The organism is Bradyrhizobium genomosp. III (genome assembly GCF_000261705.1).
In the GTDB taxonomy this organism is placed as follows: domain Bacteria; phylum Pseudomonadota; class Alphaproteobacteria; order Rhizobiales; family Xanthobacteraceae; genus Bradyrhizobium; species Bradyrhizobium ottawaense.
The window spans coordinates 1-44539 of record NZ_AJQF01000151.1 but is presented as its reverse complement, the minus strand read 5'-3'; the positions used below and the strand labels follow the sequence as shown (position 1 = coordinate 44539).

Below are 44539 nucleotides of genomic sequence, written 5' to 3'. Positions count from 1 at the left end.
GGCGGCCACCAGCACGCCGGAGCCGTTGCGTCCGTGGTCACTCAGATTGGCGAGCACGGTGCTGTTGACGCTGGTGTAGCCGATGCCCGCACCGATGCCGACATTCTTGGCAAAGCCGGCGCCGAGCAGATACATCTTGGCCGCGTTGGCGCTGGTGGCGGCGACGTTGACCTGCGTGCCCGTGACGTTGCCGCCCGCGATCTGCGCGACGACGACGTCGTTGCCGCCGCTCAGCACATTGCTGACGTCGTAGGTCGAGCTGACATTGGCACTGTTCGGATTGCCGGCCGTGCCGCTGGCGACGGCGTTGCTCCCGTGGGTGTTGCTGGTGCCACTGTTGACCGACGCGATGGTGCCGCTGCCGCCCTGATTGAGCTGACCGGTCTGCTGGCCCTGGGTGTCGGCATCGGCGGTGTTGGTGCCGATGATGATGACGCCGACGGTCGCGCCGATGCCGACGCTGCCGCCGATGCCGGCGGTGACCGCGTAGGACAGCACCTCCTTGGTGCTGAGCGCATTGACGTTGATCGCGCCTGACGAGTTCAGATTGCTGTTCCAGCTCTCGGCAACGGTCCGGCTCTTGAACACGATGACGTTGGCTGCGGCGCCGACGCCGACGCCTCCCCCGCTGGCGCCGACCGCAAGTGCGCCTGCGATCTCCTTGATCGCCACGTCTTCGTTGGCGTTGATCGTCACCGCGCCGGCCGTACCGCCCGTCACCCCATGCAGCGTGGTGTCGTAGACGCCGGCGATGGTGGTGTTGTTGGCGACCTCAATGTTGGCCATGCCGGCGATAGCCGCCGTCCCGGTCGAGAGCGCGCCGCCGATCGCATAGGCCTCGAAACGGTTCTTGGTCTTGGCCTCGACGTCGAGCGCGCCGCTCAGATTGAGCGCGGTGGTGTGTGCGGCACCATTGCCCTGATAGCGGAACTCGTCACCGACATAGGCCAGCGTCCGGTTCGAGGAGACCTGGACCAGGAACGCCGCGCCAATCGCGGCCTGGCTGCCATAGGCGCCGGAGCCGTTCGCGGAGAAGATACCGGTGTTGTTGTTGGCGTTCACCGTCAGTGACGAAGCCGTCAGCGCGCCGCCGTCAACATAGGCTTCCGTGGTCGCCTGGAAGACGTTGAGCCCGACCGAGCCGGTGTTGAAACCGATCGCGATCGACGACGCATCCTGCTCCGCATTGGCCTTCACAGTGACGGCGCCGACCGTCTCGCTCGACGACTGCACGCCGCCGACTGTGGCATTCGTGATATAGGCCAAGGTCTCGCGCGACATCGTCGTCGAGATGATCGTCGCGCCACCGCCGCCACTGCTGCCGTAAGCGATGCCGGCGCCGAACGCGCCGGAATAGGAGAAGCTCGACGCGGCGACCTCGATCTGCGGCTTGAGCGTCGAGGAGGTCAGGCGCGTGTCGATGGCCGCGCTGTCGATATAGGCTCGCGTCGCCCCGCTCATCACATTGGTGATGGGGTTGATCATGATCGCGATGCTGGAACTCGCGGCAAGCGAGGCGACGTTGGTCACGACGGCCTGGTGCGAGCTCGCGACCACGGCAAGGCCGCGCACGGTGTCCTGGTTCTCGGAGAGGTCGGGCGTGGTGTCGGTCGGCGCATGGGCGGTGCCGAGATCGAACGCGTGGACGAGCGTGCCGTTGTTGACCGACAGCGTATCGGACGAACTGGTTCCGAGCGCATCGACTTTGGTGTTGGCACCACTGATATAGGCTGCGGTGGTTCCGGTGATCTGGTTGGTCACCAGCGAACCCGCGCCGCCGACCGCCCCCTTGCTGATCGACAAGGCACCGGCGAACACCGCCGCCTTGTCGTTGTTGCCGGCGATCACGCCGACATTGTTGGTGGCCGTGACGTCAGCGCCGTTGATGCCGTTGGTGCCGGCCGCGGTGATGCTGGCCGTGACATTGGTCCCCATCAGATTGGTGGCGACCGAACCGGCCAGACCGACCTGCGAGGACATCGCGACACCGACGGCGACCGTCGAGATGCTGGCATTCGAGTTCGCACCGACGGCAACGCTGCCCGAGGCCGTCAGCTTGGAGCCGGTGACGCCGGCGCTGACGTTGTTGGCGATGCTGCTGTAGACCAGCGCCAGACCTGCGGCGCTGCCTTGCGACGCGGCGCTCGCGATCGCGGCGGTTCCGGTGATACTGGAATTGTCGGTCGCACTGACGGAGATGTTGCGGGCCGTGACGGACGATTGCGTCGTGCTGGACAGATTGTTGCCGATGGTCGCCGAGACGGTATTGGCGATCGAGCTGATCGTCGTGCCGCCGACGCCTGCAAACTGTCCGGTCGCCAGACCGAGGCCGATCGTGACCGATTGGATCTTCGAGGAATCGACCGCGCTCACGCTGACATTGCTGCTCGCCGTCATCAGGACGTTGGCGATATAGGCCGAATGCGTGGTTGCGATGGTGTCGTAGATGATCGAGGCGCCGACATTGTTCTTGCCGGCCTGGATGAGGCCCGCAACGGAGATGATGCTGGCGCCCGGACCATTCCCCGTGCCGTCGTTAAGCGCCGCCGCGCCGAAGTCGATGCAGTTCTGCCCGCCCGTGCCGCCGGCGACCGTGCAGGTGTCCGTGGCGAGATGATTGTTGTTCGACTTCTTGACGAGGTTGCCGAGCGCTGTGTCCAGCGCCGACACGGCGCCGCTGTCCGCCAGCACCGTCACGCGCCCGACGTTGATGCTCACCGTCGCGCCGCTGTTGATGTAGGCCGTCGTGGTGGGCGAGATCTCGCTGACGACGATCGCGCCGGCAAGCCCGTTGGACCCCGCCCCGCCCGAGGCCGCGCCGGCCGCGATCACGCTGGCGCTGTCGGCCAGCACCAGCAGGGTGTCGTAGTTCGAGATCGAGGTGCTGCGGATATGCGCATCGGTCGCGTTGCCGCCGGTGGGATCGGCGATCGAAGCATAGGTCAGCCCGATGCCGACGCCGGCCTGGCCACCCGAGATATAGAGCGAGCCGCCACCGATCGCGATGTTCGTGGTCTGGTAGGCGTCGACCTCGAGCGCGCGGTTGACGCCGGAGGATTGGCCCGTGATCGTCGAACTCTCGATGTAGGCGTTGGCGCTGTCAGTGATGATGCCGACCGAGGCCGACAGCGACGCCGCATTGGATTTCGAGCCCGCCACGCCGAGGGCGACGACGGTCTCCGAGCCGCCATTGAGCGCCTGCACCGTCACCGAACTCTGGTTGTTCATGGTGGTGCCGTAGATATAGGCGAGCGTCGCGTTGTTCGACATCGCCGCCGCGATCGCACCGCCGATCGCGGCCCCCGTGGCGGACCCTCCGGCCAGATTGAGCGCCGCAGAGCCGGAACCATTGTTGAGCATGGTGTCGTTGAGCGCCTGAACGATCGTGTTGGTCACCACCGCACCGGTCGTGGTGTACTTGTTGACTGTCGTATTCCTGATGTAGGCGCTGGTAGCCAGCGAGACGTCGCTCACCGACGAGCTGCCGGCAAGATCGAGGCTGAAGCCGCTGGTGCTCGATCCCGAGGTCGAGCCGATCTTGCCCGCCGCCGTCGTCACGCCGGCGGTGCCTCCGGTCGAGGCGGCGCCGGCAGCGCCTGCCTTGTCGGAGAAATTCGACGACGCCGGGTCGGAGACGGCCGCCGCCACGGCGGCCGCGGTGATGCGCCCCGAAGTGGTCGCGCTGAGTGTCAGATTGTCGACATTGACCGCCCCGCTTCCGCCGCTGGTGCCGGCGAACGGATCGTTGGCACTGAACACGCCGGGCCGGATGTCGGAATGGTTGTCGCCGATATAGGCGGAGGTGTCGGTATTTGCGCCGAGATAGGCGACCGACAAGCCGACCGCCGAACCGCCGCTCCCGTTATAGCTCATCGCGCCGGACAGCGTCACGACCGACAGATCCTGCTGCGCCAGGATGCCGACGGTCGGTGCATAGACGGTGGCCTGGCTCGAGATCGACGCATGCGTCGTGTTGTTCAGGAAACCGAGCGAGGTGATGCCATTCAGCGCCAGCGTGCCGGCAGCCTTGCCGGACGACGGTGCGACAGCGACGAACCGGTCTGAAGTGATCGCGTTGACGGCGATGTCGTCCGCCGCACGCAGCGTCGCACGGTCCGAAACGCCGGCGATGGTATTGGTGTTGAACTGGACGAGATTGAGCGCTCCGCCGACCGAGGAGCCGCCCGAGGTGTTGCCGAACAGGAAGCCGAGCGTGCCGACATTGCCGGCGGCGTCGATCGACGCCGTGGTCGTGGTGGCCGCGATCTGGAGGCTGGCGTTGTAGGTATGGACGTCGCCATTGTCCATCCCGACCGACCAGCCGGTGCCACTGCCGCAGGCCGCGGTCGCGCAGGTTGCCGTCAGGCTCGCGCTGCCGGCCACCCACGCCGTGGTGTTGTTGTTCACGACGAAATGGTTCAGCGAGCCGGCGATGCCGATCGTGTCGCCGGCGTCCGCCGTGGCATTGGCGTAGCTGGTCAGGATGTTGCCGCCGACGCCGAGATTGCCGTTGAGGTGGCTCAGCACCGCGCCCAAACCATCCCACTTCAGCCAGGAAATGGTGATCGGCAGTTCGGTGGTGGCATCGACGGCGATGTTCGCCGCGTTGATCAGCGTGCCATTGCCGACATAGGCGTTCGAATTATGCGTGAAATTGCCCCAGGCGACGGCCGCGCTGATCGCGGTGCTCTCGCCGGACACCGGGTCCTTCGTGATCGCGCTGGACGTCGCATTGCTGCGAACGCCGCGATCAATGACATTGCTGGCAACGGCAACGTTGCCGCTGGCATAGATGCTCGGCGCGCCGCCGCTCGGATTCTGCGCGATCGCAGCGGTCGCGCTCTGGGTGCTGTTGGCCAGCGACAGCGCGCCTGCGACCTTGAAATCGAAGCTCAACGGCACCAGCGATCCCATGTGGTCCCTGATGATCGACGTCGGCGAGGTGACGGCGCGCAGTCCTCGTTCGATCGCCGCGATCAGTGCCGGCAGGCCGGCGATGGACGAAGCCATCGTGGAATTGAGCGTGGTGTCGGACGTCGCTTCGACCAGGACGGAGCCGTTCATCCGGTTGGCGGTATCGGTTCCGAGCGATGCGCCGAGCGTCGCGGTCGCGGACGTCGTGATGTCGCTGATGGCGAACGCGCCGCCGACAGCACCGCTCGCCCCCGTTCCGGGCGCCGCAACCGACGTTGCGCTGGTCGAGAACGAGTTGTTGTTGATCGCGCGCACCTTCAGGGTGCTGCCGCTCGTGTTCACCGTGCCGGCAGCAATATGTGCGCCGGTCTCGACGTTGGCGGTCGTCGTCACCGAGCCCTTGGAATAGGCCACCGTCGGGACGATCTGCGCGCTCGTCGATGCCGCGAGGGCAGAGACGGCGATGGTCGCATCGTTGAGTGCCTTGATCTCGAGGTTGCCGCCGGCGTTGATCGTCGCGCCCGAGGCGATGTTGGTGGTCACGTTGCCATCGATCTTACCGACGACCACACCGGCCGCGACCGGCGTGAGACTGCCGAGCAAGGTGGATGCGACCGCCGGATCCGACGCGGTCTCGGTGGCATGTGCGGAAATGGTGACGTCGCCGCGGCCGTTGATGTCGGCATGGCTGTTGATGTTGATCGTCGCGGTCGCGCTGGCCGCGACATAGCCGCCATTGAGCCCGAGCAGCGAGGCGGCGAGCGTCGAGCCGACGAGCGCGAGATCACCGACCGCAGAACCGTTCAGGAAGCTCGACACGGCCGTCGAGGTCGCGGTGATCGAGACGGTACCACCGGTAATCTTGCCGTCGACCGTGATCGCCGTCGTGGCTGTGGCCTGACCGGACAGCTTGATGTCGCTCGCCGTTGCCGTCAGCGTGACGTTGCCGTCGGCGTAGCTGGTCCCACCGAAATTGACCGACTGCGCCAGGATCTGCGCACCATTCTTGATATCGATGTTCGGCGCGTCGATGATGACGTTGTTGGCGTTGCCGGTCGAATGGCCGGAGCCGTCGAGGCGGCGGGCATCGATCACCGCATGTGCGGCGAGCGTAATGGAATGATCGGCCTGAATGAGGTAATTGGCACCGGCGCTGAGCCCGGCGAGCGCAGCCGCGACGGAGCTGTTCGAAAGCGTCACGCCGGTGTCGCCCTGGGAGGCATCGCCGACGACCAGGTCGGTCGGATCGATCAGCAGCGTGCCGGCCTTGCCGTTGGCCGCGCTGAGATTGACCTCGATGCCCCGGCCGATGTCGATGACGCCGTTCGCGCTGAAATCGACCAGACCTGCATTGCCGGTCTTCGCGCTGGCGTTGAACCTGGCCCCGCCCGTCACGGTCAGATTCTGCGCTGCCTTCAGACGGATCTCGCCGGCATCGCCGGTCTTGCTGGCGATATTCAGCCTGGCGTTCTTGCCGATATCGATGTTGTTGCCGGCCTGCACCGTGATGTTGCTCGGCGTCGAGGTCTTGCTGTGCGCGGTCAGGCGGCCGTTGACGCGAGCGTTGTTGACGGCGCCGATATGGATCGAACCGTTGCTGACGGTGATCGAGCTGGCGCTGCGCAGGCCCTTGGAATTGACGGATGCCGCGAACTTGGCGGCGTGGTCGAGATTGGCGATGTCGCGCTGGGTCGCGCCGCCGACGAAGACGTTCTGCCCGGTCAGACGCACGCCGTCCTGGGCATTGACCCGGCCGTAGATGCGGATGTTGCCGTCCGGCGAGACCGGGAACGAGCCCGCCATGAGATTGCCGACGGCCGTGCCGTTGATCGCGCCGCCGGGACCGATCAGGCTGTCGGTGAACTCCCGTGTCGGAGTCGAGACATTGAGGCTGCCGACATTGACCACGCCGCTGCGGCCGACCACGAACCCCTTGGGGTCGGCGAAATAGACGTTACCGCCGATTGAGCCGTTCATGTAGGAGTTCAGCGTGCCGTTGACGTAGACCGGCGCGTCGCGAACGATGTTGACGAGATTTCGCGTCCCCGTCGGCAGTTGCAGGTTGACCGTATTGCCCTGCCCGACGCTGAACTGCGAGAAGGAGTTAAAGGCGTTGTTGCCCGAGAACGTCGACGTCGTGACGTTGGTGACGCTGCCGGAGGTCTGAAGGCTGGTCCCGGTGCGGCCGTCGGGAACGATGACGTTCGCCGTCTGCGCCTGAAGGCGGACGCTGAACACCGGCAGGAAGACCATCTGCATCGCGCAGAGCAGCGACATCGAACGGAACCGCGCCAGCCGGCGCAGCGTCGTCCGCCCGTCATCGTTTCGCGCCGCAGATGGTCCGCGCATGTCAGATCCTCGTCATCGGCATTGGCGCCGATCCACAACCGGGTGGGAGAATGTCGTGCGATCCCGACATCAGAACTGGCCGGGCGGCAGCTTGAAGATGTCGGGGCTCTTGGCGTCGGCCACGTAGAACAGCAGCAGGCTGGTCGGGGTCAGCACACGCTGGTTGTTCTCCTTGTTCTCGAACGTGCCCTGGAGGAGCAGGATCACCGAGCGATCCCTGGCGTCGCTGCCGCGGAACATCACGATGCCGCCGGCGACGGGCATGTTGACCGCGATGGAGTCGGGCTTGAAGCCTTCACCCATGAAATGGGCGCGCAGGATGTTGGCGTTGGAGAACAGCTTCTCCGGCGTGATCGCTGCGTCAGTCGCCTTCGACCAGACCGCGCCGACCTGAATCAGCGACTTCGACTTGTAGCCGAACACGTAGGAGAGCTCGGCGGTGCCGCCGTTCGGCAGCAACTCCGGAACGGACAGCAGAATGCTGTGCGTCAGCTCGGACGCGTTGTCCTGTGACTTGATGGCGTCGGGCTTGGCGTTGAAATCCTTCGTCATCGCCGCGCGCACATCGGCCTCGTTCATGCCGAACTTGGCGGAGCGGAAACCGTCAATCGCCTTGATCTTGTCGTCCGCGGCCGGTGTCTCGGCCGAATTCGCCCCGGCGGCGACGGGCGTGCCGGCTGCAGCGGGGGCGCCGGCCGCAGCCGCTCTGGGTGCCGGCGCAGCCTTCTGCTTCGGTACGGCGCCCTGGGCCGCGAGCGGTCCGGCAGCAATGACGGTGAGCAGGCCGACGACGGCCGGAATGAGATAGATTTTGCGCATCGAGAACCTTCGAAACAACTTGAAACAACGCTTCAAAAATCGGCAGCTGCGAAATCGCCTTCCGCGAACCGTCGTCGCAACCGAGACGGAAAATGTTGCAACGCGAAGGCGTTACAAGGCGTCACGAAGGAGACAACGCTCGAAGCAGCGACTCTTTGGCAGCGTAGGAATACGGTATCGGGCTGCCAAACGCTGCGAATGCGCATTCATAAGCGCATTTTTTCATCAATTGTGGATGCCGGCCGTTCGCGCTAAGCATCCGCTCCGGGGCAAGCCATCATGCGAAGAGTTTCATGACCGAACGGCCTTCCGCTCTCGCGGTCGATCGCCGCGGCTTCATTCGACTTGCGGGCGCAGCCGCCGCAGGATGGGTCGCGCTCGGCGCAACGTCGGATCGCATGCGGATCGTCGGATCGCTGACCGCATTGCCGCTCGACGACGAGCTGACCCGGCGGAGCCTGATCGACAGCGCAACCTCCCGCCTCGGTGGCCTCGTCGCCGGCTTGAGGCAGCGCGGCTGGGTCGAAGGCGTCAACTTCCGCCTCGAGCTCCGTTCGACCTTCGGCGCACCGGACCGGCTGAAGGCCGCGATTCAGGAATTGCTGGAGCTGAAGCCGGACGTGATCCTGACGGGGTCGACGGTCGAAACCGTGGCGGTCCTTGCCGCCACCAGGACCATCCCGATCGTCTTCGCGACCGCCAACGATCCCGTCGGCAATGGCTTCGTCGAAAGCCTTGCGCATCCCGGCGGCAACGTCACCGGCTTCACCAACAGCACCGCCGAGATGGGCGGCAAATGGCTGCAGCTGATCCGCGAGGCCGTGCCCGATCTTGCGCGCGTCGGTATCCTGTTCAACCCTTCGACCACCCCTCGCGGCGGGCGCTTCTTCCTCGACTCGATCGAGCAAGAGGCCGCCGAGTCCGGAGTGTCCGCAATCCCCGCCCCCGTCGACGCGCCGGCGGACATCGACGAAGCCGTCAGGCGCTTCTCCGAGCCGCCGAAGGCGGCGATGATTGCGCTGGTCGACAGCTTCCTGGTCGTCAACCGGAAGGCGGTCGTGGCGGCGGCCGCCAAGTATCGCGTGCCCACGATCTATCCGTTTCATTACTTCATGGACGCCGGCGGGTTGATGAGCTACGGGCCGACGCTGGAGGTGCGCTCGGCCGACTATGTCGATCTCATCCTGCGCGGCACCAAGGCCGGCGACCTGCCGGTGCAATCGCCGCGCAAATACGAGCTGCTGATCAACCGCACGGTCGCCCGCACGCTGGGATTGACCATACCATTCACGCTGCTCGCGCGCGCCGACGAGATCCGCGAGTGAACGAAACGGTCGACCAGGGACATTTGCGAACGCCTCCCGGCCGGCTGTTCCGCAAATATCTCTACTCGATCGTCGCCCTCGCCTTTGCCGCGCTCGCCATCAACACGGGCTTCGACGTCTGGTTCTCCTATCGCGAGCAGAAGCAGCTTCTGGCGGCGACCCAGCGCGAGCAGGCGGCGTCCGCTGCGATTCAGATCGGCCAATTCATCGGCCAGATCGAAAACCAGATCAGATGGCTCTCGCGCCTGCCGCCGGAGCTGTCGACCAACGAAGACGAACGCCTGAACGCCATCCGTCTCCTGCGCCTCTCCCCGGCGATCGCGGAAATCGCCGAGCTCGACTCGCACGGGCTTGAACAGATGCGTGTGTCCCGCCGTGTGGCAGACCGAATCGGCAGTAAAGCCGACCTCTCCGCCTCGCCCGCCTTTCGCGGAGCCAATGAAAGCCGGGCCTATTACGGGCCGGTCTACTTCTTCGGCGATACCGAACCCTTCATGACGCTCGCCACGCGGGGGATTGGCCGCAATCCCAATGTGATCGTCGCCGAGGTCAATTTGCGTTTCATTTGGGACCTCGTCGCCGGGATCAGGGTCGGCAACACCGGCAAGGCCTACGTGGTGGACCGCACGGGTATCTTGATCGCGCATCCCGATTTGTGGCGAGCCCTGCAACGCAGCGATCTCTCCGGCCATGCCGACGTCCGCGCCGCGCTCGACGGCGTGGGGCCGCCCTCCGGCGGCCTGATCAAGGAGGATCTGTCCGGCCAGCGCGTGCTGTCGACCTATGCGACGGTCCCCTCGCTCGGCTTGCTGGTGTTCGTCGAGCTGCCGCTCAGCGAGGCCTATGCGCCGATCTATGCGTCGATTGGCCGTTCGACCTTTCTCCTCGTCGTCCTGCTGGCCGGTGCGGTGCTGGTCTCTCTCTTTCTCAGCCGGCGCATGACGGGGCCGATCCAGCTGCTGACGCAGGGCGCACGGCGGATCGGGAGCGGCGATCTCGGCCTGCGGCTCGCGATCAAGACCGGCGACGAGCTGGAAGCGCTCGGCGACCAGTTCAACCGGATGGCCGCGCAACTGCGCTATTCCTACGCGACGCTGGAGCGCAAGGTGATCGAGCGCACCTCGGAGCTGGAGAAAGCGCGCGATCAGGCCCTTGCCGAGCACGATGCCGCCGAGCGCGCGCGCAGCGCGGCGGTGGCGGCCAATGAGACCAAATCGCGCTTCCTTGCCGTCGTCAGCCACGAGCTGCGCACGCCGCTGAACGGCGTCATGGGCGTGCTGCAGCTGCTCGACGACGGCAAACTCGGCGAGGCGCAGCGGCGCCACCTCACGACCGCGGCGGCATCGGGGGAGACGCTGATCGCGCTGGTCGATGCCATCCTGGAATATGCGCGCCTGGAGGCCAGCGCCGAAGCCCTGGAGCCGCGTAATTTCCACCTCGACCAGCTGATCGAAACGGCCGCCGACCTGATGCGGCCCCAGGCCTTCGGCAAGGGAGTGACCTTCGACCTTGCCTGCGATGCCTCGGTCAGGACCTCGGTGCACGGCGATCCTGTCAGGCTCAATCGAATCCTGCTCAATTTAATCGGCAACGCCATCAAGTTCACGCCATCAGGCGCGATCGCCGTCAACGCAGCCGCCGAGCGCCATGATGGTCATGTCCTGCTGCGCGTGACCGTTCGCGACACCGGCATCGGCATCGCCCCCGACATGCATGAGCGGATTTTTGAGGATTTCGTGCAGGCGGACGACAGCATCGCGCGGCGGTTCGGCGGCACCGGCCTCGGACTCGCGATCGCGCGGCGTCTCAGCCGTTTGATGCGCGGCGAGCTGACGGTGGAGAGCACGCCGGGCGCGGGTAGCACGTTCACACTCGAAGTGCCGCTCGATCCGGCCGTCAGCGGCATTGCCCAAGGTGCACTTCCGCCACCGTCGCGGCGCCTCCGCGTGCTGCTGGTCGACGACGACCCCATCAATTGCGAGGTCGGCGAAGCAATGCTGAATCGGCTCGGCCATCATGCCACGATCGCCAGAAACGGCGCCTCGGCCGTCGCACTCGCCCGCGATCACGCGTTCGACGTCATCCTGATGGACCTGCACATGCCCGACATGGACGGCGTCGAGGCGGCGTCGCGGATCGGCAAGCTCGGTCTGCCGAAAATGCCGCGCATCATCGCCGTCACCGCGGACGTGTCCTCCAGCGCACGCGAGCGGCTCGCCGACGCAGGCATTGTCCAGATCGTCAGCAAGCCGATCCTGATCAACGCGTTGCGCGAGGCGATCGAGGACGATCCGGAGGTCGCGCCGGCAGCCGTGCAACTCGCCGCGGGCGCCTTGATCGACCGGCACTATCTCGACGACCAGAAGGAGCTGCTCGGCGCCGCGCAAATCACAAAGCTCCACCACTTGCTGGAGGAGACCAGCGAAAAGCTGATCGACGACATCACCAAGGCTGCCGCGACCGGCGACCATAAACAGCTCGCCCGACACGCACATCAACTCGGCAGCGCCGCCGGCGCGCTCGGCCTCGTCCGCCTGTTCGAGCGCTGCCGCGAGATCGAGCTGGCGTCGCCTGCGATGTCGGCGCCTGAGTGCCAGAGTGCCGCGCGTGAGCTCGCTGCGCTGCGAGCAGCCTCGATGAGCGCGCTCGACGATCTGCTCCGGCCCGCCGAGCAGCGGTCGGTCAGCTAGATTTGCTCAGATCGAGCTCTTAGCGTTTTGCCCCCGAGCAGTCCAAGGCGGCTGAAATCGCACATTGACGTCTGAGAGTCCCCGGCGTTGAATGGAGTTTTCGACGTGGCGGAGGAGCTGCGGCGTCCCGTCGCCCGACAAGCGGTCGGTTAGCCGCTCCTGATCTTCGCCTTCGGGAAGTACAGTTTGGCTTCACCGACGCGCTGGGAGGTCGAGAGCCATGAGATTTCCAACTGCTCTATGCGTGGTCTCGTTGGCATTGCTCTCCGCGGCCGGGGCGCGAGCGCAAATCCAGGAGGGCCCGCCATCATGGGCCTACCCGGTCAACCCGCCCAATTTTCAACGCACGCCAGACGATGGCACGATCAGGCACGTTCCTGACAGCGCCGCCGGTTTTACGCTCACGCAAGTGCGCGATCTGTTCGCCGCGCCCGATTGGCATCCGGACGATCATCCACCAATGCCAGACATCGTGGCGAGGGGGAGAAAGCCGGAGGTGTTCGCGTGCGGCGTCTGCCACCGGGCAGACGGACCGGGCGGTCCTGAGAATGCCAGCCTATTTGGCCTCTCCGCGGAATACATCATTCAGCAAACGGCGGAGTTCAAGACGGGCCTGCGCACGAACTCGGTGCCTCGCGTCGCCACCGACCTGATGATCAAGTTGTCCAAAGCGGTGACCGATCAGGAACTCGCAGAGGCCGCAGCCTACTTCGCCTCCATCAAGCCCAGATCGAATATTGTCGTCGTAGAGGCCGAGGCGGTGCCAAAAACACAGGTGAGAGACCTGTTCCTGGCTCCGCTGGACGGCGCCGAGAAAGAGCCCATCGGCCAGCGCATCATCGAGATCCCGGAAAACGTTGAACACTTTGTCAGCCGGGACTCGCGCGCTCGTTTCATCGCCTACGTCCCGGTGGGCAGCGTCCAGAAAGGACGGACGCTGGCAACGAACAGCGATCCGCGCGTCCAGTGCGGGACCTGTCACGGTGCTGACCTCAGCGGGACTGCCATCGCGCCGGGGCTTGCGTCCCGTTCGCCCACCTACATGTTCCGGCAGCTCTATGACTTCAAATCGGGTGCGCGGAAGGGGGCCAATAGCGAACTCATGAAACCGGTTGTCGAGAATCTCGGCGTCGACGACGTGATCGCGCTGGTCGCCTTTTCAGCGTCGCTCAAGCAATAACATTCTTCGGGGCTGTGCAGAGTGGGCCAGCCGGCGCGCTTCCTGCGCTCATGAGGGTCCGATTCTGGCCCAAAGCCACCCTAAGCGTTCGCTCCATGTCTGCGCGCGGACTTATTCCGGTTAACCGGCCAAGAAGGAGGTCAATCTCAACGACTCCGGTCGGTTCTTCAGCAGGTCGCCCGGCCGGCAATGTGCCGCCGGCCGAGCCAACACGCCACCCAAGGGATCAACTTCCTTCGTGTGGGACCTGTGACCATTGCGCTGTCACGAACCGGACGTTTTAACGACGAGCTTTATGTTCAGCAGGTTGACGCCCTTGAATGGGTTCGGCGCGCTTTCGATTGTTCCCGTACCCGTGGCGTTCGCATAGGCACCTGTGCCCGACAGGATGGTGTATTCGCCCGTCGATTTGCCGTCTTTGGCCGAACCGGTGTAGCGCGCGGTAATCGAGCCTTCCTCGAATGTGTACGTGCTGTAGCCGAAGAAGGGGCCCGACCCTTTGAGCAGGTCCGAAGTATTGACGAACTCTTTCACTCCGATACGGCCATCGTTGAAGACGGCGACCCCAAAGAATTTGCCAGACACAACCGTCTGTCCCTCGACGTTTGCGGCCTCTATGACCTTGAGGTCGATCGGCTTCGTAACCAGCTTGAACTCAAGCACCCGCTCACCGGCTACGGCTGTTGACGCCGCGACGGCCAATGCCACGCCAGAAAGGAAAAGGGTGAGAGACTTCCGCATAGCTTCCTCCTGCGCTTGTTGAAATCAAGTCGAGAAGTGTGAGCTACTCATCGTGCCCGGCTCTTCGCGGTGGCACGGAAGAGAGCCCTCGGAACGCCCCGACAGCGGTTGAACTCTTTCTGTCCTGAGGCGCGAAGTCGGGACGCTAATATGAGTCCCAAGGCACGGGAAGAAAGTTCAACTTTCCGGTGCGGTATAATCGTATCCAGCCACTGCGCGGACTCTCAGCAAAGGCACAATCATCATGGCCTTTGCTGGCAGCCGGACTTCATCCAGTCGTTCGCGGGGAGAGCAATTCCGAGGAATCACTGTCAGCAACGTTGACAATAGAAGAACCCTTGCCGCTCACCCTTTCAAAGGAAATCCCCCGACTGTCCGCCGTGTAGCTCGCCTTCTTGACTCATCGCGAGAGATCGCTGCGAGCCGTTGCCCGGGCAGAGTCATGGCTTCCCGACCCAGCCTCAGCCCCCTGCGCGCCGACTTCTTCATCGCGGCCAAACCGCTCAACGAGAAAGTCGATGAAGAGCCTGACCTTCACCGACAGGTGCCGCGTCGGCGGATAGACCGCATAGAGCGCGAGCGGCGGCGCAAAATAGTCTTCCAGGACGGCGCGCAGCTTGCCTGTCCGCAACGCGTCGGCAGCGATGAACTCCGGCAGCAGCGCGAGCCCCCTGCCCTTGATCGCGACGTCGCGCAGCACCTCGGCATTGTTCACGCACAGCGACCAGGCCGGCTGGATCCAGTGATCGCCGTCGGCGCCTGTAAGCTTCCACTGATTACCGGTGAGCAGGTAGCCGTAGGTCAGCGAGGCGTGCTCGCGCAGATCCTGCGGGTGCTTTGGCGTGCCGTGACGTGCGAGATAGTCCGGCGAAGCACAGATCATGCGCGCCACCGGCATGATTTTTCGCGCGATCAAGCTCGACGATTCCAGTTCCGCGATCCGCAAGGTCACGTCAAAACCGTCCTGGACGGGATCGAGCAGGTCGTCACTGAGCACGATCTGGAGCTGGAGCTCGCCATAGCGCGCCATGAAATCGGCGAGCACGGGCCCGAGCCGCATCGTGCCGAACGACATCGGCGCGTTGACGCGCAACAATCCGCGCGGCGCCGACTGCGCCTGCGTCACCGCCTGGTCGGCCGCCTCGACCTCCGAGAGGATGACGAGCGCGCGTTCGAAATAGCGCTGGCCGTTCTCGGTCGGGCTGGCATGCCGTGTGGTCCGGTTCAACAGCTGGACGCCGAGGCTCTCCTCGAGGTCGGCGATGTACTTGCTGATCGCCGAGCGCGACAGCCGCAGCTGCCGGCCAGCTTCCGCAAAGCTGCCGCTTTCCACCACCTTCACGAAGGCCCGGAGACTGCCGAGCTTATCCAAGGGCTGCTTCCGCCGATTGTTTCCAAATCATAGACATGGCCGTCATATTTGCATGGATTGTCTCCAATCCAAAGCGGAACGATATTTCCGGCCAGAGCAAGACGCTCCCCGAACTCTGGAGGACGACAATGTCTGGACTGCACCATGTCACCGCGATTGCCGGCGACCCCATCAGGAATTTCGGCTTCTACACCCGGGATCTCGGCCTGCGCTTCGTCAAGAAGACGGTCAATTTCGATGATCCCGGCACCTATCACTTCTATTATGGCGACGAGACCGGCCGCCCCGGCACCATCCTGACCTTCTTTCCGTGGGCGGGCGTTCCGGCCGGGCGCCGCGGCGTCGGCGAAACTCATCAGACCGCCTTCCGCGTGCCGCAGCGCTCGCTCGGCTACTGGACCCAGCGTTTCACCGAGAAGGGCATTGCCTACGAGGCGCTGGAGAAGCGCTTCGGCGAATCCGTGCTGCCGTTCACCGATCCCGATGGCATGGCGCTGGCGCTGGTCGGCATTCCCGGCGCCGAGAGCGAGCCCGGCTGGAGCAACGGCGACGTGCCGGCCGAGCACGCGATCCGCGGTTTCCATGGCGTGACCTTGCTGCTCGACAGCGCGGCGAAGACGGCCGCTGTCCTCACCGACGTGTTCGGCTTCAAGGAGACCGGCCGTGAAGGCTCGGTGATCCGCTTCAAGGCGCCCGGCGATGTCGAGGGCAGCGTTGTCGACATCTACGAGGCCAAGGGCTTTTTGCGCGGCCATCAGGGCGGCGGCTCGGTGCATCACATCGCGTTCCGCGCGGCTGACGATGCCGAGCAGGGCAAGATGGCGCAAAAGCTCGTGAGCAATCACGGCCTGCATCCGACCGAGCAGAGGGACCGCAACTACTTCCGCTCGATCTACTTCCGCGAGCCCGGCGGCGTGCTGTTCGAGATCGCGACCGACATCCCCGGCTTCGCCGTCGACGAACCCGTCGCGACGCTGGGACGTGACCTCAAGCTGCCTGTTTTCCTCGAAGCGCAGCGCAAGCAGATCGAGGGTGTTCTGCCGAATCTGGAAGAGACCGTGTCATGACCGAGACTGAATTCATCCATCGTTTCGAGCCCGCGGCCAGCGCGGGCTCCCCTCCGCTCCTCCTGTTGCACGGCACCGGCGGCGACGAGAACGACCTGCTCGGGCTCGGCAAGATGATCTCGCCGGGGTCCGCCCTGCTCTCGCCGCGCGGCCGCGTGCTCGAGCACGGCATGCCGCGCTTCTTCCGCCGTCTCGCCGAAGGTGTGTTCGACGAGGACGACGTCCGCCGCCGCGCGAACGAGCTCGGCGAGTTCGTCAACGCGGCGCGGCAGCGCTACGGCATCGCCGCGCCGGTCGCCGTCGGCTTCTCCAATGGCGCCAACATCGCAGCCGCGCTGTTGCTGCTGAAGCCGGAGGTTCTGGCCGGCGCGATCCTGCTGCGCGCCATGGTGCCGCTGTCGGATCCGCCCAGAGCCGATCTTGCAGGCCAGCCAGTCCTGCTGCTGTCCGGGCAGGCTGATCCGATCGTGCCGGCCAGCAATTCGGCCAAGCTTGCGGCTCTGCTCTCGCAAGCAGGCGCGAGCGTGACCCACAGGGTCCTGCCGGCGGGCCATCAATTGTCGCAAGCCGATTTGACGCTCGCCCGCGACTGGATCGGCAGCGTCGACGCCAAGGCAGCATGACCGAGCCAGGGGCGCATCGTTTCCAAACGGTGCGCCGCCGCCTTCACTCGAACGGCCCGTCGTAGGTCGCACCCATACGGCCTTGATCGCGCCGAAGGGATGCTCGACTGTCTCGCGTCGCGTCCGCATGGAGTCTGGAGTGGAATCGAGCCGCCTCTGAACTCTCAACAAGTGAGCATTTCGCTACTGGCAAACGCATTGCCTACGCGGTGGGCGTCGCGCCATGCGCTGAGTGCGATGGTACACCCCTTACGAAGTCTATGAATGCGCGCAACGGCGCCGGCACGAGACGTCGACCAGGATAGTAGAGAAAGGGCCCCGAAAAGCTCTGCCACCAGGGTTCGAGGACCGGCTCGAGCTGACCACTGGCGAGATGGGGACGAAGCCAGTCCTCGAAGAGGGTGACAATGCCGGTACCGGCGATGGCGGCGGCAACGGCGAGATCTGTCGCCGCCCCGACGCTGACCAGCAGCGGTCCTTTGGGTTCGACGCGAACGATTTCGCCCTCCCGTTCAAACTCCCACGGAGCCACCATCGCGCCGGACGAAAGACGACTGCCAAGGCAAGCGTGGTCGACAAGCTCGCGAGGATGATTGGGCCGGCCGTAGCGATCCAGGTAATTTGGAGAGGCAGCGGTTGCAAAGCGCTGAACGCGAGGACCGATTGGAATCGCCATCATGTCCTGCTCCAGACGCTCGTCGTATCGGATGCCAGCATCACAACCAGCGGCCAGAACGTCGATAAAGTTATTCTCCGCAATCACTTCCAGCCGGATGTCAGGATAAGCGGCGAGAAAGGGCGGCGCGATGGTGGGCAGCACGAGGCGTGCCGCACTGACCGGTACGTTCAGACGCAGGGTACCTGCTGGCCTGTTGCGGGAGCTGTTGACGACGTCGACGGCAGCTTCCACCTCGGCGAATGCTGGCCCGAGCCGCTCGAGGAGACGTTGACCTGCCTCAGTGGGCGCCACGGTTCGCGTCGTCCGGTTCAACAATCTGACGCCGAGTTGCGCTTCCAGCCTGGTTACCGCTTCGCTGAGTCCTGACGCACTCGCCCCGCTCGACCGAGCTCCGTCCCGAAAGCCTCCGGCCCGCGCGACGGTCACAAAAGCGTTCAGTTCACCCAGATCGACTTTCACTGTTCGCTTCTCCGAACAACCCGTTCGGATTGTACCCGGTTATCGAGCGCGCGGGCAACGTCTACCTACCGGCCATTGGTTCTTATGGAGATGACCTATGCCCAACACCGACCTAACTGCCAGCTTTGACCTCGGAGACCGCCGCGTGAAGCGGCTTGGCTACGGTGCCATGCAGCTTGCAGGCCCGCACGTGTTCGGTCCGCCCAGGGATCGCGCCGCCGCGTTGGCTGTGCTGCGAGCGGCCATCGCGTCCGGCGTGAACCATATCGACACAGCCGACTTCTACGGCCCGCATGTCACAAACCAGTTGATCCGTGAGGCGCTGCACCCCTACCCCAAGGATCTCGTCATCGACACCAAAATCGGGGCTCTGCGTGGCGCGGACGCCTCATGGAATCCGGCCTTCTCGCGCGAAGAGCTCACCCAGGCAGTCCACGACAATCTGAAAAATCTCGGGGTCGACGCACTCGATGTCGTCAACTTTCGCGTCATGATCGACCGGCATGGCCCGGCCGAGGGCTCGATCGAAGCGCCACTGAATGTCTTGGCCGATCTCCAACGTCAGGGCCTGATAAGGCATATTGGGCTGAGCAACGTGACCGCGACGCAGGTCGCGGAAGGACGCAAGATTTGCAAGATCGTCTGCGTGCAAAATCAATACAATCTGGCCCACAGGTCTGACGACGCCTTGATCGACGACCTTGCCCGGGACGGCACTGCCTATGTGCCGTTCTTTCCGCTCGGCGGGTTCACCCCCCTGCAATCGTCCACTCTAACCGATGTCGCTGCTCGCCTCGGTGCAACGCCCATGCAGGTCGCGCTTGCTTGGCTCCTTCGTCGCTCACCTAACATCCTCCTTATCCCCGGCACTTCGTCGGTCGCGCATCTGCGCGAGAATCTCGCCGCGGCCGAACTCGATTTGCCGGATGATGCGATCGATGAGCTGAATGGCCTTGCCAGGAGCCCCGGTTGAGACGGTCTGCGGGCGCAGCATGGGACAGTGCTGCCTCATGCCAAATGGGGGCCGACCGTATGAAACGCAAGCGGGAAGTGGTCCTGCTGCTGGGCGGAACGGTGCCACCCGCGTCTCGCCCCGCTGTGGGCGGGGCGAGGTCGTTGCTCCCAGCGCAGCTCGCTCAGATGAGAAAGTCGGTCTGGTGCAGGCTCGCCGCCTGCACGCCGTCGAGCGTGATGGTATCGCTCGCCGACAGATGAATCACGGCGTCGCCGGCGGCATTGTCGCTGATCAGGCTCGACAGCGCCGCCCAATCCGCGAACCCGTAATCGTGCACATTGATCAAATCATGTTCGGTCACGGTGCTGCCGACCGCCTTGTTGCCCTGGTCGAAATCAGTGATCAGGTCATTGCCGGAGCCGGCGTTGAAGACGAAGGTGTCGCTGTTTCCTCCGCCCGAAAGCTGGTCATCGCCGGTGCCGCCGTTGAGGATATCCCTGCCGCCGGTGATCGAGCCCGGCGTCGCGGGGGCATAGTTCGCGGCATCACCATAGAGGTGATCGTTGGTTGCTCCGCCGGTGAGAATATCGTTACCGCCATGGGCATTGCCGGACATGGTCCGCGCATCGCCGAAGAGCTCCGGGTTCGTATAATGGAGGCTGTCGATGCCATCGAACTCGACTGTGAGAATATCATCTCCCCCCTGGGCATTGTCGGTCAGCGAGGTCGCCGAATCTCCGTAGCCGAATCCGGCGGTCCAGACGACGTCGGTGCCGAAGGTGAAGGTGAGGTTGTCGTTGCCACCATGCGCATCGCCGCCGATGGAGCCGATGGAATCGCCGCTCGCTGTCGCAAAGCCCTGCATGGTGTTCACAGTGATGTCGAGCGTGTCATTGCCGCCCTGCGCCGTGCCGCTCATGGAACCGCCGGCATCGCCGGCGTATCCATGGTCGTAGCTTCGCCAGCCCACCGCGCCCGTGATGGTGTCACTGCCGCCATGCGAATTGCCCGACATGTCGCCGGCGACGTCGCCGAAAGCATGCACGTTGGTGTACATCGAGTCGGCCAGGACATTGATGGTGTCGTTGCCGCCGCGGGCGTCGTCAGTCATCGCCCGGGCATCGCCGGCCACGAGGGCTTCGTTCCAGCCGTAGTTGAAGTTGACCGTGAGCGAGTCGTTGCCGCCGTGGGACTGGCCATGCAGCGTCGTGCTGTCGTCGCCAAAGATCGTGACGTCTGCTTCGGGCTGGCTGATGGTCGCCGTCACGGTGTCGTTGCCGCCCCAGGCGTCCGCGGTGGTCGGGAAGTTCGGATCGCCGTAGATGGTTTCGATTTGACCAAACTGGTCCAGCAGGACGTCGATGGTGTCGTTCGGCAGATGCTGCATGGCGTAACTCCCATTTCATTGTCGGAAACGGGCCTGACGCCTGCAGAGCTGCTTTTTGCAAGACGCGTTGTTGACCACGCTTCACCGGGAGCGAATCTACCTTTGGTAGATGGCAGAGATTTGCAGGAATTCGGGAGAGAGTTTGATTGGGCGCATGGAACCGCGCTGACACCGCGAGGAACCTCGCCGCAGGTTGCGCATCCGTGAAACTCTGATGACCTGCAAAAGCGCGCTGGCGCACGCGAGCATGTCCGCCTGCTACGGCACCAGGCGGAACTTGCCTCCGTCCACCGTGATCAGGAAGGCGGAGCGCTCGTCGTACCCGTTGTGGTCGGTCGGGCTCGTCGTCGACAGGGCGTTGTCGAGATCGTGGTTTGCCCGACGGGTCAATGTCCAGCGCATTGCGCCAACCAACGAAGTTCGCAACGCGCAAGCTATTGAAATCCCCGGCTGCTGTGCATGGGGTTGTTTCTCGGGCTCTTGTTTTGGACGTACCAAACGATTGGCCTCTCCCAATGGGGAGAGGCCAGATTGAAACGAGAGGCTCGACTCGATCGAGCGCTCCTACTCCCAAGACCACGTCGAGAAATCGTTCTCGTATTGCGGGACGTCCTTCCAGACGCCCTTCAACTTCTTGTTGGTGATGGTGATGAGCTGCGGCTGGTACAGGTAGGCGGAGACGGCGTCGGTCGCGAGCATACGCTGGGCGTCGCCGAGCAGTTTTGCGCGGGCGGCCTCGTCCGGCGTCGATACGATCTGTTTGTAAAGTGCGTTGAACGCCTCGTTGTTGTAGCCGAGATAGTAGTCCGCCTCGGTGATCTTGACGAGATCGAACGGCTCGACATGGCTGATGATGGTGAGATCGAAATTGTGCGGACCGTTGCCGGCGAACACCTGCGACAGCCATTGCGCCCATTCGACGTTCTCGATCTTGGCGACGATGCCGACCTTGGCGAGCTGGGCCGCGGCGATCTCGCCGCCCTGCCGTGCATAGGACGGCGGCGGCAGCTTGAGCGACAATTCGAGCGGCGTGGTAACGCCGGCTTCAGTGAGCAGCTTCTTGGCCTTCTCGGGGTCGTAGGGATTGATGCCGGTGGTGTCGACATAGCCGAGCGCCCCCGGCACATAGAAGCTGCCTATCGGCGTGCCGAAACCGTCGACGGCGCCGTCGATCATGGCCTTGCGGTCGATCGCGGCGAGGATGGCGCGGCGGACGCGGACGTCGTCCAGCGGCTTCTTGCGGTGGTTGATCGCGACGATGGTCTTGGCCCTGGAGCCGCCGACCAATACCGTGAAGCGCGGATCGGCCTTGAACTGGGCAATGGTGCGCTGGGCCGAGACGCGCGGGAACGCATCGACGTCGCCCGAAAGCAGCGCCGCGGTCTGCGCGGCCGGATCGGAGACGAAGCGGATCGTCACCTTGGAGAGCTTGACCGCGGCGGCGTTGCGGTAGTCTGCCCATTTGGTCAAGGTGATTGAGGAGCCCTTGGCCCAGGCACCGAGCTGATAGGGCCCGGTGCCGACCGGCTGCGTGACGTTGGTGGCAGCGCTCTTCGGCTCGACAATCGAGCCGCCCGACTGACCCAGCAGGAACGGCAGGTTCGGCTCGCCGTATTTCAAGGTGATCACGACCGTGTCGGCATCGGGCGCCTCGACCTTCTCGAAGGCCTGGTAGAGGCTCTTGTCCTTGTTGGTGCTGTTCGGCGCGGCGTTGCGCTCGAACGAGAACTTCACCGCGGCGGAATCGAACGCCTCGCCGTTGTGGAATTTGACGCCCTTGCGCAGCTTGAACGTATAGGTCTTCAGATCAGGCGAAGCGGTCCAGCTCTCCGCCAGCAAGGGCGAAACGGAGCCGTCCTCGTTGATCTTGGTCAGGGTCTCGTAGATGTTGTAGAGCGTGACCTCTGCGATCGCGGCAGCGGCCGCATTGGTCGGATCGAGCCCCGGCGGCTCCAGCGCCATCGCCATGACGACGCTGTCCTTCTTGCTCTGCGCAAGCACCGGCAAAGGCGTTGCGACCAACGCGGCGGCAAATGCAACGATCGACAATTTCCTGAACATGCGTAACTCCCCGGCCAGTTCTGTTCTAAGCCTACGCCAATCCTGCTCCGGACACTAACCTTCCATGGCCGCCTGCGGCAACGCCATCACAGCCTCGGCCTTGTGGCAGGCGGCAAGGTGCCCCTCGCCCACCTTGCGTAACTCAGGCATGGCCTCGCGGCAATGCTGGTCGGCGAGCGGACAGCGCGCGACATAGGGGCATCCGGTCGCGGCCGCCGATTGCGAGGCGATCGCCTGGCCACCGCGCCGCCGCCGGCCGCCGCCGGCGCGCGCCCGCGGCACCGCCTCCAGCAGCGCCCGCGTATAGGGATGGGCGCAATGCTCGAACAGGTCTTCGGGCCGGCCCTGCTCGACGATGCGGCCGAGATACATCACCGCGACCTCGTCGCAAAGATAGTCGACGACGGCGAGGTCATGGCTGATCAGGATGTAGCTCAGGCCAAACTGCTCCTGCAGATCCTGCATCAGGTTCAGCACCTGCGCCTGCACGGAGACGTCGAGCGCGGAGACCGGCTCGTCGGCGACGATGAGCTTCGGCTGGGTGATCAGCGCACGTGCAATGGCGATGCGCTGCCGCTGGCCGCCGGAGAACTCGTGCGGATATTTCTCCATGTCGGCATCGCGCAAGCCGACCTGGCGCAGCACTGCGGCGACGCGCGCGCGAAAGGTGGTGCGGTCGGCGTCTTCCAGCACGGTGAGCGGCTCGGCGACGATGCGGGCGACGGTCTGGCGCGGATCGAGCGATCCATAGGGGTCCTGGAACACCATCTGGAAATCGCGCCGGGCGCGACGCAGTTCGTCGGCCGAGATGCGATTGAGATCACGGCCGAGCAGCGCGACCTGGCCCGACGTCGGCCGCTCCAGCGCCATCACCAGCCGCGCGAAGGTCGACTTGCCCGAGCCCGACTCGCCGACGACGCCGATGCTCTTGCCGGCGGCGACCTGCACGCTCACGCCATTGAGCGCGCGCACCTGCCCCGGCGGACGGAACAGGCTTTCCCGCGGCAGGGCGTAGCGCTGTTCGAGATCCTTCACGTCGAGAAGAGGCGCAGCGGTCATGCGGTCACCGCTCCAACGTTCTCAGCCATTGAGACATCCGTCCTGATGCAACGCACGAAGTGCCCGGGTCCGACGTCGACCATCCGCGGAAGCGCGGCGCGGCATTGATCGATCACGAACGGACATCGGTCGGAGAACGTGCACCCCGCCGCCAGATCTGCGAGCTCCGGCACGGTGCCCGATATCGTCTTCAGCCGCGTCCCCTTGCGCGCGCCGAGCTTCGGCCGGGCGCGAAACAGGCCCTGCGTATAGGGATGCCCCATCCGGCGAAACACCTCGTCGGTCGGCCCGCTCTCGACGACGGTGCCGCCATACATCACCATCATGCGCTGCACGTTCTCGGCGATGACGCCGAGATCGTGCGAGATCAGGATCATCGACATGCCGCGCTCCTCGACGAGATCGGCGATGAGGTCGAGGATCTGGCCCTGGATGGTGACGTCGAGCGCAGTGGTCGGCTCGTCCGCGATCAACAGATCCGGCTCGCAGGCGAGCGCCATGGCGATGGTGATGCGTTGGCGCTGGCCGCCAGAAAACTGATGCGGATAGGCATCGACGCGCCGCGCGGGATCGGGCAGCCCGACGCGGTCGAGCAAGGCGATCGCCTCCTTGCGCGCCTGCGCCGCCGAGTGCTTCTTGTGACGTCGCAGCGGCTCGGCGACCTGATGCCCGATCGTGTGCATCGGATTGAGCGCAGTCATCGGCTCCTGGAAGATCATACTGATGCGGTTGCCGCGCAGACGGCAATAATCCGCATCCGGCAATCGCGCGAGCTCGTTGCCGTCGAGCTTGATGCTGCCCGAGACCACGGCGCTATCGGGCAGCAGCCCCATCAGGGACATCGCCGTGACCGATTTGCCGCAGCCGGACTCGCCGACCAGCCCCAGTGTCTCGCCGCGCTTCAGGGCAAAGCTGACGCCGCGCACGGCCTGCGCCGGCCCGCGGCTGGTATTGAGGCGGACGCCAAGATTTTCAACCTCGATCAGCGGCATGACGCGTTGCTCGCCCATCGTCATCGCTCCCGTGCCAGTCTGGGATCGAGCAGGTCGCGCAATCCGTCACCGAGAAGATTGAGGCCGAGCACCGCGATCGCGATCGCAGCGCCCGGATAGACCGCGAGCATCGGCGACTGGAACAGCAGCGTCTGCGCATCGTTCAGCATCCGTCCCCAGGACGGCTGCGGCGGCTGCGTGCCGAGGCCGAGATAGGACAAAGCGGCTTCGGCGAGGATCGCGAGCGCGAACTGGATGGTGACCTGCACGATCAGGATCGACAGAATATTCGGCAGCACGTGCTCGATGGTGATACGGAAGGCGCCCTTGCCTGCCGCGCGCGCGGCCAGCACAAATTCGCGCGCCCAGATCGCGTTGGCGGAGCCGCGCGTCAGCCGGGTCAGCGTCGGGATCTGGAAAATGCCGATCGCGACGATCGAGGTGACCATCCCCGGCCCCACCACCGCGGCGAGCATGATCGCGGAGAGCACGGCCGGAAAGGCGAAGGTGAAGTCGGAGAAGCGCATGATGATCTCTTCGGTCCAGCCGCGCCGGGCCGAGGCGATCAGGCCCAGCGTGACGCCGAAACTGAGACCGATGCTGACGGCGATGACGCCGACCATGATGGTGGAGCGGGCGCCGGCGAGCAGCAGCGAGACGATGTCGCGGCCGAAGGAATCGGTGCCGAGCCAGTGCGCCGCCGAGGGCGGCCGCAGCTTCGAGGCGATGTCGATCTCGTAGGGCGACCACGGCGTCCACACCAGCGAGAGCAGCGCCGAGGCAAGCACCAGCAGGCTCAGCGAACTACCGAGCACGAAACTGCGATGGCGCAGCGCGCGGCCCCAGAAGGTCCTGGCCGGCAGGCGGCGTGTTGCGACCGGCGCGTCAATCGGAGTGGTCAGGGGGGTGCTCACAGGTCGTGGACCTTGATGCGGGGATCGATGAAGGCATAGAGCACGTCGACCACGAAATTGACGATGACGACCATGGTCGCCAGCAGCATCACGCAATTGCGCACCACGATCAGGTCGCGGTTGGCGATCGACTGGAAGATCAGCCGGCCGAGGCCCGGCAGATAGAACACGTTCTCGATCACGATAGTGCCGGCGAGCAGATTGGCGAATTGCAACCCCATGACCGTCATGACGGGGATCATCGCATTGCGCAGCACGTGGCTCCAAAGCACCTCGCGCTTGCCGAGCCCCTTCGCGCGGGCGGTGCGGACGAAGTCCTCGCGCAGCACTTCGAGGACGGCCGAGCGCGTGACACGCGCGAGGATCGCGGCCTGCACCACCGCGAGCGAGATCGCCGGCAGCAGCAGCGACTTGACGCCGAGCCAGATGCCTTCCTCCCAGCCGGAGAATCCCCCCGCCGAGAGCCATTGCAGCCGTACCGAGAACAGGAGAACCAGCAGGATCGCGAACCAGAAATTCGGCAACGCGATGCCGACCTGCGTCAGCGACATCACGCCGACGTCGCCAAGCTTGTTGTGGTTGGCGGCAGTGTAGATGCCGGCCGAGAGCGCCAGCGTCACCGTGATCGTCATCGCCATGATCGCGAGCGGAACGGTCAGCACCAGCCGCTCCGCGATCAGGCTGGCGACCGACGTGCCGTAGACATAGGAGTTGCCGAGATCGCCGACGAGGAGGCCCTTGATCCACTGCAGATAGCGAACCGCCAGCGGCTGGTCGAGCCCGAGCTTGACGGTGAGCGCACGCACTGCGTCTGGCGAGGCATCGGCGCCCATCAGCATCTGCGCGGCATTGCCGGGGAGCGCATCGAGCACCAGGAAAATGATCAGGGATGCGCCGACCAGCGTCGCCAGCAAGGTCAACAGACGTCGGAGGACAAATACGCTCATGCGCGCTCGGCTTCAGGGCTCAGCTGCGGCACGATCAACATGTCCGGGCGGCTGAGGCAAGCCTTTTGCACACAAGTCCTTTGCACCCGAGCCCTTTGCTGCATGCCCCTCTCCTCAAGCCGGCCAGCGGGACAGGAGGTCGTGCGAGGCTTCGAACAGTGCGCTGACACGCAGCAATTCCGCATCGGCACGGAAGCGGCCGACGAGCTGAAGCCCGATCGGCAGGCCGTCGCGGCCGAAGCCAGAGGGCAGGCTGACGGCGGGATGGCCGGTCATGTTGAACGGCATGGTCCAGGGGAACCAATGCGGCCGGACGCTGTCGAAATGCGCTCCGTCGATTTCGATGGTGCCGAACAGATCCTGCTTGATCGGCAGCGCGGTGCGCGTGAGCGTCGGCATCGCCAGGAAGTGTCCGCGCGCAAGCAGCGATTGCACGCGCCGAAACAGCGCGGTGCGCGCGAACATCGCCTCCTGATAGTCGACGCCGCTGACTTCGGTCGCAAGCGCGAGCTGCTTGAGGAAGGCCTCGCTCAGCTCGTCCTTGTGCTCGGCTGCGAGTTTTGCAAAGCGCGTGCGCCAGACCGTGTGGTTGATGGCGCGCCAGATCGGCTCGATGTCGAAACCGTCGCCGGAAAATTCCTCGAGCTCGGCGCCCCCCCCCCCCAGCCGGTCGAGGCTCGCCTTGAAGCTGGCTGCGACCTCGGCGGACACCGGACGGCCCGGCGGCGTCAGGCAGTACAGGATCCGCTGCCCGCGCAAATCGCCGCGCGGGGCGGCCGTGCCGATGAAATCGGGCACGGGAACGCCGATCGACCAGGGGTCGCAGGCATCGTCGCCTGCCATCGCCTGCATCATCAACGCGGTGTCGGCGACGGTCCGCGTGGTCGGCGTGACATAGGTCTGGTTGCCGAACACATCCAGCGCCTGGCTGTGCGGGATCACACCGTTGCTCTGCTTCAAGCCGACCACGCCATTGCAGGCGGCGGGAATTCGCGTCGAGCCGCCGCCGTCGGTCGCGATCGCGAGCGGCGCGATGCCGCTGGCCACCGCCACCGCCGCGCCGCCGCTGGAGCCGCCGGAGGAACGGCACGCGTCCCAGGCATTGTGGGTGCGACCGAACAAAGGCGAATCCGTCAGGCACTTGCTGCCGAATTCCGGCGTCGTGGTCTTGCCGATCAGAATCGCGCCTTCGCTGCGCAGCCGCGCCACCGCGACGGCATCCTCGGTCGGCACATTGTCCTTGTAGGGAACGGCGCCAAAGGTGGTCTTGACGCCCTTGGTGTTGACGATGTCCTTGACGGTGACGGGGATGCCGTGGAGCAGTCCGAGCGGCTCGCCGGCCATTATTTTGCGCTCGGCGACGCGTGCCTGCGCCATCGCCTCGTCGCTACACAGCGTGATGAAACAGTTCAGCTCGGGCTGGAGCGCCTCGGCGCGCGCGAGCACGGCACTGACGATCTCGACGGGGGAAATCCGCTTTTCGGCGATGAGGCCGCGCAGTTCGGTTGCGGACAGCAGACAGGGATCGCCGTTCATCGTCACATCACGCTCCGAGGCGGGCCGTCGTTGGCCCAAAGCATTGACAGCGAGAATGACAGTTTTGTTAACTCGCCGTCCAATACGATTTTGGTCGCCAACCCATACGTTTTCGGTATGCCAATGGATCTTCGCCGCCTCCGCTATTTCGTCGCCGTCGCCGAGACACGCAGCGTCGGCAAGGCCGCCGAGCGGCTACGGATGGCTCAGCCTCCGCTGTCCGTCCAGATCCGCAAGCTCGAGGCCGAGATCGGCGCGCCGCTGTTCCGCCGCGGCACCCGCGGCATGGACCTGACCGAGGCCGGCCAGGCGCTGCTGGCGCGTGCGAGCGAAGCTCTGGCGCTGGCCGTCGACGGCGCCGAAGCCGCGCGCGCGGTCGCCGCCGGCAAGCGCGGGCGGCTCTCGGTCGGCTACATGTTCGTCCTGGCGAATGCGATGCTGCCGCGGCTCATCCCTGAGCTGCGCCGCTCGGTTCCGGGCGTCGATCTCGACTTTGCCGAGCTCAGTGCATCGACGCGCGAGGCCAGACTGCTCGACCGCAGCGTCACGGTTGCGCTGTGCATGCCGGCCATCAACCATCCTGAGATCCAGGTGGCTCGGATCGGTGCGCAGCCATTTATGCTGGCAGTGCCGATCCGCTCGCCGCTCGCACGTCTCGGCGCCGTGCCGATGGCGCGGTTGCAGGGCCGTCCGCTGATCGCGTTGCCGCCTCCGGAGCAAGATCCCGCCTCCTCCGCGGTCGCAGCCCTGCTACGACGACATCAGATCGTGATGCCGATCGCGAGCCGGGTGGAGACCGTGCATTCGGCGATGAGCCTGGTGCTCGCCGGCGAAGGTCTTGCGATCGTGCCGGCCTGCGCCCAGCTCGGCGCGCCACGCGGCATCGTGTTCAGGCCGCTGCGCGATGCGGCCGATTCCATCGACATCGCGGTGTGCTGGCGGAGGGATTCCCAGAGCCCGCTGATCTCCAGGTTCATAAAATGCGCCGAGAAGGCCGTTGCGCGGATGTGAGGCGGCGCTACCAGCTCCAGTTGATCTCACGGCTCCAGGGCGGATCGGCGCCCGGGCGGGTGCAGGTCAGGCCGGCGCAATTGGCGGCAAAGGACAGCGCCCGGCGGAGCTCGTCGACATTGATGTCCTTCAGTGCTTTCCGGGCAATGCGCTTCTGCTTGTGCAGGGCAAAGAGCAGCGCCGCCTGAAAACTGTCGCCCGCGCCGATCGTGTCGGCGACCTCGACCTTGGGCGCGGCGACCTCGATCTGCCCTGCCCCCGCGTGCCACGCGATCGCGCCGTTGTTGCCGCGGGTGATGACGACGAGGCTCGTGCCCTGCCCGAGCAGCGCATTCGCCCGCTGCTCGTAAGGCTCGTCGCCGAAGAGATAGGCGAAGTCGACGTCGGACATCTTGATGAGATCGGCGTGGCCAGCGAACTCGGCCATGCGCGCCATGTAAGCCGGCTTGTCCTTGACCAGATTGGGCCGGCAATTCGGATCGAAGGAGACCGTCGATGACGCCCGCGCGTCCGCGATCAGGGCTGTCGTCTCCGCCGCGCCCTGGTCGTTGACGAGCGTGGTCGAGCCGACATGAACGGCTTCCACATTCGCGAACGGAATCGTCCCGCGCTGGTAGGTCCAGTTCCGCGTCGCGGTTCCCGCGTCGTAAAAGGCGTAGTGCGTCTCGCCCGCGACGATGCGGACGAAAGCCAGCGTGGTCTGGTGATCACTGCGGGTGGCGAGATTGAGGTCGACGTTGGAGGCCGCCGCATGATCTGCGATCATCCGCCCGAACATATCGGTCGAGATGCCGCCGACGAATCCGGTGGGTGCGCCCAGCCGGGCCATGCCGATGGCAACGTTGAGACAGGAGCCGCCGACGGCCGGCATCACTGCCTCGCGTCCTTGCGCATTTCGCGTCGGCACGAAATCGATCAGCGCGTCACCGCAGGCAATCAGCATGTTCGTCAACCTCTCGCGATGTCGGCCATCGCCGCGCGGCTGCCGCGATCGACGTCGCGCAGGAGCTTATAGACCTCCCGTTTGCGGGTGTGAAACGCGGCCATGTCGGGCGCGGTCGGCTCGCTCTTCCGTCCCAGCGCCGACATCTTTGCCATGGTCTCGCCGATCGAGGCATAGGCGCCGCCGGCCACCGCCCCCAGCATCGCAGCCCCCAGCAGCACCGGCTCCCTGGTCTGAGGCAGCGCGACGGTGAGGCCTGTCGTATCCGCCATGATCTGCCGCACCAGCGGGCTGCGGCTCGCACCGCCCCCCATGATCATGATGCTGGAGCGAACGCCATGCGCGGCAAAAGCCTCGATCACCTCGGCGAGCCCATAAGCAAGCCCGCACAGGCCGGCGACGAACAGCCGCTCCATCGCGGCGATGTCGGTGTCGAGATCGAGGCCCGCGATCACCGCGCGCGTATCAGGGTCGGCATAGGGCGAGCGGTTGCCGATGAATTCGGGGAGAACATGGATGTCGCGGGCGAGCAGCGCGGCACGGCTGGCGCTGCCTGCGCGCGCGATGATGCGGCGCTCGAGGAAGTCGATGAGGTCGAGGCCCTCGCTGCGCGCCGCCGCGCTCGCCTCGGTGTGGCCCGGATGCGACTTGAGCAGATGGTCGATCGCCGCCCCCGCGGCCGACTGGCCGCCCTCGTTGAGCCAGAAATCAGGAACCATGCCGGAATAATAAGGCCCCCACACGCCGGGAACGAAGCACGGCTCCGTCGTCGTCGCCATGATGCAGGCCGACGTTCCCATGATGTAGGCAAGCCGGTCACTGACATCGCTCGCCCCGCCCGATCCGTCGCGGCCGCCGATCGCGCCAATGCCGCCGGCATGGGCATCGATCAGCGAAGCGCCGACCGGTATGCCCGGCGACAGGCCGAGCTCGGCAGCAGCTATACGGGTGAGCCCCGCACCGAGCCGCGTGCCGGGGGCGACGATCTCGGTGCCGATGCGGGCGTATTTCTCGTTGACGAAATCAGACAGGCCGATGCGCTTGAAGAATTGCGCGCTCCTGCCGCCGCGATCATGGGCGAGATAGTTCCATTTGCAGGTGACGGTGCAGGTCGAGCGCTGGAGCGAGCCGGTCGCGCGCCAGGTCAGATAATCCGCGAGATCGAAGAAGTGGCCCGCGGCGTCGAAGCTCGCGCGCAGATGCCGCTTCAGCCATAGCAGCTTCGGCATCTCCATCTCTGGCGAGATCGAGCCACCGACATAGCGCAGCACGGCGTCCTCGGTCTCGTTGATCAGCCGCGCCTCGGCGATGGCGCGATGATCCATCCAGACGATGACATTGCGTTGCTTGTCGCCGGATGCGCTGACCGTGAGCGGCTCGCCCTGCCTGTCGAGGACAACCAGCGAACAGGTCGCGTCAAAGCCGATGCCGCCGACGCTGTCGGGCGCGATGGCGGCTTCCGCCATCGCGGCCCGCACCGATGTCGCGCAGGCGTCCCAGATGTCCTGGGACGATTGCTCGACGATATCGCCGGCCTCGTGCCAGATCCGGATCGGATGCCGGGCGGTGGCCAAAAGCGTGCCGGCCTCGTCAAACACTCCGGCACGCGTGCTCGTGGTCCCCACGTCGACGCCGATATACGCTCGCGGCATTGTCGCTCCCGGTCGCTTTCCGTCAGCTTTGACGGTGAGCCTACCAGCAAGTATAGCCGCCATCCACCAGCACGATGCTGCCGGTCATCAGGCTCGCGGCCTCCGACGAGAGGAACAGCACGACCGAGGCGATCTCCTCGACCTGCCCCATCCGCGCCATCGGGGTTCCGCCGATCCAGGCGTCGTACATTTTGGCGTTACTCTTCACGAAAGCGTTGAGCGGCGTCTCGATATAGGTCGGCGCCACCGCATTGACGCGGATGCCGCGCGCGCCCCATTCGGCGGCCAGCGATTTGGTCAAATGATGCACCCCCGCCTTGGAGGCATTGTAGAAGCACTGCTCCTGCGGCTTGTTGACGATGAAGCCGGACATCGAGCCGACATTGACGATGGCGCCGCTTTTCGCCTTCAGCATGTGCTTGCCGAACTCGCGGCAGCACCAGAAGGTGCCGTTGAGATTGACGTCGATGACGTTGAGCCAGTGCTCGTCGGTCACGGTCTCCGCCGGGGTTTCGCTGCGGGCGATGCCGGCATTGTTGACGAGGATGTCGACCTTGCCATGGCGGGCGAAGAGGTCGTTCGCGACCTCCGCCACGCGCTTGGTGTCGGTCACGTCCATGATCGCGGTCTCCACGTCAAAGCCCTTCGCCTTCAGGGTGGCCTTGGCGCTGTCGGCGACCTTGCTGTCGCGGTCGCCGATGATGACCCTGGCGCCGGCTTCGGCCAGCGCTTCCGCGCAACCAAGGCCGATGCCCTGCCCGCCGCCGGTGATGAACGCGGTCTTGCCGTTCAGCTTGAATTTTTCCAGGTACATGGTGATCTTTCCGTTTCTTGCCGTTTTCTTGTCAGTTCCGAAGCGCGTTGCCGCTCGAGTCGAAGCGATGAATGCGCGCGGGGTCCGGCACCAGCGACACATGGTCGCCGGCATGCAGGCTCAATTCACCGATATAGCGTGCGGTCAGCATCCCGAGCGGGCCGGCATCGACATAGAGGAAAGTGTCGCTGCCAAGATGTTCGGCCACCGCGATGGTCCCCTGCCAGCCTCCGGTGCCATCGCGGTCGATCTTGAGATGCTCCGGCCGGACGCCGATGGTGGCAGCACCACGTTGCAACGCGAGCTCGCCCGTGACGAAATTCATCTTGGGCGAACCTATGAAGCCGGCGACGAAGAGATTGGCCGGCCGCTCGTAGAGCTCCAGGGGCGAGCCATATTGCTCGATCTTGCCGCCGTTGAGCACGACGATCTTGTCGGCCATCGTCATGGCCTCGACCTGGTCGTGGGTGACGTAGATCGCGGTGGTGCCGAGCTGCTTCTGCAGCCGCGTCACCTCGATTCGCATCTGCACGCGCAGCGCCGCATCGAGGTTGGACAGGGGCTCGTCGAACAGGAACGCCTTGGGCTCGCGCACGATGGCGCGGCCAATCGCGACGCGCTGGCGCTGGCCGCCGGAGAGCTCGCGCGGCTTGCGATCGAGATAGGGCGTGAGGTTAAGCGTTGCGGCGGCGGCCTCGACCTTGCGGTTGATCTCGTCCTTGGCGAGGCCCGCCATCTTCAGGCCGAAACCGATATTGCCGCGCACGCTCATATGCGGATACAGCGCGTAGGACTGGAACACCATCGACAGCCCGCGCTTGGCGGGCGGCGTATCGACGACGTTCTTGCCGTCGATCAGGATCTTGCCGCCAGAGACGTCTTCGAGTCCGGCGATCAGCCGCAAGAGCGTGGTCTTGCCGCAGCCGGACGGACCGACAAACACCACGAAGGAGCCATCGGCAATCTCGAGATCGGCGCCCTTGATGATGTGCACGGGGCCGAAGGATTTCTGCACGTCCTGAAGTGTGATCTGACCCATGATCCGGCAGCCCCTCTACTTCACCGCGCCGAAGGTGAGCCCGCGCACGAGCTGCTTCTGGCTGAACCAACCGAGGACGAGAATGGGCGCGATCGCCAGCGTCGAGGCCGCCGACAGCTTTGCCCAGAACAGCCCTTCCGGGCTCGAATAGGAGGCGATGAACGTGGTGAGGGGCGCCGCGTTCGAGGTGGACAGGTTGAGCGTCCAGAACGCCTCGTTCCAGGCGAGGATCAGATTGAGCAGCATGGTGGAAGCCAGCCCCGGGATCGCCATCGGCGTCAGCACGTAGACGAGCTCGCGGCCGATGGTGGCGCCGTCCATGCGCGCGGCTTCAAGGATGTCGCGCGGGATCTCCTTGAAATAGGTGAACAGCATCCAGATCACGATCGGCAAGTTTCCGAGACACAGGATGAAGACGAGGCCGATGCGGGAATCGAGCAGGCCGAAGGTCTTGTAGATCAGGTAGATCGGCACCAGCACGCCGACCGGCGGCATCATCTTGGTCGAGAGCATCCAGAGCAGGATGTCCTTGGTGCGCTTGGTCGGCGAGAACGCCATCGACCAGGCCGCCGGGATCGCGATCAGAAGCGCAATCAGCGTCGAGCCGCCTGCGATGATGACCGAGTTCATGGCGTGGTGGAAATAGTCGCTGCGCTCCTGCACGGTCGCATAGTTTTCGGTAGTCCAGTGGAAGAACAGAAAGGATGGCGGGATGGCGAAGGCCTCCAGCTCGGTCTTGAAGCTCGCCAGCACCATCCAGAGAATCGGGAAGAAGATCAGGAAGCCGAACAGCCAGGCTACCGCCGTCGAGACCACCACCCGCCGCGTCGTCGCCATCCGTGCCATGCTTCAAGCCTCCAGATTGCGGCCGACGATGCGGACGAGGAAGAAGGCGACGACATTGGCGATCACCACCGCGACGAGGCCGCCCGCGGAGGCGCTGCCGACGTCGAACTGGATCAGCGCCTGCGAATAGATCAGGAAAGCGATGTTGGTGGTTGACAGTCCCGGGCCACCGCCCGTGGTGACATAAATTTCCGCAAAGACCGTGAGCAGGAAGATCGTCTCGATCAGGATCACCACGGTGATGGGCCGCGCCAAGTGCGGCAGCGTGATGTAGATGAAGGTCGAGACGGCGCTGGCGCCGTCCATCTCGGCGGCCTCCTTCTGCTCCTCGTCGAGCGACTGCAGCGCGGTGAGCAGGATCAGCGTCGCGAAGGGCAGCCACTGCCACGTCACGATCAGGATGACGGCAAACAGCGGCAAATCGTTGAACCAGTCGATCGGCGTCAGATGGAACAGCGAGGCGAGCCAGGCGAACAGGCCGGACACCGGGTGCATCAACAAATTCTTCCAGACCAGCGCGCTCACCGTCGGCATCACGAAGAACGGCGCGATCACCATCAGCCGCACGAAATTGCGGCCGATGACCGGTTGGTCCATCAAAAGCGCCAGGGGAATGCCGAGCAGGATCGTCAGCGCGAGCACGGAGCCGACCAGCACCAGCGTGTTCTGGAGCGAGGCCAGGAAGGCGGGATCGGTGAGGAAGTAGCGGAAGTTCTCCAGCCCGACGAATGATTCCGAGCCGGGATCGAGCAGGCTGTAATGCAGCGTCGAGAAATAGATCGTCAGCGCCAGCGGGACGATCATCCAGATGAACAGCAGCCCGACGGCCGGCGTCAGGAGCGAGCGCGCAAGAGTCTGCGTCTGCCGGGTTGCCATCAACGCTTCTCCACTGGCGGGAAGAAGGCGGCCATCCATGACGCTGGATGGCCGCAAGTCTGAGCTCAGGAGGAAGAGCTCGGGTTCACTTGATGTAGCCGGCGCGCTTCATCTCGCGCTCGGTCGCGGACTGCGCGGCGGTCAGCGCGGCATCGACCGTCATCGAGCCCGCAAGCGCGGCGGAGAATTGCTGGCCGACCTGGGTGCCGATGCCCTGGAATTCGGGGATCGCAGCGTATTGCACGCCGACATAAGGCACCGGCTTCACCGTCGGCTTGTTCGGATCGGCCGCGTCGATCGAGGCCAGCGTCAGCTTGGCGAACGGGGCGACCTTCAGATATTCATCGTTCTTGTAAAGCGAGGTCCGCGTGCCCGGCGGCACGTTGGCCCAGCCCTCCTTCGATGCCACGAGCTTGGTGTCGTCCTTGCTCGTCGCCCAGGCGATGAACTTCTCGGCGGCTTCCATCTTCTTGGATCCGGCGGGGATCGCGAGATTCCAGGCCCACAGCCAGTTGGCGTTCTTGCCGAGCCCGGTGTTGGGCGCGAGCGCAAAGCCGACCTTGTCGGCGACCTTGGAATCCTTCGGATTGGTGACGAAGGACGCCGCCACCGTGGCGTCGATCCACATCGCGCATTTGCCGGCGTTGAACAGCGCCAGATTCTCGTTGAAGCCGTTGGAGCTTGCGCCGGGAGGGCCGGCTTCCTTCATCAGATTGACGTAGGTCGTGAGCGTCGTCTTCCATTCCGGCGTGTTGAACTGCGGCTCCCATTTCTCATCGAACCAGCGCGCACCGTAGGAATTGGCCATCGCGGAGAGGAACGCCATGTTCTCGCCCCAGCCGGCCTTGCCGCGCAGGCAAATGCCATAGGTGCCGGCGCTCTTGTCGGTGAGCTTCTTGGCGGCATCGACTACGAAATCCCAGGTCGGCTTCTCCGGCATCTTCAGGCCGGCCTTGTCGAACAGATCGGTGCGATACATCACCATCGAGCTCTCGCCGTAGAACGGCGCTGCATAGAGCTTGCCGTCGGCGGTGACCGCGTCCTTGATCCTGGGCAAGAGGTCGGCGACGTCGTAGTCGGCGCCGAGATTGGCGAGCGGCACCAGCCAGCCCTTCTTGGCCCAGATCGGCACCTCATAGGTGCCGATGGTGAGCACGTCGAACTGACCGCCCTTGGTGGCGATGTCCGTGGTGACGCGCTGACGCAGCACGTTCTCCTCCAACGTCACCCACTTCACGGCGATATCCGGGTACTTCTTGGTGAACTCGGCCGTCAGCCCCTGCATGCGGATCATGTCGCCATTGTTGACGGTGGCGATCGTCAGGGTCGTTTCGGCCATCGCGGGGACGGCCAACAACAGAACAGACGCGCCGCAGACGGCGCCCAAGACATGTTTCACGGTGACCTCCTCAAACTCGCGTTTTGAGCATATGCCCACGCGTTGAGCGTATGTTCAACGCAAGGGAGGAGGATTGTCAAGCAGGCGCGAAGCCGTTTGCGCAACTTATGAGTGCTGCGGTGCGGGAGGGGTGGGAGGTCGTGCGGTGCAGAAGCGACGGTAGTTGTTCGGATCGAGCGCCGCGGCTTGCTTCACCTCTCCCGTTTGCGAGAGCGGGAGCCGTGTCCCTTTGCCGTGCGAAGCCCGCCTACCGCTCCAAAATCGCCCTTGCCGTCGTCTCGTCGGTAATCAGCCCGTTGATCAGCCCGCCGTTCAGCGCCGCCGCGATCGCCGGCACCTTGGCAGCACCGACCGCGGCGGCGATGGTCGTGGTCTTCGCCGGCACTTCCGGCGGGATGCTGGTGAGGCGCTTGTTGGTGCCGGCCTTGAGCAGGCGGCCCTTGGAATCATAGGCCCAGCCGGTGATCTCGCCGATGGCACCCAGCCGCATCATCTCGAACAATTCGTCGCGAGTGACGAAACCGTCGACATGCACCTGCGCCTTCTGGTCCATCTGGCCGATGCCGACGAGGCGCAAGTCCGCCTTGGCCGCGACCGCCTTCACCTTGGCGATCGGCTCGATGCGGACCATCTTGTTGCGCTCGTCCTCGGACGACATCAGGAACGGCAGCGGCATTGGATAGTGCCGTGCGCCCGTGCGGTCGGCGAGTCGGCCGACGGTGTCGTAAAAGCTCGCCGAACCGTCCGCGGAGATGGTGCCGACCAGCGAGACGATCTGATGATTGGGCCGGTCGATCGGGGTGACGCGCTCGACCGCAGCGCGCACCGCCCGGCCGGTGCCGAGCGCGACGATCACCGGCGTCTCCGAACGCAGCGTCGCATCGAGCAGATTGGCGCAGCGTTCGGCGATGCCTGCGGTGGCCTGCGGCGCCGCGGGATCAGCGGGCACCACCTCGCAATGAGCAAGGTCGAAACGCTCCTTCAGGCGCGCCGCAAGCTCCATGCAGGCGGCGATGGGGTGTTCGAGCCGGAAGGTGATGAGACGCTCGGCAAGGCACAACGAGACCAGCCGCTGCGCCGAGGCGCGCGAGACCTGGAGCATCTTTGCGATCTCGTCCTGGGTGTGACCGGCGATGAAATACAGCCAGCCGGCGCGCGCGGCATCGTCGAGTCGCGACTTGTCGTTCTCGGCGGCCATGCGGGCCTCACGCCTCCCAGAAATCGCTCATGCGCGCGAAGACCCGATCGGCCCCCGCCTCGGACAATATAGCCCGCCCGTCGCGTCCGCGGTAATGGCTGCCGCCGACAAATCCCCAGACGGTCATGCCGGCCGCCTTGCCGGCCTTGACGCCGCTGAGGCTGTCCTCGATCACCAGCGTGCGCGCAGGTTGCACTCTCATCTTTTCTGCCGCGAGGAGAAAGAGGTCGGGCGCCGGCTTGCCATGCCGGACCATCTGCGCGGTGTAGAGCCGCTCGCCGAAATGCGCCCGCAGGCCTGTGACGTCGAGGGAGAGCGCGACACGGTCGAGGTCGCTGGACGAGGCCACGCAAAACGGCACGGACAGGTCGGACGTCACGCCGGCAATGCCGGGAATCGGCTCAAGCGAAGCTGCGAACGTCGACAGCACTTGCGACTTCAGGCGCGGCAGAAAGCCGTCGGGCACGATCTGCCCGAGATCGCGATAATGCTGCTCGATCGCCTTGGTGCTGCGCCCGAGAAAGAGCTCGAGCGCCTGCTCCTGGCTGAGCGCGATGCCGAACTCGGCCAGCACCTCGGACAGGCATCGGCAGCTCAACAGCTCGCTGTCGACGAGCACGCCGTCGCAATCGAAGATGATCAGATCGGGTCTTGGCTGGCCGCGGTCCATCCGGCCATACGATCATATACTCACGCTATGAGCAATAGTTCACCGAGGGACCGGGCGCCGCGGGGGCGCGCCGGATGAGTGCGCGACCGGATTAGTGCGCGACCTGCCGGTAGATTGCCGGCAGCGCCGCGGGCAGCCGCTTGATGTTCCCGACGATGGCATAGCCGCCACGGCCGAACAGGGTCGGGAAATAGGATTGCGCGGTTGCGTCCACCGTGACGCCGAAGGCGGCGATGCCGAGCCGGCGCGCCTCCTGCACCGACTTGCGGGTGTCTTCGAGCGCGAAGCGGCCCTCGTAATGGTCGACATCGTTCGGCTTGCCATCGGTGAGGACGAGCAGCAGCTTCTTGCGCTGCGGCTGGCGGGCGAGCTCGGCCGCGGCGTGGCGCACCGCCGCGCCGATCCGCGTGTAATAGCCGGGCTTCAGCGCGCCGATGCGGCGCTCGACCGTCCCGCTCATCGGCTCGCCGAAGGCCTTGACCGTCTCGAGCCGCACCCAGGACCGCCGGCGCGAGGTGAAGGTGAGGATGCTGTGGTGATCGCCGCAGGCCGAAATCCCGTGGGCGAGCGCCAGCAGCGCCTCCTTCTCGACGTCGAGCACGCGATAGCCGTCGACCCAGGCATCCGTGGACAGCGAGACGTCGACGAGCAGCGTGACCGCGAGATCGTGCCCTTGCGGGCGCATCGCGACGTGGATGCGATCAAGACCGCTGCCGCCGCTGCCGGCGCGGAGGTCGCACCGCGCACGTACCAGCGCGTCGAGATCGAGGTCGTGTCCGTCGGCCTGAGCGCGCATCAATTCATGGCGCGGCCGCAACACCTCGAAGCGGCGGCGCACCTGGCGGATGTGCCGGCGCATGGCGTCGTCAGGCGTCCAGCTCTCACCGTGCTCGGAGGCCGCACCGGCCAGCACGCGGCAATGATCGGGCAGATAGGAGCCGCTGCGGTAATCCCATTCGGGATAGGTGAGGCCCGCGTTCAGCCGCGATGCATCGAGGGCTTCCGGCGGCAGGTCGAGGTCGAACTTGAACCGGCTCGCCGGCTTGCCGGTGCGGCGGCTGAGCGTGATCTCCTCGAGATCGTCGGCCGCCTTCTGCGCATCCTCGTCCTCACTGTCGTCGGCCGGACGGTCGACATTGACCATCTCGGCCATCGCGAGGATCTTCTCGAAGCGGTTGAGCACGAAAGGATCGCGGCGGTTGGCATTATCCTCACGCTCGCGGACGGCAAAGCGCTTGCGATTGTCCTGGGCCTCGGGCTCGGCGCCCGGCGCACATTCGTCCTCGCCCGCATGCGCGGGCGAGAGCTCGCGCGTCCAGCAATCCCCCCAGAGCGGGCACGGCAGGATCGAATGATAGCCCGGCGGCGCCTTGTCCGGCAGCGGGCCCGTCCCCATCATCGCCGGCCACAGTCTGCCCGCAGGGGCCTTTCCGGCGCCGAGCAAGGCCAAGACGATCTGCTCGACCTCCTGCTCGATGCGTGGCAAGGGGCGACGAGGCCTGGCCTCGGCGGTTGCCGCGGCGAGCTGGGCGTAATCGGCGACAAGCCCGGGGAATTGCGTGAGCACCCAGACCGCCGTCTCACTTGCCCGGCGCAACACCAGAAGATCCCGCCGCAACGGATCTGCTTCCGTGATCGTCTCGATCGGTGCGGCTGCGAACCATGCCGCAAGCCAGCGATAGAGCGCCGCGTTCAACGCGCGGTCGGGAAAGATCGAGATTCGATCGGGCAGGAAGATGGTCGCGGCATCGCGACCCGGCTGCTCAAGGCGCTCGTCACCGAGGCCGATGCGCTGTCGCCAGCCGAGACGGTGCCCCGATTTTCGCGCGCCCGCGCTTGCGATCTGAACCCCGGTCTCGCCGCCGAGCGCGCGGAACATCACCGCGAGCCGGCCTCTCACCTCGGTCAGTGCAACGACGTGATCATCGTGAACCGGATAGCTCGCGGTGCCGCCGACCATCCTGTGCCAGGCGCGGCCGACCGTCTCCTCCAGTTCGAGGAAGTCGAGCATGGGCGCGGCCTCACCCGATGACGGCGCGTGCGACGTCCAGCAGCGCAGCCTTCACGTCGGAATCGTCGGTCAGCGGTTCGATCATGCCGGCCTGCACGGCATCGGCAATCGGCGTGCCCGCGGCAATCAGGGTCGCGCAATAGACCACGAGCCGGGTCGAGACGCCCTCTTCCAGATCGTGGCCCTTGAGCGCGCGCAACCGGCCAGCCAGCCCCACCAGCGGCCGCACGCGCTCCGGCGACAGTCCGCTTTCGGCGGACACGACGGCGATCTCCTGCTCGGGCGGCAGGAAGCCGAATTCGATGGCGATGAAGCGCTGCCGCGTCGATGGCTTCAGCGCCTTCAGCAGCGTCTGGTAGCCGGGGTTGTAAGAGACCACGAGCATGAAGCTGTTCGGCGCCACCAGCTCCTCGCCGGTCCGCTCCAGCGGCAGGATGCGGCGGTCGTCGGTCAGGGGATGCAGCACGACTGTGACGTCCTTGCGGGCTTCCACGACCTCGTCGAGATAGCAGATGCCGCCCTCGCGCACGGCGCGCGTCAGCGGACCATCGGTCCACACGGTGTCCCCGCCCCTGAGCAAATAGCGGCCGGTGAGATCGGCGGCGGTGAGATCGTCGTGACAGGCAACCGTGTGAAGCGGCAGGCCCAGCCGCGCCGCCATATGCGCGACGAAGCGGGTCTTGCCGCAGCCGGTCGGCCCCTTGAGCAGAACCGGCAGACGACGCCGCCAGGCATGCTCGAAAAGCTCGCATTCGTTTCCGGATGGAACATAGGCCGGCAGCTCGGGTGCCGAGGTTACCGTGTGAAGGGCAGCTTTCATGATGTCTCTCCGGATTTTTCAGGAAGCAGGCGGCCGCGGCGAACCACGGCCGCCCTTTCTCGTTTACTCGGCCGGCTGCAGCACGGCGGGAATGATCGCCTGCTTCTCGCGGCCCGGCACCAGCACGGCCCACACGAACATCAGCGCGGAGATCGCGACGAACACGCCGGAGCCGAGCCGGACCCAGTAGAACATCGCGAGCTGGTCCTGCACGTCCATGTAGCCCTGGCCGAGCACGCGCTGGAGATGGACCTGGACCACGCCGGCGAAGGTCAGCGCGAAGGTCATGGTCATCATGGCCGTGCACATGATCCAGAAGCTCGTCATGGAGAGCCATTGGTTATAGGGCGCGCGTCCCTTGATCTGCGGGATCGCATAGGCCATCACCGACAGGTTCAGCATCACATAGGCGCCGAAGAAGGCGAGATGGCCGTGCGCGGCGGTGACCTGGGTGCCGTGGGTGTAGTAGTTCACCGAGGACAGCGTGTGCAGGAAGCCCCAGACGCCGGCCCCTAGGAACGCCATCACCGAGCAACCGACCGACCACAACAGCGCAGCACGGTTCGGATGCTTGCGGCCGGCCTTCCAGGTCATCTGCACGGTGAAGATCACCATGGTGAAGAACGGCGCGACTTCGAGCGTGGAGAACAGCGAGCCGATCCACTGCCAGTAACCGGGCGCGCCGATCCAGTAGAAGTGATGGCCGGTGCCGAGAATGCCGGAGAACAGGGCAAGGCCGATGATGATGTAGAGCCACTTCTCGACGACCTCACGATCGATGCCGTTAAGCTTGATCATGAGATAGGCGAGCACGGAGGCCATGATCAGCTCCCAGACGCCCTCGACCCAGAGATGGACGACGTACCACCAGTACATCTTGTCGACGGCAAGGTTCGCCGGGTTGTAGAAGGCGAACAGGAAGAAGATCGCAACGCCCCACAAGCCGAACAACAGGATGTTGGTGACCGTGGTCTTGCGGCCCTTCAGCGCCGTCATCGTGACGTTGAACAGGAACATCAGGCAGACGACGACGATGCCGACCTTGATGATGAAGGGCTGTTCGAGGAACTCACGGCCCTCGTGGTAGTGGAAGAGATAGCCGACCACGGCGACGCCGGCTGCGCCGAAGAACATCCAGAACTGGATCTTTGCCAGCAGCGGGCTATAGAGCTCATTCTCGGTCTCTTCCGGGAGCAGATAGTAGGTCGCGCCCATGAAGCCGATCAGCGACCACACGATCAGCGCGTTGGTGTGGATCATCCTGACGATGTTGAACGGCAGCAGCGTCGACAGCGTATTGGGTAGGACGTAGATGGTCCCGGCGAGCAGGCCGAACACGACCTGGGCCAGGAAGAGGGTCAGCGCGCCGTAGAAATACAGCATCGCGACTTTCTGGGTTTGGTACTTCATTTCGGGTTCTCTCTATCTTGAAAGAGGAAAGCTGTGCTCAGCCCGCCTTGTTCGGCGGCCAGCTCTGACGCTTGATCGTGCTGGTCCATTGCAGGAAGTCAGCGAGATCGTTGAGTTCCTGGTCGGTCAGGTTGAACTGCGGCATCTGCCGCCGGCCCTCCGCGCCCGAGGGCTGCGATTGCATCCAGGCCTTCAGCGTCTCGCGCGCGGCGGCCGGATCCTCGTTGCCGCCCCAGCGATCCCAGACGTTGCCGACCTCTGGGGCGAAATAGGCGCCCTCGCCCAGCAGCGTGTGGCAGTTGATGCAGGAGTTCTTCTCCCACACATGCTTGCCGCGGGCGACCGACGACGTCAGCGTCTTCGCGTCGGTCGAGGTCGTGGCCATGTAGTAATGGCTGTGCGCCGTCAGCCCTATGAAAATGGCGAAGAAGAAGGCCGAACCGCCGTAGAAGACATTTCGAGCGGCCGACTTGGTCAGGCGTTCAGCCATTGCCAATCCTTTCCGTTTGATTCCTGAGAAAGATGCGATCCTGCGATTTATTGCCGATTGCCAGGGGGCACTCTTTGACGAAGCGCAAGCAGCGCGACGATGCGCAAGCGCCAGTCAGATCAAGGCAACGACGGCCGATGCGAGCCAGGCAAACAGCACCACGATGAAGACCCAGGCGCTGACGATGCCGCGCCAAAGCGCCGGCGCTGAGCGAAGATCGAGGAAATCGAGCACGATACGGCGGCCCTTGAGGGCGGCGAACGTCAGCAGCAGGGCATTGGCGAACAAGGGGCGCGACACCAGCGGCGGGATCAGAATGGTCGCGAGCGCAAGGCCGATCAACACGATCCAGGTGACGTCGAGACGATCCGGAATCACGGGTGCACCAGATAGATGATGGGAAACATGACGATCCAGAGCAGGTCGACCATGTGCCAGAAAGCCGTTCCGGTCTCGACGCCCGCCGCTCGGGCACCCCGGGACACTACGGCCAGAATCACGATGCCGAGGCCGACATGCAGGAGATGGAAGCCGGTGAGGAGGAAGTACAGCGTGAAGAACGGGCTGGTCTCCAAGCCGTTTCCTAACGCGATCTCGCCGGCATATTCGAACAGCTTGACCGCGATGAAGACGACGCCAAGCGCCATGGCGCCGAACAGCCAGCCGCGCGCACGCCGGCTTTCGCCCGCCCGTGCAGCAGCCGCCCCGCGCGCGGCAGCCCAGCCGCTGGTCACGAGCACGATGGTGTTGATTCCGGCCAGCTGCGCATCGAGACTGGCCTGACCGGCCGCGAAGACCGCCGGGTGAAGCGCGCGCGCGATGACGAAAGCGCCAAGGAACAGGCCGAAGGCGGCGAGCTCGCTGAAGATCAGCACCCAGATCATGGGATCACCGGGAAGATCTTCCAGGATTCCCCAGCCGGTTCCTTGTTGTTCGCAATCCGTTGCCGACATCTGACTTCCGCATCAAGACGCCGAACAGATATCCCACCGGCGCGATTCCAACTTTGTCGCCGGACAAATAGTGCAACTGGCCAGAGGCGGGTTTGCGCTATCGCAACGTCCCGCCCGCCTCACCGTCATAGGGTGGATGCATCCGGCGGTTCCGCAAAATGGCGAGCGATGCAATGAGCGATGCAATGAGCGATGCACAAATCGGGCTGATAACCGCGACCCCCATCATCATCGTGTTCGCCATCGCGCTGCGGCGAATGGGGGTGCTGTCGACCGTGGCGACCGTATCGGCGGTGACCCTTTCCGTCGCGATCGCGACGGTGTTGTTCACGACGCAA

Annotated in this window: 35 protein-coding genes; 7 read left to right on the top strand and 28 right to left on the bottom strand. The window is 64.9% G+C overall.

Annotation, left to right across the window (positions count from 1 at the left end):
• Both IC66_RS0112970 and IC66_RS0112965 read right to left on the bottom strand, forming a co-directional pair.
• On the bottom strand, positions 1 to 7263 hold a 7263-nt coding region (locus tag IC66_RS0112970), incomplete at its 3' end, for a leukotoxin LktA family filamentous adhesin (protein ID WP_038947906.1).
• Between the two features lie 69 nt (positions 7264 to 7332).
• Positions 7333 to 8082, bottom strand: coding sequence for a hypothetical protein (locus IC66_RS0112965; protein WP_028142430.1), 750 nt, complete (start codon positions 8080 to 8082; stop codon positions 7333 to 7335).
• 293 nt (positions 8083 to 8375) lie between these two features.
• Between IC66_RS0112965 and IC66_RS0112960 the strand changes: the two genes are divergently transcribed.
• The 3 genes from IC66_RS0112960 (at position 8376) to IC66_RS0112945 (ending at position 13277) form a co-directional block, all read left to right on the top strand.
• Positions 8376 to 9407, top strand: a complete 1032-nt coding sequence (locus IC66_RS0112960; protein ID WP_038947905.1) for an ABC transporter substrate-binding protein — start codon at positions 8376 to 8378, stop codon at positions 9405 to 9407.
• Positions 9404 to 12097 (top strand): hybrid sensor histidine kinase/response regulator, encoded by a 2694-nt coding sequence (locus IC66_RS0112955; protein WP_038947904.1) that lies wholly within the window; start codon positions 9404 to 9406, stop codon positions 12095 to 12097. Before IC66_RS0112960 ends, IC66_RS0112955 begins: the two co-directional genes overlap by 4 nt.
• 253 nt (positions 12098 to 12350) lie before the next feature.
• A complete protein-coding gene (locus tag IC66_RS0112945; protein WP_244429105.1) occupies positions 12351 to 13277 on the top strand; it encodes a c-type cytochrome in 927 nt (308 codons plus the stop codon).
• A 264-nt stretch (positions 13278 to 13541) separates the two neighbouring features.
• Here the strand turns inward: IC66_RS0112945 and IC66_RS0112940 are convergent, their stop codons facing one another.
• Positions 13542 to 14018 (bottom strand): hypothetical protein, encoded by a 477-nt coding sequence (locus IC66_RS0112940; protein WP_028142426.1) that lies wholly within the window; start codon positions 14016 to 14018, stop codon positions 13542 to 13544.
• Between the two features lie 400 nt (positions 14019 to 14418).
• The gene (locus IC66_RS0112935; protein WP_049801707.1) at positions 14419 to 15390 is read right to left on the bottom strand and encodes a LysR family transcriptional regulator; all 972 of its coding nucleotides are present in this window, start codon (positions 15388 to 15390) and stop codon (positions 14419 to 14421) included.
• A gap of 128 nt (positions 15391 to 15518) precedes the next feature.
• On the opposite strand from IC66_RS0112935, the gene IC66_RS0112930 reads away from it, so the two are divergent.
• Together IC66_RS0112930 and IC66_RS0112925 are read left to right on the top strand one after the other, a co-directional pair.
• Positions 15519 to 16457: a ring-cleaving dioxygenase gene (locus IC66_RS0112930; RefSeq protein WP_028142425.1), complete on the top strand. Its 939-nt coding sequence runs from the start codon at positions 15519 to 15521 to the stop codon at positions 16455 to 16457.
• The gene (locus IC66_RS0112925; protein WP_038947901.1) at positions 16454 to 17080 is read left to right on the top strand and encodes an alpha/beta hydrolase; all 627 of its coding nucleotides are present in this window, start codon (positions 16454 to 16456) and stop codon (positions 17078 to 17080) included. Before IC66_RS0112930 ends, IC66_RS0112925 begins: the two co-directional genes overlap by 4 nt.
• 202 nt (positions 17081 to 17282) lie before the next feature.
• On the opposite strand, the gene IC66_RS43365 is transcribed toward IC66_RS0112925, so the two are convergent.
• Entirely contained in the window at positions 17283 to 18218 is a 936-nt protein-coding gene (locus IC66_RS43365) for a LysR family transcriptional regulator (RefSeq protein WP_083859290.1), read from the bottom strand.
• Between the two features lie 97 nt (positions 18219 to 18315).
• On the opposite strand from IC66_RS43365, the gene IC66_RS0112915 reads away from it, so the two are divergent.
• Complete coding sequence (locus IC66_RS0112915; protein WP_038947899.1) at positions 18316 to 19191, top strand: aldo/keto reductase family oxidoreductase; 876 nt, start codon at positions 18316 to 18318, stop codon at positions 19189 to 19191.
• Positions 19192 to 19354: 163 nt separating this feature from the next.
• Here IC66_RS0112915 and IC66_RS0112910 read toward each other — a convergent pair whose 3' ends face one another.
• From IC66_RS0112910 to IC66_RS0112875, 8 genes are all read right to left on the bottom strand, one after another.
• A complete protein-coding gene (locus IC66_RS0112910) occupies positions 19355 to 20560 on the bottom strand; it encodes a calcium-binding protein (RefSeq protein WP_038947898.1) in 1206 nt (401 codons plus the stop codon).
• 258 nt (positions 20561 to 20818) lie between these two features.
• Positions 20819 to 20950: a hypothetical protein gene (locus tag IC66_RS48970; protein WP_271595243.1), complete on the bottom strand. Its 132-nt coding sequence runs from the start codon at positions 20948 to 20950 to the stop codon at positions 20819 to 20821.
• 174 nt (positions 20951 to 21124) lie between these two features.
• Entirely contained in the window at positions 21125 to 22621 is a 1497-nt protein-coding gene (locus IC66_RS0112900) for an ABC transporter substrate-binding protein (RefSeq protein WP_038947897.1), read from the bottom strand.
• 54 nt (positions 22622 to 22675) lie between these two features.
• Positions 22676 to 23680: an ABC transporter ATP-binding protein gene (locus IC66_RS0112895; RefSeq protein ID WP_038947896.1), complete on the bottom strand. Its 1005-nt coding sequence runs from the start codon at positions 23678 to 23680 to the stop codon at positions 22676 to 22678.
• A complete protein-coding gene (locus IC66_RS0112890) occupies positions 23677 to 24690 on the bottom strand; it encodes an ABC transporter ATP-binding protein (protein WP_028142419.1) in 1014 nt (337 codons plus the stop codon). The genes IC66_RS0112895 and IC66_RS0112890 overlap by 4 nt, the downstream gene beginning before the upstream one ends.
• Positions 24691 to 24692: 2 nt before the next feature.
• Positions 24693 to 25586, bottom strand: a complete 894-nt coding sequence (locus tag IC66_RS0112885) for an ABC transporter permease (protein ID WP_038947895.1) — start codon at positions 25584 to 25586, stop codon at positions 24693 to 24695.
• Entirely contained in the window at positions 25583 to 26533 is a 951-nt protein-coding gene (locus IC66_RS0112880) for an ABC transporter permease (RefSeq protein WP_028142417.1), read from the bottom strand. The genes IC66_RS0112885 and IC66_RS0112880 overlap by 4 nt, the downstream gene beginning before the upstream one ends.
• A gap of 114 nt (positions 26534 to 26647) precedes the next feature.
• Positions 26648 to 28069, bottom strand: a complete 1422-nt coding sequence (locus IC66_RS0112875) for an amidase (RefSeq protein WP_038947894.1) — start codon at positions 28067 to 28069, stop codon at positions 26648 to 26650.
• Positions 28070 to 28192: 123 nt separating this feature from the next.
• Here IC66_RS0112875 and IC66_RS0112870 point away from each other — a divergent pair, with 123 nt between their 5' ends.
• Positions 28193 to 29080, top strand: coding sequence for a LysR family transcriptional regulator (locus IC66_RS0112870; RefSeq protein WP_028142415.1), 888 nt, complete (start codon positions 28193 to 28195; stop codon positions 29078 to 29080).
• A 7-nt stretch (positions 29081 to 29087) separates the two neighbouring features.
• On the opposite strand, the gene IC66_RS0112865 is transcribed toward IC66_RS0112870, so the two are convergent.
• The 15 genes from IC66_RS0112865 to IC66_RS0112795 all read right to left on the bottom strand — a co-directional run bounded on the left by IC66_RS0112865 (position 29088) and on the right by IC66_RS0112795 (position 44201).
• Positions 29088 to 30023 (bottom strand): carbohydrate kinase family protein, encoded by a 936-nt coding sequence (locus tag IC66_RS0112865; RefSeq protein WP_038947893.1) that lies wholly within the window; start codon positions 30021 to 30023, stop codon positions 29088 to 29090.
• Positions 30024 to 30028: 5 nt separating this feature from the next.
• Positions 30029 to 31675 carry an FGGY-family carbohydrate kinase gene (locus tag IC66_RS0112860; protein ID WP_038947892.1) on the bottom strand — a complete coding sequence of 549 codons (1647 nt, stop codon included), beginning with the start codon at positions 31673 to 31675 and terminating at the stop codon, positions 30029 to 30031.
• A gap of 40 nt (positions 31676 to 31715) precedes the next feature.
• Positions 31716 to 32489 carry an SDR family NAD(P)-dependent oxidoreductase gene (locus IC66_RS0112855; protein ID WP_028142412.1) on the bottom strand — a complete coding sequence of 258 codons (774 nt, stop codon included), beginning with the start codon at positions 32487 to 32489 and terminating at the stop codon, positions 31716 to 31718.
• Between the two features lie 31 nt (positions 32490 to 32520).
• Positions 32521 to 33528: an ABC transporter ATP-binding protein gene (locus tag IC66_RS0112850; RefSeq protein ID WP_038947891.1), complete on the bottom strand. Its 1008-nt coding sequence runs from the start codon at positions 33526 to 33528 to the stop codon at positions 32521 to 32523.
• 15 nt (positions 33529 to 33543) lie between these two features.
• Positions 33544 to 34374, bottom strand: a complete 831-nt coding sequence (locus tag IC66_RS0112845) for a carbohydrate ABC transporter permease (RefSeq protein WP_028142410.1) — start codon at positions 34372 to 34374, stop codon at positions 33544 to 33546.
• 3 nt (positions 34375 to 34377) lie between these two features.
• On the bottom strand, positions 34378 to 35250 hold the full coding sequence (locus IC66_RS0112840) for a carbohydrate ABC transporter permease (RefSeq protein ID WP_038947890.1): 873 nt from the start codon (positions 35248 to 35250) through the stop codon (positions 34378 to 34380).
• Positions 35251 to 35335: 85 nt separating this feature from the next.
• Entirely contained in the window at positions 35336 to 36649 is a 1314-nt protein-coding gene (locus IC66_RS0112835; RefSeq protein ID WP_038947889.1) for an ABC transporter substrate-binding protein, read from the bottom strand.
• Between the two features lie 247 nt (positions 36650 to 36896).
• Positions 36897 to 37847: a sugar-binding transcriptional regulator gene (locus tag IC66_RS0112830; protein WP_028142407.1), complete on the bottom strand. Its 951-nt coding sequence runs from the start codon at positions 37845 to 37847 to the stop codon at positions 36897 to 36899.
• A gap of 7 nt (positions 37848 to 37854) precedes the next feature.
• Positions 37855 to 38517 carry an HAD family hydrolase gene (locus IC66_RS0112825; protein ID WP_038947887.1) on the bottom strand — a complete coding sequence of 221 codons (663 nt, stop codon included), beginning with the start codon at positions 38515 to 38517 and terminating at the stop codon, positions 37855 to 37857.
• A 91-nt stretch (positions 38518 to 38608) separates the two neighbouring features.
• Positions 38609 to 40528, bottom strand: coding sequence for a nitric oxide reductase activation protein NorD (locus IC66_RS0112820; RefSeq protein ID WP_028142405.1), 1920 nt, complete (start codon positions 40526 to 40528; stop codon positions 38609 to 38611).
• A 10-nt stretch (positions 40529 to 40538) separates the two neighbouring features.
• Positions 40539 to 41348, bottom strand: a complete 810-nt coding sequence (locus IC66_RS0112815) for a CbbQ/NirQ/NorQ/GpvN family protein (RefSeq protein WP_028142404.1) — start codon at positions 41346 to 41348, stop codon at positions 40539 to 40541.
• A gap of 63 nt (positions 41349 to 41411) precedes the next feature.
• The gene (locus tag IC66_RS0112810; protein ID WP_038947886.1) at positions 41412 to 42758 is read right to left on the bottom strand and encodes a cbb3-type cytochrome c oxidase subunit I; all 1347 of its coding nucleotides are present in this window, start codon (positions 42756 to 42758) and stop codon (positions 41412 to 41414) included.
• Between the two features lie 37 nt (positions 42759 to 42795).
• A complete protein-coding gene (locus IC66_RS0112805) occupies positions 42796 to 43248 on the bottom strand; it encodes a c-type cytochrome (protein ID WP_018315916.1) in 453 nt (150 codons plus the stop codon).
• Between the two features lie 114 nt (positions 43249 to 43362).
• Complete coding sequence (locus IC66_RS0112800) at positions 43363 to 43623, bottom strand: cytochrome C oxidase subunit IV family protein (RefSeq protein ID WP_038947885.1); 261 nt, start codon at positions 43621 to 43623, stop codon at positions 43363 to 43365.
• Complete coding sequence (locus IC66_RS0112795) at positions 43623 to 44201, bottom strand: cytochrome c oxidase subunit 3 family protein (protein ID WP_028142401.1); 579 nt, start codon at positions 44199 to 44201, stop codon at positions 43623 to 43625. The genes IC66_RS0112800 and IC66_RS0112795 overlap by 1 nt, the downstream gene beginning before the upstream one ends.
• Between the last annotated feature and the right edge of the window lie 338 nt (positions 44202 to 44539).

What these genes read in the sequence shown, in the direction of transcription:
- IC66_RS0112900 (WP_038947897.1), bottom strand. Translation starts at nt 22,621, where the DNA reads ATGTTCAGGAAATTGTCGATCGTTGCATTTGCCGCCGCGTTGGTCGCA.
- IC66_RS0112865 (WP_038947893.1), bottom strand. Translation starts at nt 30,023, where the DNA reads ATGCTGATTGCCTGCGGTGACGCGCTGATCGATTTCGTGCCGACGCGA.
- IC66_RS0112870 (WP_028142415.1), top strand. Translation starts at nt 28,193, where the DNA reads ATGGATCTTCGCCGCCTCCGCTATTTCGTCGCCGTCGCCGAGACACGC.
- IC66_RS0112850 (WP_038947891.1), bottom strand. Translation starts at nt 33,528, where the DNA reads ATGGGTCAGATCACACTTCAGGACGTGCAGAAATCCTTCGGCCCCGTG.
- IC66_RS0112820 (WP_028142405.1), bottom strand. Translation starts at nt 40,528, where the DNA reads ATGCTCGACTTCCTCGAACTGGAGGAGACGGTCGGCCGCGCCTGGCAC.
- IC66_RS0112890 (WP_028142419.1), bottom strand. Translation starts at nt 24,690, where the DNA reads ATGGGCGAGCAACGCGTCATGCCGCTGATCGAGGTTGAAAATCTTGGC.
- IC66_RS0112910 (WP_038947898.1), bottom strand. Translation starts at nt 20,560, where the DNA reads ATGCAGCATCTGCCGAACGACACCATCGACGTCCTGCTGGACCAGTTT.
- IC66_RS0112855 (WP_028142412.1), bottom strand. Translation starts at nt 32,489, where the DNA reads ATGTACCTGGAAAAATTCAAGCTGAACGGCAAGACCGCGTTCATCACC.
- IC66_RS0112895 (WP_038947896.1), bottom strand. Translation starts at nt 23,680, where the DNA reads ATGACCGCTGCGCCTCTTCTCGACGTGAAGGATCTCGAACAGCGCTAC.
- IC66_RS0112825 (WP_038947887.1), bottom strand. Translation starts at nt 38,517, where the DNA reads ATGGACCGCGGCCAGCCAAGACCCGATCTGATCATCTTCGATTGCGAC.
- IC66_RS0112940 (WP_028142426.1), bottom strand. Translation starts at nt 14,018, where the DNA reads ATGCGGAAGTCTCTCACCCTTTTCCTTTCTGGCGTGGCATTGGCCGTC.
- IC66_RS0112840 (WP_038947890.1), bottom strand. Translation starts at nt 35,250, where the DNA reads ATGGCAACCCGGCAGACGCAGACTCTTGCGCGCTCGCTCCTGACGCCG.
- IC66_RS0112830 (WP_028142407.1), bottom strand. Translation starts at nt 37,847, where the DNA reads ATGGCCGCCGAGAACGACAAGTCGCGACTCGACGATGCCGCGCGCGCC.
- IC66_RS0112810 (WP_038947886.1), bottom strand. Translation starts at nt 42,758, where the DNA reads ATGAAGTACCAAACCCAGAAAGTCGCGATGCTGTATTTCTACGGCGCG.
- IC66_RS0112915 (WP_038947899.1), top strand. Translation starts at nt 18,316, where the DNA reads ATGCCCAACACCGACCTAACTGCCAGCTTTGACCTCGGAGACCGCCGC.
- IC66_RS0112815 (WP_028142404.1), bottom strand. Translation starts at nt 41,348, where the DNA reads ATGAAAGCTGCCCTTCACACGGTAACCTCGGCACCCGAGCTGCCGGCC.
- IC66_RS0112805 (WP_018315916.1), bottom strand. Translation starts at nt 43,248, where the DNA reads ATGGCTGAACGCCTGACCAAGTCGGCCGCTCGAAATGTCTTCTACGGC.
- IC66_RS0112930 (WP_028142425.1), top strand. Translation starts at nt 15,519, where the DNA reads ATGTCTGGACTGCACCATGTCACCGCGATTGCCGGCGACCCCATCAGG.
- IC66_RS0112860 (WP_038947892.1), bottom strand. Translation starts at nt 31,675, where the DNA reads ATGCCGCGAGCGTATATCGGCGTCGACGTGGGGACCACGAGCACGCGT.
- IC66_RS0112965 (WP_028142430.1), bottom strand. Translation starts at nt 8,082, where the DNA reads ATGCGCAAAATCTATCTCATTCCGGCCGTCGTCGGCCTGCTCACCGTC.
- IC66_RS0112960 (WP_038947905.1), top strand. Translation starts at nt 8,376, where the DNA reads ATGACCGAACGGCCTTCCGCTCTCGCGGTCGATCGCCGCGGCTTCATT.
- IC66_RS0112880 (WP_028142417.1), bottom strand. Translation starts at nt 26,533, where the DNA reads ATGAGCGTATTTGTCCTCCGACGTCTGTTGACCTTGCTGGCGACGCTG.
- IC66_RS0112875 (WP_038947894.1), bottom strand. Translation starts at nt 28,069, where the DNA reads ATGAACGGCGATCCCTGTCTGCTGTCCGCAACCGAACTGCGCGGCCTC.
- IC66_RS0112795 (WP_028142401.1), bottom strand. Translation starts at nt 44,201, where the DNA reads ATGTCGGCAACGGATTGCGAACAACAAGGAACCGGCTGGGGAATCCTG.
- IC66_RS0112925 (WP_038947901.1), top strand. Translation starts at nt 16,454, where the DNA reads ATGACCGAGACTGAATTCATCCATCGTTTCGAGCCCGCGGCCAGCGCG.
- IC66_RS0112845 (WP_028142410.1), bottom strand. Translation starts at nt 34,374, where the DNA reads ATGGCACGGATGGCGACGACGCGGCGGGTGGTGGTCTCGACGGCGGTA.